Origin of the sequence: Corynebacterium sp. AOP40-9SA-29 (assembly GCF_052377405.1) — a bacterium.
In the GTDB taxonomy this organism is placed as follows: domain Bacteria; phylum Actinomycetota; class Actinomycetes; order Mycobacteriales; family Mycobacteriaceae; genus Corynebacterium.
In genome coordinates this window covers 169,735-225,503 of sequence record NZ_JBQSWR010000001.1, presented here as the reverse complement: position 1 = coordinate 225,503, position 55,769 = coordinate 169,735, and the positions used below count along the sequence as shown (strand labels likewise).

At 67.8% G+C, this 55,769-nt stretch carries 56 protein-coding genes and 4 tRNA genes (2 of these 60 only partly in view); 46 read left to right on the top strand and 14 right to left on the bottom strand.

Features of this window, described 5'->3' with window-relative positions:
* The 5 genes from mshA to ACT3SZ_RS01100 form a co-directional block, all read left to right on the top strand.
* On the top strand, window positions 1–470 hold the end of the coding sequence (gene mshA / locus ACT3SZ_RS01120) for a D-inositol-3-phosphate glycosyltransferase (RefSeq protein WP_444616010.1). Its footprint begins 901 nt before the window's first position; the window shows 470 of its 1,371 coding nt (coding positions 902–1,371); its start codon lies off the left edge, out of view; the stop codon is at window positions 468–470.
* A gap of 10 nt (window positions 471–480) precedes the next feature.
* A complete protein-coding gene (locus tag ACT3SZ_RS01115; protein WP_444616009.1) occupies window positions 481–1,056 on the top strand; it encodes a YbjN domain-containing protein in 576 nt (191 codons plus the stop codon).
* Window positions 1,057–1,119: 63 nt separating this feature from the next.
* Window positions 1,120–1,875: a phosphoglyceromutase gene (locus ACT3SZ_RS01110; RefSeq protein ID WP_444616008.1), complete on the top strand. Its 756-nt coding sequence runs from the start codon at window positions 1,120–1,122 to the stop codon at window positions 1,873–1,875.
* Window positions 1,876–1,923: 48 nt separating this feature from the next.
* Window positions 1,924–3,156 (top strand): sensor histidine kinase, encoded by a 1,233-nt coding sequence (locus ACT3SZ_RS01105; protein ID WP_444616007.1) that lies wholly within the window; start codon window positions 1,924–1,926, stop codon window positions 3,154–3,156.
* 135 nt (window positions 3,157–3,291) lie between these two features.
* Entirely contained in the window at window positions 3,292–3,999 is a 708-nt protein-coding gene (locus tag ACT3SZ_RS01100; protein WP_444616006.1) for a response regulator, read from the top strand.
* Between the two features lie 10 nt (window positions 4,000–4,009).
* Here the strand turns inward: ACT3SZ_RS01100 and ACT3SZ_RS01095 are convergent, their stop codons facing one another.
* Window positions 4,010–4,930 carry a hypothetical protein gene (locus ACT3SZ_RS01095; protein ID WP_444616004.1) on the bottom strand — a complete coding sequence of 307 codons (921 nt, stop codon included), beginning with the start codon at window positions 4,928–4,930 and terminating at the stop codon, window positions 4,010–4,012.
* Window positions 4,931–4,963: 33 nt separating this feature from the next.
* On the opposite strand from ACT3SZ_RS01095, the gene ACT3SZ_RS01090 reads away from it, so the two are divergent.
* The 14 genes from ACT3SZ_RS01090 to hemL all read left to right on the top strand — a co-directional run bounded on the left by ACT3SZ_RS01090 (window position 4,964) and on the right by hemL (window position 20,214).
* Entirely contained in the window at window positions 4,964–5,932 is a 969-nt protein-coding gene (locus ACT3SZ_RS01090; RefSeq protein ID WP_444616003.1) for a Ppx/GppA phosphatase family protein, read from the top strand.
* A gap of 275 nt (window positions 5,933–6,207) precedes the next feature.
* Window positions 6,208–7,137, top strand: a complete 930-nt coding sequence (locus ACT3SZ_RS01085) for a hypothetical protein (RefSeq protein ID WP_444616002.1) — start codon at window positions 6,208–6,210, stop codon at window positions 7,135–7,137.
* A gap of 47 nt (window positions 7,138–7,184) precedes the next feature.
* A complete protein-coding gene (proC, locus tag ACT3SZ_RS01080) occupies window positions 7,185–8,015 on the top strand; it encodes a pyrroline-5-carboxylate reductase (RefSeq protein WP_444616000.1) in 831 nt (276 codons plus the stop codon).
* A gap of 241 nt (window positions 8,016–8,256) precedes the next feature.
* Complete coding sequence (locus ACT3SZ_RS01075; RefSeq protein ID WP_301442153.1) at window positions 8,257–8,457, top strand: helix-turn-helix domain-containing protein; 201 nt, start codon at window positions 8,257–8,259, stop codon at window positions 8,455–8,457.
* 228 nt (window positions 8,458–8,685) lie between these two features.
* A complete protein-coding gene (locus ACT3SZ_RS01070; RefSeq protein WP_003855542.1) occupies window positions 8,686–8,787 on the top strand; it encodes a 30S ribosomal protein bS22 in 102 nt (33 codons plus the stop codon).
* 118 nt (window positions 8,788–8,905) lie between these two features.
* Window positions 8,906–9,208, top strand: coding sequence for a glutaredoxin family protein (locus ACT3SZ_RS01065; RefSeq protein WP_444615999.1), 303 nt, complete (start codon window positions 8,906–8,908; stop codon window positions 9,206–9,208).
* 166 nt (window positions 9,209–9,374) lie between these two features.
* Entirely contained in the window at window positions 9,375–10,823 is a 1,449-nt protein-coding gene (locus ACT3SZ_RS01060; RefSeq protein ID WP_444615997.1) for a glutamyl-tRNA reductase, read from the top strand.
* Window positions 10,820–11,809 carry a hydroxymethylbilane synthase gene (gene hemC, locus ACT3SZ_RS01055; protein ID WP_444615996.1) on the top strand — a complete coding sequence of 330 codons (990 nt, stop codon included), beginning with the start codon at window positions 10,820–10,822 and terminating at the stop codon, window positions 11,807–11,809. Before ACT3SZ_RS01060 ends, hemC begins: the two co-directional genes overlap by 4 nt.
* Before the next feature lie 70 nt (window positions 11,810–11,879).
* Entirely contained in the window at window positions 11,880–13,733 is a 1,854-nt protein-coding gene (locus ACT3SZ_RS01050) for a uroporphyrinogen-III synthase (protein WP_444615995.1), read from the top strand.
* A gap of 31 nt (window positions 13,734–13,764) precedes the next feature.
* Complete coding sequence (gene hemB / locus ACT3SZ_RS01045; protein WP_444615993.1) at window positions 13,765–14,769, top strand: porphobilinogen synthase; 1,005 nt, start codon at window positions 13,765–13,767, stop codon at window positions 14,767–14,769.
* A gap of 28 nt (window positions 14,770–14,797) precedes the next feature.
* The gene (locus ACT3SZ_RS01040; RefSeq protein WP_444615992.1) at window positions 14,798–15,541 is read left to right on the top strand and encodes a hypothetical protein; all 744 of its coding nucleotides are present in this window, start codon (window positions 14,798–14,800) and stop codon (window positions 15,539–15,541) included.
* A 3-nt stretch (window positions 15,542–15,544) separates the two neighbouring features.
* Window positions 15,545–16,054, top strand: a complete 510-nt coding sequence (locus ACT3SZ_RS01035) for a hypothetical protein (protein ID WP_444615991.1) — start codon at window positions 15,545–15,547, stop codon at window positions 16,052–16,054.
* Window positions 16,055–16,057: 3 nt separating this feature from the next.
* A complete protein-coding gene (locus ACT3SZ_RS01030; RefSeq protein WP_444615990.1) occupies window positions 16,058–18,814 on the top strand; it encodes a heavy metal translocating P-type ATPase in 2,757 nt (918 codons plus the stop codon).
* 95 nt (window positions 18,815–18,909) lie between these two features.
* Entirely contained in the window at window positions 18,910–20,214 is a 1,305-nt protein-coding gene (hemL, locus tag ACT3SZ_RS01025; RefSeq protein ID WP_444615988.1) for a glutamate-1-semialdehyde 2,1-aminomutase, read from the top strand.
* A gap of 17 nt (window positions 20,215–20,231) precedes the next feature.
* Here the strand turns inward: hemL and ACT3SZ_RS01020 are convergent, their stop codons facing one another.
* Window positions 20,232–21,290 carry an iron-siderophore ABC transporter substrate-binding protein gene (locus tag ACT3SZ_RS01020; protein ID WP_444615986.1) on the bottom strand — a complete coding sequence of 353 codons (1,059 nt, stop codon included), beginning with the start codon at window positions 21,288–21,290 and terminating at the stop codon, window positions 20,232–20,234.
* A 105-nt stretch (window positions 21,291–21,395) separates the two neighbouring features.
* On the opposite strand from ACT3SZ_RS01020, the gene ACT3SZ_RS01015 reads away from it, so the two are divergent.
* From ACT3SZ_RS01015 to ACT3SZ_RS00985, 7 genes are all read left to right on the top strand, one after another.
* Entirely contained in the window at window positions 21,396–22,010 is a 615-nt protein-coding gene (locus ACT3SZ_RS01015; RefSeq protein ID WP_444615984.1) for a histidine phosphatase family protein, read from the top strand.
* A 4-nt stretch (window positions 22,011–22,014) separates the two neighbouring features.
* Entirely contained in the window at window positions 22,015–22,635 is a 621-nt protein-coding gene (locus ACT3SZ_RS01010; RefSeq protein WP_444615982.1) for a TlpA family protein disulfide reductase, read from the top strand.
* On the top strand, window positions 22,628–23,416 hold the full coding sequence (locus ACT3SZ_RS01005; RefSeq protein ID WP_444615980.1) for a cytochrome c biogenesis CcdA family protein: 789 nt from the start codon (window positions 22,628–22,630) through the stop codon (window positions 23,414–23,416). Before ACT3SZ_RS01010 ends, ACT3SZ_RS01005 begins: the two co-directional genes overlap by 8 nt.
* 43 nt (window positions 23,417–23,459) lie before the next feature.
* On the top strand, window positions 23,460–25,202 hold the full coding sequence (locus ACT3SZ_RS01000; RefSeq protein WP_444615978.1) for a cytochrome c biogenesis protein ResB: 1,743 nt from the start codon (window positions 23,460–23,462) through the stop codon (window positions 25,200–25,202).
* A gap of 88 nt (window positions 25,203–25,290) precedes the next feature.
* Window positions 25,291–26,415, top strand: a complete 1,125-nt coding sequence (gene ccsB, locus ACT3SZ_RS00995; RefSeq protein WP_444615976.1) for a c-type cytochrome biogenesis protein CcsB — start codon at window positions 25,291–25,293, stop codon at window positions 26,413–26,415.
* 1 nt (window position 26,416) lies between these two features.
* Window positions 26,417–27,478: a dTDP-glucose 4,6-dehydratase gene (rfbB, locus tag ACT3SZ_RS00990; RefSeq protein ID WP_444615975.1), complete on the top strand. Its 1,062-nt coding sequence runs from the start codon at window positions 26,417–26,419 to the stop codon at window positions 27,476–27,478.
* Between the two features lie 199 nt (window positions 27,479–27,677).
* A complete protein-coding gene (locus ACT3SZ_RS00985; RefSeq protein WP_444615973.1) occupies window positions 27,678–28,379 on the top strand; it encodes a hypothetical protein in 702 nt (233 codons plus the stop codon).
* Between the two features lie 34 nt (window positions 28,380–28,413).
* Here ACT3SZ_RS00985 and acuI read toward each other — a convergent pair whose 3' ends face one another.
* Window positions 28,414–29,412 carry an acrylyl-CoA reductase (NADPH) gene (acuI, locus tag ACT3SZ_RS00980; RefSeq protein WP_444615971.1) on the bottom strand — a complete coding sequence of 333 codons (999 nt, stop codon included), beginning with the start codon at window positions 29,410–29,412 and terminating at the stop codon, window positions 28,414–28,416.
* A gap of 85 nt (window positions 29,413–29,497) precedes the next feature.
* Entirely contained in the window at window positions 29,498–30,157 is a 660-nt protein-coding gene (gene acuR, locus ACT3SZ_RS00975) for an acrylate utilization transcriptional regulator AcuR (RefSeq protein WP_444615970.1), read from the bottom strand.
* A 133-nt stretch (window positions 30,158–30,290) separates the two neighbouring features.
* Here acuR and ACT3SZ_RS00970 point away from each other — a divergent pair, with 133 nt between their 5' ends.
* On the top strand, window positions 30,291–31,133 hold the full coding sequence (locus tag ACT3SZ_RS00970; RefSeq protein ID WP_444615969.1) for a hypothetical protein: 843 nt from the start codon (window positions 30,291–30,293) through the stop codon (window positions 31,131–31,133).
* 25 nt (window positions 31,134–31,158) lie between these two features.
* On the opposite strand, the gene ACT3SZ_RS00965 is transcribed toward ACT3SZ_RS00970, so the two are convergent.
* Together ACT3SZ_RS00965 and ACT3SZ_RS00960 are read right to left on the bottom strand one after the other, a co-directional pair.
* Window positions 31,159–32,439 carry a fatty acid desaturase family protein gene (locus ACT3SZ_RS00965; protein WP_444615968.1) on the bottom strand — a complete coding sequence of 427 codons (1,281 nt, stop codon included), beginning with the start codon at window positions 32,437–32,439 and terminating at the stop codon, window positions 31,159–31,161.
* Between the two features lie 41 nt (window positions 32,440–32,480).
* Window positions 32,481–33,611 carry a flavin reductase family protein gene (locus tag ACT3SZ_RS00960; RefSeq protein WP_444615966.1) on the bottom strand — a complete coding sequence of 377 codons (1,131 nt, stop codon included), beginning with the start codon at window positions 33,609–33,611 and terminating at the stop codon, window positions 32,481–32,483.
* Between the two features lie 116 nt (window positions 33,612–33,727).
* On the opposite strand from ACT3SZ_RS00960, the gene ACT3SZ_RS00955 reads away from it, so the two are divergent.
* Together ACT3SZ_RS00955 and rfbA are read left to right on the top strand one after the other, a co-directional pair.
* Window positions 33,728–34,399: a dTDP-4-dehydrorhamnose 3,5-epimerase family protein gene (locus tag ACT3SZ_RS00955; RefSeq protein ID WP_444615964.1), complete on the top strand. Its 672-nt coding sequence runs from the start codon at window positions 33,728–33,730 to the stop codon at window positions 34,397–34,399.
* A complete protein-coding gene (gene rfbA / locus ACT3SZ_RS00950; protein ID WP_301442308.1) occupies window positions 34,399–35,274 on the top strand; it encodes a glucose-1-phosphate thymidylyltransferase RfbA in 876 nt (291 codons plus the stop codon). The genes ACT3SZ_RS00955 and rfbA overlap by 1 nt, the downstream gene beginning before the upstream one ends.
* 35 nt (window positions 35,275–35,309) lie before the next feature.
* Here the strand turns inward: rfbA and ACT3SZ_RS00945 are convergent, their stop codons facing one another.
* Complete coding sequence (locus ACT3SZ_RS00945) at window positions 35,310–35,831, bottom strand: hypothetical protein (RefSeq protein ID WP_444615963.1); 522 nt, start codon at window positions 35,829–35,831, stop codon at window positions 35,310–35,312.
* Between the two features lie 117 nt (window positions 35,832–35,948).
* On the opposite strand from ACT3SZ_RS00945, the gene ACT3SZ_RS00940 reads away from it, so the two are divergent.
* Window positions 35,949–36,359, top strand: a complete 411-nt coding sequence (locus ACT3SZ_RS00940) for a DUF4229 domain-containing protein (protein WP_444615961.1) — start codon at window positions 35,949–35,951, stop codon at window positions 36,357–36,359.
* A gap of 32 nt (window positions 36,360–36,391) precedes the next feature.
* Here the strand turns inward: ACT3SZ_RS00940 and ACT3SZ_RS00935 are convergent, their stop codons facing one another.
* From ACT3SZ_RS00935 to ACT3SZ_RS00910, 6 genes are all read right to left on the bottom strand, one after another.
* A complete protein-coding gene (locus tag ACT3SZ_RS00935) occupies window positions 36,392–37,273 on the bottom strand; it encodes a 1,4-dihydroxy-2-naphthoate polyprenyltransferase (RefSeq protein WP_444615960.1) in 882 nt (293 codons plus the stop codon).
* Between the two features lie 51 nt (window positions 37,274–37,324).
* Complete coding sequence (locus tag ACT3SZ_RS00930; RefSeq protein WP_444615959.1) at window positions 37,325–38,521, bottom strand: AMP-binding protein; 1,197 nt, start codon at window positions 38,519–38,521, stop codon at window positions 37,325–37,327.
* A gap of 31 nt (window positions 38,522–38,552) precedes the next feature.
* The gene (locus tag ACT3SZ_RS00925; RefSeq protein ID WP_444615958.1) at window positions 38,553–38,924 is read right to left on the bottom strand and encodes a hypothetical protein; all 372 of its coding nucleotides are present in this window, start codon (window positions 38,922–38,924) and stop codon (window positions 38,553–38,555) included.
* Window positions 38,925–39,103: 179 nt separating this feature from the next.
* Window positions 39,104–39,391, bottom strand: coding sequence for a hypothetical protein (locus ACT3SZ_RS00920; protein ID WP_444615957.1), 288 nt, complete (start codon window positions 39,389–39,391; stop codon window positions 39,104–39,106).
* Window positions 39,392–39,394: 3 nt separating this feature from the next.
* Window positions 39,395–40,780 (bottom strand): anion permease, encoded by a 1,386-nt coding sequence (locus tag ACT3SZ_RS00915; protein ID WP_444615956.1) that lies wholly within the window; start codon window positions 40,778–40,780, stop codon window positions 39,395–39,397.
* A 348-nt stretch (window positions 40,781–41,128) separates the two neighbouring features.
* Entirely contained in the window at window positions 41,129–42,073 is a 945-nt protein-coding gene (locus ACT3SZ_RS00910) for a 1,4-dihydroxy-2-naphthoyl-CoA synthase (RefSeq protein ID WP_444615954.1), read from the bottom strand.
* A 22-nt stretch (window positions 42,074–42,095) separates the two neighbouring features.
* On the opposite strand from ACT3SZ_RS00910, the gene ACT3SZ_RS00905 reads away from it, so the two are divergent.
* The 7 genes from ACT3SZ_RS00905 to ACT3SZ_RS00875 all read left to right on the top strand — a co-directional run bounded on the left by ACT3SZ_RS00905 (window position 42,096) and on the right by ACT3SZ_RS00875 (window position 49,266).
* The gene (locus tag ACT3SZ_RS00905; RefSeq protein ID WP_444615953.1) at window positions 42,096–43,148 is read left to right on the top strand and encodes an o-succinylbenzoate synthase; all 1,053 of its coding nucleotides are present in this window, start codon (window positions 42,096–42,098) and stop codon (window positions 43,146–43,148) included.
* Window positions 43,149–43,224: 76 nt separating this feature from the next.
* On the top strand, window positions 43,225–43,473 hold the full coding sequence (locus ACT3SZ_RS00900) for a hypothetical protein (protein ID WP_444615952.1): 249 nt from the start codon (window positions 43,225–43,227) through the stop codon (window positions 43,471–43,473).
* Entirely contained in the window at window positions 43,473–43,763 is a 291-nt protein-coding gene (locus ACT3SZ_RS00895) for a hypothetical protein (protein ID WP_444615951.1), read from the top strand. The genes ACT3SZ_RS00900 and ACT3SZ_RS00895 overlap by 1 nt, the downstream gene beginning before the upstream one ends.
* Before the next feature lie 34 nt (window positions 43,764–43,797).
* A complete protein-coding gene (locus ACT3SZ_RS00890; RefSeq protein WP_444615950.1) occupies window positions 43,798–46,140 on the top strand; it encodes an excinuclease ABC subunit UvrA in 2,343 nt (780 codons plus the stop codon).
* 45 nt (window positions 46,141–46,185) lie between these two features.
* Entirely contained in the window at window positions 46,186–48,048 is a 1,863-nt protein-coding gene (menD, locus tag ACT3SZ_RS00885; RefSeq protein WP_444615949.1) for a 2-succinyl-5-enolpyruvyl-6-hydroxy-3-cyclohexene-1-carboxylic-acid synthase, read from the top strand.
* A 4-nt stretch (window positions 48,049–48,052) separates the two neighbouring features.
* Entirely contained in the window at window positions 48,053–48,565 is a 513-nt protein-coding gene (locus ACT3SZ_RS00880; protein WP_444615948.1) for a DUF3592 domain-containing protein, read from the top strand.
* Between the two features lie 11 nt (window positions 48,566–48,576).
* Complete coding sequence (locus tag ACT3SZ_RS00875) at window positions 48,577–49,266, top strand: demethylmenaquinone methyltransferase (RefSeq protein WP_444615947.1); 690 nt, start codon at window positions 48,577–48,579, stop codon at window positions 49,264–49,266.
* Between the two features lie 13 nt (window positions 49,267–49,279).
* On the opposite strand, the gene ACT3SZ_RS00870 is transcribed toward ACT3SZ_RS00875, so the two are convergent.
* Window positions 49,280–50,578 carry a geranylgeranyl reductase family protein gene (locus ACT3SZ_RS00870; RefSeq protein WP_444615946.1) on the bottom strand — a complete coding sequence of 433 codons (1,299 nt, stop codon included), beginning with the start codon at window positions 50,576–50,578 and terminating at the stop codon, window positions 49,280–49,282.
* A gap of 154 nt (window positions 50,579–50,732) precedes the next feature.
* Between ACT3SZ_RS00870 and ACT3SZ_RS00865 the strand changes: the two genes are divergently transcribed.
* From ACT3SZ_RS00865 to rplA, 9 genes are all read left to right on the top strand, one after another.
* Complete coding sequence (locus tag ACT3SZ_RS00865) at window positions 50,733–51,746, top strand: polyprenyl synthetase family protein (protein WP_444615945.1); 1,014 nt, start codon at window positions 50,733–50,735, stop codon at window positions 51,744–51,746.
* 95 nt (window positions 51,747–51,841) lie between these two features.
* Window positions 51,842–51,923 (top strand) — tRNA-Tyr (locus ACT3SZ_RS00860).
* Between the two features lie 413 nt (window positions 51,924–52,336).
* A tRNA-Thr gene (locus tag ACT3SZ_RS00855) sits at window positions 52,337–52,409 on the top strand.
* A 55-nt stretch (window positions 52,410–52,464) separates the two neighbouring features.
* Window positions 52,465–52,538: transfer RNA gene (locus tag ACT3SZ_RS00850), tRNA-Met, on the top strand.
* An 872-nt stretch (window positions 52,539–53,410) separates the two neighbouring features.
* Window positions 53,411–53,483 (top strand) — tRNA-Trp (locus ACT3SZ_RS00845).
* A gap of 85 nt (window positions 53,484–53,568) precedes the next feature.
* Window positions 53,569–53,904: a preprotein translocase subunit SecE gene (gene secE / locus ACT3SZ_RS00840; RefSeq protein WP_444615943.1), complete on the top strand. Its 336-nt coding sequence runs from the start codon at window positions 53,569–53,571 to the stop codon at window positions 53,902–53,904.
* Between the two features lie 121 nt (window positions 53,905–54,025).
* Window positions 54,026–54,886: a transcription termination/antitermination protein NusG gene (gene nusG, locus ACT3SZ_RS00835; protein WP_444615942.1), complete on the top strand. Its 861-nt coding sequence runs from the start codon at window positions 54,026–54,028 to the stop codon at window positions 54,884–54,886.
* Between the two features lie 159 nt (window positions 54,887–55,045).
* A complete protein-coding gene (gene rplK, locus ACT3SZ_RS00830) occupies window positions 55,046–55,492 on the top strand; it encodes a 50S ribosomal protein L11 (RefSeq protein WP_444615941.1) in 447 nt (148 codons plus the stop codon).
* 84 nt (window positions 55,493–55,576) lie between these two features.
* A protein-coding gene (gene rplA, locus ACT3SZ_RS00825) for a 50S ribosomal protein L1 (RefSeq protein ID WP_444615939.1) crosses the window boundary here: on the top strand, window positions 55,577–55,769 show its 5' end (the start). 521 nt of this gene lie beyond the right edge of the window; the window shows 193 of its 714 coding nt (coding positions 1–193); its start codon is at window positions 55,577–55,579; the stop codon falls past the right edge of the window.

Below are 55,769 nucleotides of genomic sequence, written 5' to 3'. Positions count from 1 at the left end.
CCGAGCTCGGGGTGTCCGGCTACGTGCGGTTCCTGTCGCCGCGCCCGCCGGAGGAACTGGTCAGTGTCTACCAGGCCGCCGATATCATCGCCGTGCCCAGCTACAACGAGTCCTTCGGCCTGGTGGCGCTGGAGGCCCAAGCGTCCGGCACACCGGTGGTCGCCGCCCGCGTCGGCGGTCTGCCGCTGACCGTGACGGAGGGGGAGAGCGGCGTGCTCGTCGACGGGCACGACCCCGCCGACTGGGCCAGTGCGCTGGAGAACCTGATCATGGACGATGACCTGCGTAACTCCATGTCCGACCTCGCCCCGTCCCACGCCGCCGAGTACTCCTGGGACGTGACCGTGGACCGGATGGTCGCCGAGTACTCCTCACTTGTGGAGCGGTGGCGCTCCCACGGATGCTCGGAACCCGGTGTGGCGCTGAGTTCCCTGGCCTCCCGTGACCCCAGCGGTACCACGGGCGGGTAAGTTCGATCCCATGGAACTACAGCAGCTGCAAGAACTTCTTCACGCCGCGGAGGTCGACTTCGAGGTCTCCAACGACGTGGCCGTGGTCGTGCTGCCCGGTGAACGCCGGCTGAAGACCAACGCCCTGTTCATCCCGCAGGACGGCATGCTGCGCGTCGAAGCCTTCGTGTGCCGCGCGGTCGAAGAGGCTCACGCGGAAGTCTACCGCCTGCTGCTGCAGCACAACCGCAAGGCCTACGGCGTGCACTACACGCTGGACAACAACAACGACATCTACCTCGCCGGCCAGTTCCCCGACACCACCACCGCCGAGGACGTGCAGCGCATCCTCGGCCAGGTCCTGGAGCTCGCCGACGGGGACTTCAACCACATCCTGGAGCTGGGTTTCGAGACGTCGATCAGGCGTGAGTGGGAGTGGCGGCTCGACCGCGGGGAGTCCACCCGCAACCTCGAGGCGTTCCAGCGGCTGCGTCCCGGCTACGAGGACGAGCGCGCCGCCGAGCGTAAGGACCGGGCGGACCGCGCAGAGCGCGCAGGACGCGCCGGGGGTGGGCAGGGCACCCCGTCGGCGCCACCGACGCCGTAGCGTCCTGCCGCGTCCTGTCGCGTCCCCCTGTGCGGTGGGCCGATGCGTGGCACAATGAGAACCATGAGTGAAAACAACCATGGCACGCTGATCCTCCTCCGCCACGGGCAGAGCGAGTGGAATGCTTCTAACCAGTTCACCGGCTGGGTGGACGTCGACCTCACCGACCAGGGACGGGAGGAGGCCGTGCGCGGCGGCAAGATGATCGCCGAGGCAGGCCTGGAGCCCACTGTCCTGTACACCTCGCTGTTGCGCCGGGCCATCACCACCGCCAACCTGGCGTTGGACGCCGCCGACCGCCACTGGATCCCCGTGGTGCGCGACTGGCGCCTCAACGAGCGCCACTACGGTGCGCTGCAGGGCCTGAACAAGGCCGAGACCAAGGAAAAGTACGGCGAGGACCAGTTCATGGCGTGGCGTCGGAGCTACGACACCCCGCCGCCGGAGCTGGAGGACGGCACCGAGTACTCCCAGTCGGACGACCCGCGCTACGCCAACCTGGCCGAGGTTCCGAAGACCGAGTGCCTGCTCGACGTGGTCAAGCGCTTCATCCCCTACTACGAGACCTCCATCCTGCCCCGCCTGGAGGCAGGGGAGACCGTGGTCGTCGCCGCACACGGCAACTCGCTGCGTGCGTTGGTCAAGCACCTCGACAAGATCTCCGACGAGGACATCGCCGGGCTGAACATCCCGACCGGCATCCCGCTGGTCTACCGCTTCGACGAGAAGGGCTCGGTGCTCAACCCGGGCGGCGAGTACCTCGACCCGGAGGCCGCCGAGGCTGGCGCCGCCGCGGTCGCCGCCCAGGGCGGCAAGTAAGCCACGGCGTAGGACGGGACGAGACGGGACGAGTAGGACGCAACGGACGTGGAATCAGAGATCGTCCTGCCGTTGGCCGGGGGAGTCCTGCTGGGGCTCGTCGTAGGCATCGCCGTCACCCTGGTGGTGACGGTGCTTCGCCGACGGGCGGACCGGCGTGAAAAGGAACGAATCCGCCGGGAGACCCAGCACAATCGGGTGTCGACCATCGCCCAGGTGATGCACTTCGCCCTGGAATCGTCCCCGCTGGGGGTCGCGGTGGTCGACCTGCGCGAGGACTTGGTATTCACCAACCGCAGTGTGCAGGATCTCGGGGTGGTCGAGGGCCGGCACCTCGTCCCGGAGGTGCACCGCCTGGCCCAGCGCGTCTTCGATGACGGGGAGCCGCGCGACGGTGTGCTGCATCCCGGTACCGGGGCGGTGGGGCCGGTGTTCTCCGTGGCGGTGACCGTGCGGCTGCTGACCTCTGTGGACAGTAGGTTCGTGGTGGTCTACGCCAACGACAACTCCGAGAACGTGCGCATGGAGGCCGCTCGTCGCGACTTCGTGGCGAATGTCTCCCACGAGTTGAAGACCCCCGTCGGGGCGATCTCCCTGCTGGTGGAGACCATGCTGGAGGCCAGCGACGACCCGGACATGGTCGAGTATTTCGGCGACAAGCTCCAGATGGAAACCCGACGGGTCTCCACGATGATCTCCGAGTTGATCGGCCTGTCGAAGCTGCAGGGGGCCGAGTCGCTGCCCGACGTACGCCCGGTCAGCGTGGACCGGGTCATCGACAAGGCGGTGGAGCGATCCCGCGTTGCCGCGGAGGTCGAGAATATCGACCTGATCACCGACTCCCCGGGCGATGCCTGGCTCACCGGTGATGAGGAGCTCCTCGTCACCGCCGTGACGAACCTGATCGCCAACGCCATCAACTACTCGCCGGACGACACCCCGGTCAGCATCAGCCGGGCGGTCCGTGGTTCTTCGGTGGTGATCCGGGTGACCGACCGGGGCATCGGCATCGCCCCGGACCAGCAGAAGCGGGTCTTCGAACGCTTCTTCCGTGTGGACAAGGCCCGCTCCCGGGCCACTGGCGGCACCGGGTTGGGACTCGCGGTGGTCAAGCACACCGTGATCAACCACGGCGGCAATGTCTCCTTGTGGTCGCAGCCGGGCACGGGGTCGACCTTCTCCCTGGAGTTCCCGGTGCTGGACCGTTCCGCGGTTGCCGAGGAAAACGTTCCCGACCAGGACCGTTTCACCGAGGAGCAACTGCTCGCCCGTGGTCAATGACCGCGTTCACCCGGCAGGATCCGCGCGCGGAGTTTACAATAACGTCGTCTCCCGGCAACCTCGCCGGGAATCGTCAGCTCCATCCTGTCCGGCCGTACCGCGGCCGGCGCAACGTGTGAGGACCATATTCCCGCTATGTCCAGTGACCGTCCCACCGTCCTGCTCGTCGAGGACGAGGAATCACTCGCCGAACCGTTGGCCTTTCTCCTCCAGAAGGAGGGGTTCGGGGTCTACACCGCCGCCGATGGGCCGACCGCGCTGAAGCTTTTCGACGCACACGGCATCGACCTGGTGCTGCTCGACGTGATGTTGCCCGGCATGTCCGGCACCGAGGTGTGCACCCAACTGCGCGCGGTCTCTTCGGTGCCGGTGATCATGGTCACCGCCCGCGACAGTGAGATCGACAAGGTCGTGGGCCTGGAGATCGGTGCCGACGACTACGTGACCAAGCCCTACTCCGCCCGCGAACTCATCGCCCGTATTCGTGCGGTGCTGCGACGCGGGGGAGACAGCGCGCTGGACGAGGGGGAGGGCGACGACAGCCTGGTGCTGCGCAGCCCACGGGTGGTGCTGGACGTGGAACGCCACACCGTTGCCGTCGACGGCGACCCGGTGGCCTTGCCGCTCAAGGAGTTCGATCTGCTGGAGTACCTGATGCGCAATGAGGGGCGCGTGCTCACCCGCGGCCAGTTGATCGACCGGGTGTGGGGCATCGACTACGTCGGCGACACCAAGACCCTGGACGTGCACGTCAAGCGGCTGCGATCGAAGATCGAGCAGACCCCGTCCTCGCCGTCGATCCTGGTGACAGTGCGGGGGCTGGGCTACAAGTTCGAGGGGTAGCGGTACTGCGTTAGCGGTGCGCCGCGGCGGTCGCCGGGTGGATCGAGAGCAGGGGGAAGCCGGACGGCGCCAGGCGCGCCATCTCCTCGCGCTGACGGCAGTGCTCGGCCACCACGTCATAAGCCTCGGTGCCGATAAGTTCGCACAGTTCCTCGGCATGGGTGGACCACAGGGCCTCGTCGCCGGTGTGGCAGCCCGGGTCCGAGGTGCAGTACCAGTCGAAGTCCTCTCCGCCGGCACCCCACCCGCGCCGCGTGTACTCGGTGACCGTGGTGCGCAGCACCTCCGCGCCGTCCGACCTGGTCTCCCAGTCCTCCAACCGGCGCAGCGGCAGCTGCCAGCAGACCTCGGGCTTGGCCACGGTCAGGGCGACGTCGTTCTTCAGCGCCCAGCCGTGCAATGCGCAGCCGGCACCACCGGGATGATCGGCGCGGTTGGCGAAGACGCAGGCACCCTCGTGCACCCGGGTCTTGAGGGCGGGTTCCGGCTCGCCGGAGTCGGTGTCGTCGCCGTCGAGTTCGTCCCACACCAGCCACGGCTCGATGCCGTCGGACGCGGGTTCCGATTCCTGGGCACCATCCATCACCATGGAACGGAACTGCCAGTCCTCGTCGGTCAGCTGGGGCACGATTTCGGCGAGGGCACCGCGGTCGTCATCGTCGGTGAGGAAGGCGCCGTGCACGCAACAGCCCACGTCGGGGTGCTCGGCGTCGATGCCGTGGCAGGCATCCGTGCCGAAGCGGCACCGGTAGGTTGACAGGAGCCACGTAAGATCGACCGAGACGATGTGTTCGGAATCCGCCGGGTCGGTGAACTCCAGGTACTCGCGCGGATGATCGGCGGGAGTCTCCTGTCCTGAACGCACCGAGAGGTCGGCCGGGGTCCCGTCCGGGTAGCCGCTGGTGATGTTGGAAAGAACAGAATGGGTCACGGTCAACACCGTAGACCGGATAGGGTTGAAACCGTGCGACTAGGTGTCTTGGATGTGGGAAGCAACACGGTCCACCTCGTGGTGGTGGACATGGCTCCGGGTGGTCCGCCAACCCCCATGAGCAACTGGAAGACGCCGATGCGGCTCGTCGAGTACCTCGACGAGGACGGCGCTATCACCGCGAAGGGCGTCCGCAAGCTGATCAAGGGGGTTGGGCTCGCCGCGGAGATGTCGGAACAGTTCCACTGTGACGAAATGCTGCCGTTCGCGACCTCGGCGCTGCGCTCGGCGACGAATTCCGAGGCCGTGCTGGCTGAGGTCGAGGAGCAGACCGGTGTGCAGCTGCGCATCCTGTCCGGCACTGCGGAGGCGGAGCTGACGTTCCTGGCGGTGCGCCGTTGGTTCGGCTGGTCTGCCGGACGCATCTGCGATCTGGACATTGGTGGTGGCTCCCTGGAGATGTCGGTGGGGGTCAACGAACTGCCGGACGTGGCGCTGTCGGTGAACCTGGGTGCCGGGCGCCTGACGCACGACTGGTTCCGGACGGACCCGCCCAGCCGCAAGGAGATCAAGGCACTGGCCGCCCATATCGACGAGACGCTCGAAGAGCCGGTCAAGCAGCTCAAGGAGGCTGGACCGGTGGACCTGGCGGTGGGTACGTCGAAGACCTTCCGGATGCTCGCACGCCTCACCGGTGCGGCTCCGTCATCGGCGGGGCCGCGGGTGCGACGGGTATTGACCCGCCCTGGTGTGCGGCAGTTGACCTCGTTTATCTCCCGGATGACGGCGGCGGACCGTGCGGAGCTCGAGGGCGTGTCCGTGGACCGCTCGGCACAGGTCGTCGCCGGTGCGCTCGTGGCTGAGGCGACGATGCGTCATCTGGGTATCGAGCAGCTGCAGTTGTGCCCGTGGGCGCTGCGTGAAGGTGTGATTCTGCGTCGGGCGGACGCCGCCGATGCGGCAGACTTCGACCCGAACATCGAGGTCGACAAGACCAGCTAATTGGCAGGTCGTCTGCTCCGGATGCCGGCGGTCTCTGCGGAGGGGGCTACGCTGGTGGGGTAGCGGCACTCGATGAAAGCACAGGTGGACGCACGGTTCACCCGGATTTCGTGGGCCCGTCGTTGCTTCGATGTGGGCTGTACACGTGATAACTGTAAACTGTCACCTGATAATTGAGACATGGGTGGCAGTCGTCGGGTAAGTTCGGCGGTCACGAAGGTGTCTTGGGCCTGCCGACCGGTCCGGCAGGTGATGACCGATGATGGGAACGACGGATGAGTGAGAAGCTGACTGTTGCGGAGCTTATGGCCCGCAACGCCAAGGACGGTGCTCGCAGAGCAGACCGTCCTCGGCGTCGACGCAACCTCGATGACGGTGGAGTCTCCGTCTCCGAGCTGACCGGTTCCATTCCCGTCGTCAATGATGAGGACCTCGCCGCTGCTGCCGACGACGGTAGTGACAGCGGCGATAGTGCTGTTCAGGCCGATCAGGTTGCCGACGCCCACCCCCACCGTGGTGGTCACGAACTCGATGACGGCCCGGCCGGGGACGCCACCGAGCAGGACGCTGCCGAAGAGGTCTCTGAGGACGCTACCGAGGACCTCGCTGAGGGCAACGACGACGAGGCCGACGAGGCCGCCGTCGTTGATGGGGAGGTCGTCGATGGGGAAGTTGTAGACGAGGAACTCCACGATGAGTCGCTCGATGAGCAGGTCTTCGACTCCAGTGCGACCACGGTCATTCCGCGCGTCGACCCTTCCGTCGATGATGCTGACGAGACCTCGGTGCAAGACTCGGTCCAGGACGACGAGGCTGACACCCCCGAGCCGCTCGAGGATCACGAGCCGGCCGAGACGGCTGTCCCCGACGCCGACGTCGACTCCGACGCCGCCCCCGTCGCAGAGGCCGAGGAGGGCGACTCCGACAAGATCGTCGAGTACGAGGACGACGCCATCTCCTGGCCCGCACTGCTGGGCCAGACCGCGATCGCGCTGGTGGTCGGAGTTGTCATCTTCTTCGGCTTCACCCTGCTGTGGGACAAGCTGCCCACCGCGCTTGTTCTGGTCATGGCCGGTGTCGTCACGCTGGTGTGTGTCGGCGTCGTCCACGCCCTGCTGCGCCACCGGCACACGCTCGTGCTGATCCTGGCGTTCATCGTTGGCCTGGTCATTACGCTCGGCCCGCGCCTGATCATGTCCGTCTGATACCCCGCAAGTGGCGTGCTTCACCCTCGCCTGGCACGCTGGTGGGTATGACACGTATTGCATTTATCGGCGGAGGAAACATCGGTGAGGCCCTGATCTCGGGTCTCGTGGCTGACGGGGGGTCGGCCGACAAACCCGACGTCGTCGTCTTCGACCCGAGTTCCGACCGCCTCAACTTTCTCCACGAGAAGTACGGCATCACCGGTGCGGACGACGCCGCCACCGCAGCCGCGGAGGCCGACTTCGTGGTCATCGCCGTGAAGCCCCACATCGTCGTCTCCGTCCTGGAGGACATCTCCTCGACGCTGGACAACAACGACGCCGAGACCGTCGTCGTCTCCGTCGCCGCAGGTGTCAGCCTGGGGACCATGGAATCCGCCCTGGCTGCCGGAGTGCCGGCCGTGCGGGTCATGCCGAACACCCCGATGCTCGTCGGCAAGGGCATGAGCGCTGTCGCCGGTGGACGGTTCACCTCCGCCGAGCAGGTTGAGGCAGTCAAGGACCTCTTCGCCACCGTCGGCCAGTCCGTCGCCGTGGCGGAGAAGGACATCGACGCGGTCACCGCCGTCTCCGGTTCCGGCCCCGCCTACATCTTCATGGTCGCCGAGGCGATGACGGACGCCGGCGTGCAGCTCGGCCTGGCCCGTCCGGTCGCTCAGCAGCTCGCGATCGCCACGGTCGAGGGCGCGGCCACGATGATGGCCCAGGGGGAGAAGAACCCCGTGGATCTGCGCGCCAACGTCACGAGCCCCGGCGGGACGACCGCTGCGGCCACCCGTGGTCTCGAGGAGAACGGTCTGCGGACCGCATTCTTCCGGGCGATGCAGGCCTGTGTGGACCGCTCTGTGGAGCTCGGCCGCCCGGCTGACGAGAAGTAGGCCGACCTACCCGCTTCCCCCGTCCGGGGGTGGGGGTAACGGTGTGACGCCCCCTGCGTCCCTCAAGTCACAACCGTGTCACCAGTGTCTCCCGTCTCCCAGGTCTTCAGCCGTTAACTTTTGTCATTCTCGTCGCAATATTCACGAGATTAACGATAGGATAGGGCGAGCGCCCGACGTGTCGAAGTTCTGCAGGAGGGGAAGCCTGCAGCGCGTGCGTGCGTCGTAAGGATTGGAAATTATGGCAAACAATGACAGTGGTACGTTCCTGACGGTCGCAGAGGTCGCCGAGCTAATGCGGGTGTCCAAGATGACCGTCTACCGCCTGGTTCACTCCGGTGAACTGCCGGCGGTGCGTGTCGGACGTTCCTTCCGCGTGCATGAGCAGGCGGTGCAGGAATACCTGGGTGCCTCGATCTACGAGGCGGGCCAGACCGGCTAGCCGGGACTCGAGACCCCTCCCTCACATCGACCTTGAGTCGGTGAGAGGGAGGGGTCTTTTGCCGTTGCAACGCTCCGCCAGTTAAACTAGACCGCATTCGTGTCGGATCGGTCCCGATCGGTGAGGTTATCCTGCCGTTTGCCGTCCGCCTGCGGTGCCATCGCGTACTGTGCGGGAACCGACCAGCAGCATGATCCTTAACCGAAGACCTACCACGAGGGAGGACCCATGGGTTCTGTCATCAAGAAGCGTCGCAAGCGCATGTCGAAGAAGAAGCACCGCAAGATGCTTCGCCGGACCCGCGTTCAGCGTCGGAAGCTCGGTAAATAGGCCGATGCCCCACGAGGCGCGGTCCCGACTCCCCATCACCGGGGAGCGGGGCCGCGCTTTCGTTATGTCCCGGCATGACCCGTCATGTACGCCGGGCGCCTGTTCTAGGCTGGGGGACATGGAGTCGAGCAACGAACACACCCCGACCGTGACGATCATGGTCCGCGAGACCTGCGGGTCCTGCGCGCGCGTGCGTCGGCAGATCGAGCCGGTGTGCGCGGGGCAGGGGGCCGTCCTGCAGGTCGTCGACGTCGACACCGACCGTGCGCTCGCCGTGGAGTTCGGTGACCGGGTCCCGGTCATCCTCGTCGATGACGAGGAGGTGGCGTGCTGGGAGATCGATGACGAGGAACTGCTGGAGGCCCTCGCCGCGGCGCGCGCGGAGGCTGGGTCGACCGGCCCCTCAGCCCAGTCCCGTTAACCGGGGGTCGGTAACAGCGCTCTCCGGTGCTTTTGTTATTGGGACCCATAAGGGGATACCGTAGGTACCCGGTAACGCTGGACGGCGTCGCCCGCCGCGCGTCGGTGGGTGGGACCGTCACAGCGCAAGAGTAACCACTGACGATTTCGCGGGAGGCTGTGCAGCCATGGCAGGACTCGGGATCACCGGACCGGCAGCCGTCCTTCTGGTCGGTTTGTCCTTCCGGTCGGCACCAGTGCCGGTTCTCGAGAAGGCGTCGGTCTCCCCGGCGGAACTCAACCGGTTGGAGCGCGACCTGGTCGCCGGCGACTGCGTCACCGAGGCTTTGATCCTCTCGACGTGCAACCGCATGGAGTTCTACGTCGCGACTTCCGCCTTCCACCCCGCGCTCGACCACGTCGTGGAGACGATCGCCGCGCACGCCGATATGCAGGCCGTGGACCTGGAGCCCTACCTGTACGTCCGCTATGCCGACGCCGCCGCGGAGCACATGCTCACCGTGGCCGCGGGTCTGGATTCGATGGTGGTGGGGGAGCAGCAGGTCATTGGCCAGCTGCGCAATGCCTACACCTCCGCCTCTGACAATGGCGCTGTCGGCACCACGCTGCACGACCTCACCCAGCGCGCGCTGCGCACGGGCAAGCGCGTGCACACCGAGACCAGCGTGGACGAGGCCGGTTCCTCGATGGTCAGCTTCGCGCTGGACCACGCGCTCGCGGAGCTCGGCGTGGCGGACATGGCAGGACGCGACGCGGTGGTCATCGGCGCCGGGGCGATGGCCTCGCTGGCGTCGACCTACCTCGGACGCTCCGGCGTCCGCCAGGTCACCGTGGTCAACCGGACGGTGGCACGTGCGGAGAACCTCGCCACCCATGCCCGCGAGGCCGGCGTGGACGCCGCCGCGAGCGGCTTCGATGGACTGCAGGACGCACTGGACGGTGCGGCCGTCGTCGTCTCCGCCACCGGTGCCGTCGGCACCGTGCTCGGGCCGGACGACCTTGCGCAGGCGCAGCGCAACAGCCCGCACCGTATGGTGCTGGTCGACCTGTCGATGCCGCGTGACATCGACGACGCGGTGATGGACGTCGCCGACGTGCGCCTGTTGAACATCGAGGAGCTCACCGCACTCGCCGGTGACGGTGCCCGCGACGAGTCCGCCGCCCGCACCATCGTGGCCACGGAACTCGCCGAGTACCTGGAACAGGTGCGCGTGCAGTCGGTGGTGCCGACGGTGAAGGCGCTGCGTCGCCGGGCCGCCGACGTCGTCGACGACGAGCTCGGCCAGTTGGTCCGCCGCACGCCCGGCATGGCCGACGGCGACCGTGCCGAGGTCGCTCGCACGGTACGTCGCGTGGTCGACAAACTCCTGCACACCCCGACCGTGCAGGTGAAGAAACTCAGTTCGCAGGACGGCACGGTGAACTACGCGGAGGCCTTGGCCACGCTGTTTAACCTGCCGGCCGGTTCCACGTCCTCGGTGTCCCAGGCCATCGAGCCGGGGGATGCGGGCAAGGCCCGGATCGGTAACGTCCTGCAGCAAACGGTGCAGCAGGAGAATTCGGCGCAAGACACAACGCACGACACAGGTGAGACGGATATCGAGGAGGCTTCGTGAGCAGTCAGTCCGCTGAGGCGCGCGACCTCCTCGTCGGGACGCGTGCCAGTAACCTGGCACGCACCCAGGCCGGCACCGTGCGCGACGCCCTGACCGGCGTCCTGAAGGACATGTTCGGGGAGGCCGCCGGCGCCGCCGAACTGCACTTCGTGCACACCCCTGGTGATGCCTCCCAGAAGGCCCAGACCCCGGTCAACCGGATCGGTGTCGGCGTATTCACCGAGACCCTGCGCAATGCGCTGGCCGACGGCGAGTGCGATGTCGCGGTGCATTCCTTCAAGGACCTGCCCACCGCACCGGACGAGCGGTTCATCGCCGTCGTACCGCCGCGTGTCGACCCGCGCGAGGTGCTGGTCAGCATCAACGGACTGTCCCTGCGTGATCTGCCCGAGGGGGCAAAGGTCGGTACCGGTGCTCCGCGTCGGGTGTCCCAGATCCGCGCGCTGCGTCCGGACCTCGAGGTTTGCCCGCTGCGCGGCAATATCGACACCCGTATGGGACGCGTCAGCGACGACGACCTCGCCGCCGTGGTGCTGGCCCGTGCCGGGCTGGAACGCGTTGGTGTGCTCGACCGGGCCTCGGAGACGGTGTCGGTGGACGACATCCTGCCCGCACCCGCCCAGGGGGCGTTGTGCGTGGAGGTTCGTGCCGACGACGAGGAGGCCGTCGCCGCCGTCCTCGGGCTGGACGATCCGGTCGCCCATGCCACCGCCGTCGCCGAGCGCGCCGTGCTGGCGGAACTCCAGGCCGGATGCACCGCACCCGTTGGTGCCTGGTCAACCTACATCGATGGCACGCTGACCCTGCGCGGCGGTGTGTTTGCCCTCGACGGGTCAAGACAGCTCCTTCGCGAGCGGTCAGTCGACCTGGAGATACCGCAGGGCCCGTGGCTGTCTACCGCCGCCGACCTCGGCCATGCCGTGGGACGCGAGCTCATCGACGGCGGGGCCGCCGAGATCATCACCGACATCGTCGGTGCACGTTGACCTGGTATTGACCGGTCCGTCGCACCCCGTCCACACAGCACAGCCTGACCTACCTGAGAAAGTCACCTCCATGACCACTGCCGGAATCCCCCAGACGGGACCCACGAACAGTCCCCTGACTGGCCGCGGACGCGTCCTGTTCGTCGGCGCCGGCCCCGGAAACCCGGAGCTGCTGACTGTCCGCGCCCGCGAGATTCTCGAGAACACCTCGAGGGTGTGGGTCGACCCCGCCGTCACCGCCGCCGTGCGCGGCATCATCGCCGAGCAGCTGCCGGTGCCCGAGGACAAGCGTGCCGCCGCGGAGAAGGAGTGGGAAGCCGAGCTGGAGGCGGCGAAGGCCGCCGGTGCTCGCCGCCGCCCGCGCCGTCCTACCGAGGTCACCGCCGCCGAGATCGTCTTCGCCGCACCGCACACCGCCGAGGCGGTGGCCGTGCACGCGGCTGCCGAGGAGGCCGCCCGCGACGCGGAGGCGTCCGGCTACGCCGCCTACCCCGATAGCCCCGACCCGGACGAGATCCGCCCCGTGGAGGCCGCCGAGGTCGCCCACGCGATGGTCGATCACGTGCACCACGGTCACAGCGTGGTCCGCCTCGTCGCCGGCAACCCGGTGAGTAACCCGGCGGTACTCATGGAACTGCAGGAGGTCGCCGCCCTCGGCGTGGAGTTCGAGGTCGTCCCCGGTATGACCGGAGCCTCGGCCCTGCCCGCCTACACCGGTATCGCCACCGGCGACGGCTACACCGCGGTGGACCTGACCACCGACACCGGCTCCGAGCCCGACTGGGACGGCATCGCCGCGGCACCCAAGCCACTGATCCTCACCGCCGCGCCGTCCGACCTGCCGGTGATCACCGGGGAACTCAAGAAGCGCGATGTGGTCGGCAGCACCCAGGTCACCGTGACCACGCACGCCACGACCCGGCGTCAGCGTTCCTACGACGTCACCCTCGACACCCTCAAGTCCGTCGTCGCCGCCTCCGGGCCGCTGGCGAAGGAGGGGGAGATGCCCCAGGAGCTCGTCGTCACGGTGGGCACCCAGGCCAGCCGGCGCAGCAAGTACTCCTGGTGGGAGAACCGCTCGCTGTACGGGTGGACCGTGCTGGTGCCGCGCGCCAAGGACCAGGCCGGCCCCATGAGCGCGCGCCTGGCGTCCCACGGCGCGATCCCCATCGAGGTGCCCACGATCTCCGTGGAGCCGCCGCGCAGCCCCGCCCAGATGGAACGCGCCATCAAGGGCCTGGTGGACGGCCGCTACCACTGGATCGTGTTCACCTCCGTCAACGCGGTCAAGGCCGTGTGGGAGAAGCTCGCCGAGTTCGGACTGGACGCCCGGGCGCTCGCCGGTGTGCGTGTCGCCGCCGTCGGCGCCAAGACTGCCCAGGCGGTCCGCGACCTGGGCATCACCCCGGAACTGCTGCCGAAGTCCAATGCGCGCAATGCGTCGGGCCTGGTGGATGTGTTCCCCGCCTATGACCAGGACCTTGATCCGGTGGACCGGGTGCTGCTGCCGCGCGCCGACATCGCCACCGACACCCTCGTCGACGGCCTGGTGGAGCTCGGCTGGTCCGTGGAGGACGTAGTCGCCTACCGCACGGTGCGCGCCGCCCCGCCCAGCCAGGAAGTCCGCGACATGATCAAGTCGGGTGGCTTCGACGCGGTGTGCTTCACCTCCTCGTCGACGGTGAAGAACCTGGTCGGCATCGCCGGCAAGCCGCACACCCGCACCATCATCGCCTGTATCGGCCCGATGGCCGCGCAGACCGCCCGCGAGCATGGACTGCGCGTGGACGTGATGCCCGAGGTCGCCGGCGTTCCCGAGCTCATCGATGCCCTGGCACATCACGTTGCCGAACTGCGCACGGCCGGGCAGCTCCCGCCGCCGCGCAAGCGCCGTCGCCGGCGGCGTCCGGTAACCGGGCAGTAGCGCCCGCGACGTCCGGCGTACGATCAGCACCATGACTGATCACGCTCACCCCGTCCGCCGTCCCCGCCGCCTGCGCACCACCCCGGCGATGCGAAACTTCGTCGCCGAGACCCACCTGGAACCCAACCAGCTGGTCCTGCCGATGTTCATCGCCGATGGGCTGGACGAGGCGCGCGAGATTTCCGCAATGCCCGGTGTCTACCAGCACACCGACTCCTCGCTGCTGCGCGCCGCCGAGGAGGCGCTGAACGCCGGGGTCGGCTCCGTCGACCTGTTCGGCGTCCCCCTCCCGGAGGCGAAGGACGCCGAGGGTTCGCAGGCCTGGGCCCGCGACGGCGCCCTGAACCGGGGCCTGGCCGCCCTGCGCCGCGAGTTCGGCGACGACCTCATCGTCATGGCGGACACCTGCCTCGACGAATTCACCGATCACGGCCACTGCGGCGTGCTTACCGTGGACCGTTTCGGATCCACCGTCGTGGACAACGACGCCACCCTGCCGCTCTACGCCCGCATGGCCGTCGCCCAGGCGGAAGCTGGGGCACACGTCGTGAGCCCGTCGGGCATGATGGACGGCCAGATTGCCGTCATCCGCGAGGCGCTGGACGACGCTGGCTTCCAGGACGTCTCCATCCTGGCCTACTCCGCGAAGTACGCCGGCGCGTTCTACGGCCCCTTCCGTGAGGCCGTCGGCTCCTCGCTGCAGGGCGATCGCAAGACCTACCAGCAGGATCCCCGCAATGCCCGCGAGTCACTGATGGAGGTCGAGCTCGACATCGCCGAGGGCGCTGACATGGTGATGGTCAAGCCCGCCATGCCGCACCTGGACATCCTGCGCCAGGTCGCCGACTTCTCCACCGTGCCGGTGGCCGCCTACCAGGTGTCGGGGGAGTACTCGATGATCACCGCCGCCGCGCAGAAGGGGTGGATCGACCGCGAGGCCGCCATCATGGACTCGCTGACCGGGATCCGCCGCGCCGGCGCCGACATCATCCTCACGTACTGGGCGACCGAAGCCGCCCACCTCCTGCGCGGCTGAACGCCTGTTGGCTAAGCTGGGCTCCGATATGACACAGCAGACACCCCCGAACAAGCCGCAGGGACTGCCGGGCATGCCGGACGGACCAAAGGGCCCACGCGGCGAAAAGGACTCAGGCAGCTCCGACAGGCCGTTACCGCCGAAGGTCGGCCGCCCAGGCGGGCTGGCACCTTCGCCGAAGGACGCCCCGGAAAACGTCCGCGACGGCGTGCGTGCCTGGTACATCGTCGGTGCCGTGCAGGCGCTCACCGCCGTGCTGCAGCTGGTCATGACGCTGCAGGATCCCCGCCAGCTGACCAGTCAGGTGCGCGAGCAGATTAGTTCCGGCTCGATCCCCGACGGGGTGTCGGAGAGCACGCTGGTCACCGGTACCGCCATCCTGAACCTGCTGTTCAACCTGGTGGCCGTGGCGGTATGCGTGTACCTGACCTCGCGGGTCGCGCGCGGAGGGGTGCGCAGTCGCCTGTTCCTGTGCGTGGGTTCGGTGTACCTGGCGCTCATGGCGCTATTGCAGGTGTTCTCGTCCCCGCCGGACTCCGGTGCGACCCCGCTGGTGCTGCTCGTCGGCGCGGGCACGATCATTTCCGGCGTCATCGCCGCCGTCGGCATCTGGCTGATCACGCGTCCGGACAACGCCGACTGGTTCGGTCTGCCGGATAAGCAGGAGATCGAGGAGTACGCCGACAAGATGGCCAAGCGCAACGAGGAACTCGACAAGGAACGCGCCGAGAAGAAGAAGCGTAAGGCCGAGAAGAAGAACAGGGGACGCTGAACCGTGCCCAGCATGTTCCCGGTCTCCCACAACTCCGACCCCGGCGACCGTAACCGTGCGATCCGCTACTGGGCTCCGGGCGACGGGATTCCCGGGGCGGTGAAGGTTGCCGTGGTGCTGTTCATTGTCGCCGGCATCGGCCTGCTGGTCAGCGGCGTGGTGATGTGGGTGGTCGAACGTCCGGTCGTCGACGATGCCGAGCAGATGGCCTACGTCGAGACGCTGTCGGCGAATATGCGTTGGGTCGGTTCGATCCAGATCATTGCTGCAGTGGCAGTGGGGGTGCTGGTTCCGGGCCTGTTGAAGGGCGATGCCCGTCGGCGCCGCTGGCTGATGATCGCCGTCGCGGTCGCCATGGGTTTCACCCTTGTCGGCTGGGTTTTCAACGTCGGCGACATGGAACAGCCGCTGGTAGCGCTGTTTCTCGCGCTGGCCAGCCTAGCGATGTACCGCCCGGCGGTGCGCACCTACTTCGGCGATACCCCGGGCGAGCTGCAAGACCGGGAGGGCTGAGCCGTGGAACCGGAGGTGTCGGACGAGGTATCGCGCGCCATCGCCGAGGCGAGGCGTGCCGCCCGCGCGGCTGGGCTCGCCCCCGACGACCCCGATGGTGACTACGACCCCGATGATCCCGAGGCATTCGAGCACTCCTGGGGCTATGGCAGGCACGGCCGACAGGGCCGGCAGGGCGGTCAGGGCAGAGGCGGGGTGCGCCTCACGTCCTTCACCTTCCACCTGGAGGGTCTGGAGTCCGCCGCCCACGCAGGACGCGTCGAGGGCGCGCTCAACGTGCTGCCCGGTGTGCAGGCGCGCGTCGTGTACTCCACGTCCATGGCCTGGGTGACGGCACCGGAGTCGCTGAAACCGGATGTGCTGCGCAATGTCATGACCGATGCGGGCGTGGAGTCCTGGTTGACCGTCGCCTCGCTGCGACGCCGCGCCGAACGTCTGGCGCGGCCACGTCCGGCGAGTTTCTACGCGCACCGTCACCGGGAGAACCGTGCCCGCGCGGCGCTGGAGGGGGAGTCCTTCCACCAGCTCGGGCAAGGCCGTCGACGTCACCAGGTCGGTACCGAGGTGCTTTACACCGCCCGTAACCTCATCACCGGTGCTCGATTGCTCGTCGCATTGCTCTTCGGTCTGCCGGTGGTGGTGTTGCAGCTCGTGCCCTCGTGGCAGTTCGACTACTGGCAGTGGGTGTGCCTGGGCCTGGCTACACCGGTGGTGTTGTGGAGTGCGTGGCCATTCCACCGCGCCACGCTCGGCGGGCTGCGGCGCGGCATGCCTGCGCTCGACGCGGCATCCTCCGCCGCCATCCTGCTGGCCTACCTGTACTCCCTGGTGGAACTACTCACCGGCCCGGCCGGTGAGCCAGGTTGGCGGGCCGGCAATATCCTGATCTCCTGGGGCTACCAGACCGACGCCCTGTTCTTCGACGTCGCCTGCGGTTGCACGATCCTGTTGTTGTTCGGCAGGCTCGCCTCGCGCCGTACCCGGTTGCGCTCTCTGCTGGCGCTGAACATGCTGTCGGTCGAGCGCGGTGGCGACGTGACCGTGGTGCGCAAGCCCCGCGGCGGCCAACCCACCAAGTCGGTCATTCCCGCCGCCGAGATCCGCGTCGGTGACGACGTCCTCGTCGGCACCGGCCAGGTCATCCCGTGTGACGGTGAGGTCGTGGGAGGACGCTCCGTCGTCGACGCCGGACCGTTCAGCGGCGGGCGCGGCGATGTGCCCGTCGAGGTCGGAGCCACGGTCTTCGCTGGCTCCACGAACTCCGGCGATCCGCTGAAGGTGCGGGTGAACCGCACCGGGTCACGGACCAGGGTCGCGGCCGTGCGCCGTTGGATCGCCGCGGCGGAACGCGAGGAGAACCGCCTGGAGCAGCTCGCCACGCGCACAGCGTCGTTACTGGTGCCCTGGGCCGCGGTCATCGCGGTCATCGCTGGGATCGCCTGGTGGACGGCATCGTCGAGTATCACCGCGGCGGTCTCTACCGCGCTGACCGTGCTCGTCGCCGTCGCCCCCGTCGCCCTGGCCCTGTCGACCACCCTGGCGCTGCGCCTGGGGCTGGCGCGCGCGGCGTCCGACGGCATGTTGCTGCGTGACACCGGCACCGTCCACCGCCTCGCCGCGGTGGACACGATCATCTTCAACCGGGCCGGCACCCTGACGAAGGGGCCGATGAACGTCGTCGGCGTGACCCCGGCCAAGGGCGAGGTCGGTGAACTGGTGCTGCGCGTTGCCGGCGTGCTGAGCTTGGAGAGCCCCCACGGGGTCTCGCGCGCGATCGTGCGTGCGGACCGGGAGTCGCGCGATAGCGGCGCCGGGGGAGCGGACGTGCCGCACTGGCTGGAGGCCGGTCCGGTGGAGGTCGACGGCAAGGGCGTGTTCACCGCGACGGTCGACCTGCCGATCGCCGACCCGCAGACCGGCGAGAAGGCGCTGCGCCCGGTCCAGGCGCAGCTGTGGCGTCCGCGCGACCTCTCCGAACTCACCGATCCCACTCTGGCGAACGCCGTGCTCAGCGGTGGGACGCCGCTGGTGGTCAGCTGGCGGGGACGTACGCGCGGGGTGATCAACGTTGCCGACGCCGTGAAACCCGACGCCGAATCCTCCGTCCACTGGCTCGAGGACGCCGGCGTGGAGACCTACATGCTCTCCCGCGACACCTACCCGGTGGCCCGGCGGATGGCGGATTCCATCGGTATCTCCAAGGTGCTCGCCGGCATCATCCCCTCCCAGAAGGCCCCGGCGGTGCGCAATGTGCACGCTCATGGCGCGACCGTGGCCATGGTCGGAGACCAGGACGTCCTCGACTGCCTGGAGGTCGCCGACGTCGGCATCCTCATGGGCTCGGCCGACCGGCTCGACAATATCGGCGGGGAGCACGGGGAGGTCCGGGGCCTGGACTCCGCAGGCAGCGACGTGGTGATCATCCGCGACGACGTGTCTGTGGTGGCCGAGTCGGTGAACCTGGCCCGCCACGTGCGTGCCACCGTGGACTGGAACCTGTGGCTGGCCTGGGGCTACAACCTCCTCGCCCTGTTGCTGGCGGTGTCGGGCCTGCTGAACCCGCTGCTGGCCACAGCCCTGATGCTGGGCAGCTCGCTGCTGATTGAGTGGCGGTCGGCGCGCATCAGTCACCGCGACTTCCGGATCGGTGACCCGCTGGGCAGGGACGGTGCGGAGGTGCCGGGCAGAAACGGGGACTCGCGCCTGGCCCGGCTACGCGCTTGGGCGGGGGAGAACCTGAGCCCCTGGCAGTCGCGCTGAGCGCTTCCCCCGCGCACCCGGAACCGCGACCCACTCATTATGCTGGGGCATGTTAGCAAGACACGCGATCCAGACGGATGACGAAGGAGCGGCAGATGAGTGGACGGACCAACAGTTCGCAGGCGATGGACCAGGCTAGGGCGGTCACCCCGGGTGGGGTGAACTCCCCGGTGCGGGCCTTCGGCTCGGTCGGCGGCACCGCCCCCTTCATCGCCTCGGCGGCCGGTTCGCGTCTGACCGACATCGACGGCAATGACTACGTTGACCTCATCTGCTCCTGGGGCCCGATGCTGCACGGCAATGCGCACCCGGCTGTCGTCGAGGCTGTGCGTGAGGCCGCGGGCAAGGGACTGTCCTTCGGCGCGCCGACGCTGGCCGAGATCGACCTAGCCCAGGAGATCATCGACCGCACCAGCGTGGAGCAGGTGCGCCTGGTCAACTCCGGGACGGAGGCGACGATGTCGGCCGTGCGCCTGGCACGCGGTTTCACCGGACGCGACAAGATCCTGAAGTTCAACGGCTGCTACCACGGTCACGTGGACTCGCTGCTGGTCGCCGCCGGTTCCGGTGTGGCGACGCTGGGCCTGCCGGACTCCCCGGGCATCACCGCCTCCGCCGCGGCGGAGACCATCGTGGTGGACTACAACGACCTGGACGCCGTGCGTGCGGCCTTCGCCGAGAACCCCGGTCAGATCGCCGCGGTCATCGCCGAGGCCAGCGCGGGCAATATGGGTACCGTGCACCCGCAGGACGGCTTCAACGCCGCACTCAAGGAGATCGCCCACGCCGACGGCGCGCTGCTGATCCTTGACGAGGTCATGACGGGTTTCCGTACCTCGCGCTCCGGCTGGTTCGGGGTGGACGGCGTGGCCGGCGACCTCACCACGTTCGGCAAGGTCGTTTCCGGCGGTATGCCGGCCGCGGCCTTCGGCGGACGCGCCGACATCATGGGCATGTTGGCCCCGGAGGGGCCGGTCTACCAGGCGGGCACACTGTCGGGGAACCCGGTGGCCACGGCGTCCGGCCTGGCGTCGCTGCGTCTGGCGGACGAGTCGACGTACACCACGCTGCAGGCTCATGCCGACCGACTGTCCGACCTGATCAGCGAGGCGCTGTCGCGGGAGGGCGTGGCGCACCACATGCAGCGGGCCACGACGATGCTGTCGGTGCGCTTCGCCGAGGGGCAGGGCCACAACTTCGCCGAGATGCAGGCGGCGGATACCTTCCGCTACGCACCGTTCTTCCACTCGCTGCTGGATAACGGGGTGTTCGCCCCGCCGAGCGTCTTCGAGACCTGGTTCGTCTCTACCGCGCTGACGGACGCCGACTTCGAGCGCATCGAATCGGCGCTGGTGCCCGCGGCGAAGGCCGCGGCTGCCGCGCGCCCGGCGTCCGACTAGAGCGTTATTCTGACCCGTTACTCTGCGTCGAGCGCCTCGGTGATCATCGGGATATAGCGCTCCAGGGCCCAGGGGACGGTCAAAGGATTGATCATCGAGGACCCGGTCACGAAGGACTGGTCGGTGGGGGCGACTTCCCGGCCATCCCGGATGGCGGAGATGTTGCCGTAGACCGGGTTGTCGTGCATCTCCTCGCGGTTGGTCTCGTCGGAGTAGAAGGTGAAGATCAGGTCAACGTCGTTGAGCCGGTCGGCGTCTTCGAGACTGAACTGGGCGGAGTCGGTGCCCACGACCTCGTCCTCCTTCATCTCCTCCACAACCGGGGCGACCTGCAGACCCATGTTTGCCACCATCGCGGCACGCTGCTCGCTGGGCAGGAAGACGCCCATGTTCTCCGCGGGTCCCTGGTTGTAGATGAAGGCGAAGTCGTGCTCGGAGAACTCGGGGTGCTCCTCACGCACGGCGGCGAAGTCGTCCTCGATCCCGCTGATCAGGTCATCGGCCTGGTCGGGCTCGCCCAGCGCGGTGGCGATGGTGGTGATCTGGTCCTGCCAGTCGATCGTCCACGGGCTTTCGGGGTAGGCCACGGTGGGGGCCACCTCGGAGATCTGGTCGTACTGGTCCTGGGTGAGCCCGGACCACGGTGCCAGGACGAGGTCGGGGTCCAGGGCGGCGATCTCCTCGGCGCTGACGTCGTCACCACCGGTGATGAGCTCGGGCAGGTCGCCGTCCTGATCCTCGACCGCCTCGCGGATCCAGGGGAGGTAGCCGGAGTCGTCGGCACCCCATTCGTAGCTTTCGGTGGCCACCGGGGTCACTCCCAGAGCGATGGCGGTCTCTGCCGACCCCTGGCCGAGTGTGACGATCCTCTCCGGCTTCGAGGTGATCTCCGCCTCGCCGAGGGCGTGGGTTATGGTGACGGGTTCGAAGTCCCCTGACCCGGATCCGTCGGAGGAGCCGTCGGTGGACTCCGAGGTACAGGCGACCAGGGTGGCCGAGGTCAGGACGGTTGCCGCCATGGTGGCGACGACGCGGCGCAGGCCGCGTCCGGAGGTTTTCCGGAGGATAGTTGACATGAGGGTAGGCTAGCATGCACACCGAGGTGACTCACGTTCACTAAGAGGTGGAGTTGTGGTCGTTCACTTATGAGCTGAGCACCTTGGGAGGTATTGTCGGGAGCCATGACAACGATCGTCCACCTCGTCCGTCACGGGGAGGTCCACAACCCCGACCGCATCCTCTACGGTCGCCTGCCCGACTGGCACCTCAGCGTCCGCGGTCGGCAGATGGCCGCCGCGGTGGCCGCGGACCTCGCCGACCACGACATCCGCTACGTCGTCTCCTCGCCGTTGGAGCGTGCGCGCGAAACCGTCGCACCGCTGGCGGAGTCGCTCGGTGCGACGCCCGGCGTGGACGAGGACCTGCTGGAGGCCGGTAACGACCTGCAGGGGCTGCACATCAAGGGTGCGCGCTCGGCACTGTGGAACCCGAAGCGCTGGCCGATGCTGAAGAACCCGACGATTCCGAGCTGGGGCGAGCCCTACTCCGAGATCCTCGACCGCATGTGGCGCGCCGTCGACCGGGCCCGCAAGGGAGTCGAGGAAGCAGGGGGTGGGGAAGCGGTCTGCGTGACCCACCAGCTGCCCATCGTCTGCGTGCAGCGCGATGTGCAAGGCCTTCCGTTGAGCCACAACCCGGCGGCGCGCCGGTGCGAGCTGGCGTCGGTGACCTCGCTGGTCTTCGAGGGCGACGACCTTGTGGACATGGTCTACTCGGAGCCGGCACAGGAGATCTGATCCGATGAGCAACGTGGGACAGCAGGGACGACGGATCGCGGCGGCGCTGGTCACCGCGTCGCTAGCACTCACCGTGGCCGCGTGCGGCGAGAGCAACACCGCCGGCACCGATGCCGTGGCCAGTGGCGGCACCTTCGAGTTCGTCTCCCCGGGCGGGCAGACGGAGATCACCTACGACGAGGACGACCGTGATCCGGTCGGCAACATCCAGGGTGAGTCGCTGATGGAGCCGGACGAGACGATCGAGCTCGACGACTTCGAGGACCAGGTCGTGGTCCTGAACTCCTGGGGTCAGTGGTGTGGACCCTGCCGTAGTGAGGCGGACGATCTGCAGCGCGTCCAGGAGAAGCTCGAGGACGACGGACGTGGCACCATCCTGGGCATCAACGTGCGCGACTCGGTCGCGGACAAGGCCCGCGACTTCGTCACGGACAACGGGATCAGCTACCCGTCGATCTACGACCCGCCGTTCAAGTCGGCGCTGGCGCTCGGTGGCCTGCCCGCCTCCGTCATCCCGACGACGATCGTGCTGGACAAGCAGCACCGTCCGGCGAAGGTCTTCCTGCGGGAGATCAACGACGATGAGCTGTGGGCGGCCGTGGAGCCGTTGCTGAACGATGAGTGATCTCGGTACCGCGTTCTCGGAGGCGGTGACGACCGGGCCGATTCTGCTCGCGTTGCTCGCCGCCGCCGTCGCCGGGTTGGTGTCCTTCGCCTCCCCGTGCGTGATTCCGCTGGTGCCCGGCTACGTCTCCTACCTCGCCGGCGTCGTCGGCGCGGACACCGAGTACACGAAGGACGGCACGGTCGTCACGGCTAAACGGGGTCGCGCCGGTGGCGCGGCCCTGCTCTTCGTCGCCGGTTTCACCGTCGTCTTCGTCCTGGCCACCGCCACGGTCTTCGGCGCGATCAGTGCGCTGATGATCAACCAGGAGACGCTGATGCGCGTCGGCGGTGTGGTGACGATCATCATGGGCATCGTCTTCATGGGCTTCATCCGCCCGCTGCAGAACGACACCCGCATGGCCCCGAAGCGCTGGTCCACCCTCGCCGGTGCGCCGCTGCTCGGCGGCGTCTTCGCCCTGGGCTGGACGCCGTGTCTGGGGCCGACGCTGGCCGCGATCATCTCGGTGTCCGCGGGCACCGGCGGCATGACGGCGGCGCGCGGCGTCATCCTCATCATTTCGTACTGCCTGGGCCTGGGACTACCGTTCATTCTGGTCGCCCTGGGATCTGCCAAGGCACTGCGCGGCGTCGGATGGCTGCGGAAGCACTCCCGCACCATCCAGATCATCGGCGGTGCCTTGCTCATCATCGTCGGCATCCTACTGGTCACCGGCCAGTGGGCGGTGTTCGTCGACTGGCTCCGACAGGGTCTGGTCTCCGACACCACTCTGCCGATATAGGCCGATCTAGGTTCTACCCGAGTTCCCCTCCCGAAAGGTTTCCATGATCCGCTGGCTCCTGCGTCTGCCGAAACGGGCTTGGCAATGGCTGACCCGTATGCGGACGGCACTGGTCCTGCTGTTCCTGCTCGCCCTCGGCGCATTGCCCGGTGCGATACTCCCGCAGCGCTCCCTCAATGAGGGCAACGTCACGGAGTACATCGAGAACAATGGGCGGGTCGGCGAGATCTACGACAAGCTGGGACTCTTCGACGTCTTCAGCTCGCCGTGGTTCGCTGCCATCTACGTGCTGCTGTTCCTGTCGCTGATCGGCTGTATCCTGCCCCGCACGTGGGACCACTACAAGGCGTTGAAGACGCGCCCGCCGTCGGCACCGAAGCGGCTGACGCGGATGCCGAACTTCGTGGAGGGCACCGTCGACGCCCCGGCCGAGGACGTGGAGAAGCAGGTGTCCCGCCGTTTTGCCAAGTGGCGCGGTGGTGTGACCGAGGCCTCCGAGGACCGGGCGGGGAAGTGGTCTTTCGCCGCCGAGCGCGGCTACATGCGCGAAGCCTCGAACCTTGTCTTCCATCTCTCCCTGGTCGGGATCCTCATCACCGTGCTCCTCGGGCGCATGGTCTACTACGAGGGCCAGGTCATCGTGATCGCCGGTACGGATTCGCCGAGCTCGGAGTTCTGCAACTCTGCCGTCGCGAACTATGACTCAATGCGTTACGGCCCCCTGTTCGATGGCACCACGCTGACCCCGTTCTGCGTGAATGTGAAGAACTTCGATGCGGTGTACGAGCCCACCGGACAGGCGACAAGTTTCTCTTCGGACATCGACTTCGCCGAGGGTGATGACGCGATGCTGCCCACCGACGAGTGGGACCAGGAGCAGTTGCGGGTCAACCACCCGCTCAATGTCGACGGGGACTTGGTGTACCTCCAGGGACACGGCTACGCGCCCACCTTCACGGTCACCTGGCCGAATGGCGAGACCCGTACGGAGACCATTCAGTTCCGTCCGGACGACCTGACATACTTCCTGTCCTCGGGCGCGATCAAGATGGACCCGCCGGCCGGGATGTACGACGACCTCTACGATCGCCGCCAGAACCAGTTGGCGATCCAGGGCCTGTTCGCCCCGACGGCCGAGTTCTCCGGTGAGAACGACTCCCTGCTGACCTCGAGTTTCCCTGCGATGACCGATCCTGCCGTGGCCATCGACATCTACCGTGGTGACACGGGTCTGGACGCCGGCACCGGCCAGGACATCTTCTCCCTGGACTCCACCCAGATGCACAGTGGTGCCTTGCAGAAGCTGGACCGCGTGAACCTCATGGAGGGCGAGTCCGTCACCCTGGACGATGGCACGGAGATCAGCTTCGATGGTGCCCAGGAGTTCGTGAACCTGCAGGTGAGCCGTGATCCCACGACTCCGTACGTCCTCGGCTTCGCGCTGTTGATGCTGATCAGCCTGGTCGGTTCGCTGACGATCAAGCGCCGTCGCTTCTGGGTGCGGGTCACCGATAACCAGGATGGCACCACGTCGCTGCAGATCGCCGGGCTGGCCCGCACAGATTCCGCTGGCTGGGGCCGGGAATTCAACCGTGTCGCCGAGGAACTGCTGCACCTCGAGGATGAGGAGCTGGACGAGGAGTTCGACCAGACCGACAGCGAGTGGGAGGACTGGGAAGACGAGCTCGAGCGCGAACTGGCGCGGGAGAAGTCCGAGGGTGAGCTTTCCGACCCGCCCGAGCCCACTGAGACCGGGGACACGGAAGACCGTCCTAAGGAACACTAAACCCCAGTTCACTTTTGGTTTTGGATAGTAGAGAGCAGTAACGTGGGCCGAGATACGGTCCAGTGAATATCGACGGAGGAAACGACGGATGGACATCCATGACGTCAACGAGGGCTTGGCTAATTTTTCCGACCTCGCCTATGCCACGACGGCAGGGCTGTACCTGGTCGGTCTCGCCGTTTCCCTCATTTTCTACGGGATGCTCCGGTCGGCAACCGAGGCCCGACGTGAGCGGGCCCGGATCTTGGGCCAGAAGAAAGCCGAGAATGACAAGGTCGCGGTAGCCGCCGGTGCCCAGGCGGGCGTCGCTGAGCAGGAGTCGGACGCCGCTATTTCGGACAAGGACTCCGCGCACGGCGGCAGCCGTGACGTCTCCGGAATCGCGACGGGTTCGCTGTCGGAAGACGAGCTGCCGAAGCGCTTCCAGGTCGAGTCCATCCGGTCAGGGTTCCGCCGTGCAGACCGTTGGGGCGGTATGGCCCAGGCCGTCATCTGGCTGGGTGTGGCGATGCACGTCCTCTTCCTGGTCATGCGTGGTCTGGCCGCGGAACGCTTCCCGTGGGGCAACCTCTTCGAGTACGTTTCCGTGGTCTCGGGTGTCTCGATGGTCATCGCCTGCTACGTCCTTCGCCGTAAGGCGATGCGCGTGCTGTGGCCCTGGATCCTCACCCCGATCCTGGTCCTGATGTTCTACGCGGGCACCGAGCTCTATGCCGACGTTGCGCCGCTGGTGCCGTCGCTGAACTCCTACTGGTTCGTCATCCACGTGTCGACCGTGTCGATCGGCGGCGGCATCGGCTTGGTCTCCGGTATGGCCTCGCTGCTCTACCTGCTTCGTCGTGCTCAGCCGAAGGGCCAGGAGAAGGGATTCTTCGGCGCGATCGCGACGCCGCTACCGGATGCCTCCAAGCTGGACGCCCTCGCTTACCGCGCGGCGATCTGGACCCTGCCGGTCTTCGGTCTCGGTGTCATCTTCGGTGCCACATGGGCCCACTTCGCCTGGGGCCGCTTCTGGGGCTGGGACCCCAAGGAGACTGTCTCCCTGATCACCTGGCTGCTCTACGCCGCCTACCTGCACGCCCGTGCGACGCCGGGCATGCGCGGCAAGCCCGCGGCGTGGATCAACGTCCTGGCGTTCGCCACGATGGTGTTCAACCTGTTCTTCATCAACATCGTCATCTCGGGTCTGCACTCCTACGCCGGACTGAACTGATATGACGCGATACCCCGACCGCCGGATCACCAGACTGTTGGTGACCGGCGGTGCTGGTTTCATTGGCTCCAACTTCGTCCGGCTTACCCGCCTCACTCGTCCGGACGTGGAGGTCACCGTCCTGGACTCGATGACCTACGCGGCGAACCCGGCCAACCTCGCCGGCCTCGACGGCGTCCGCCTCGTTGAGGGGGACGTGTGCGACGCCGCCCTCGTCGATGAGCTGGTCGCCGGACTGGCTGGTTCCGGCCAGGACGACGGGGGCGCAGGACGCGCCGCGGTGGTGCACTTCGCCGCGGAGAGCCACAACGACAATGCCCTGCGCGACCCGCTGCGCTTCGTACGCACCAACACTGAGGGCACCGGGGTGCTCGCCGAGGCGTGCGTCCGTCACGGGCTGCACCTGCACCACATCTCCACCGACGAGGTCTTCGGCGACCTGCCACTGGACGGCGATGATCGCTTCACCGTGGAGACCCCGTACGCGCCGTCGTCGGTGTACTCGGCGTCCAAGGCGTCCGCCGACCACCTGGTCCGCGCCTTCGTGCGCAGTCACGGTCTGAGTGCCACGATCTCGAACTGCTCGAACAACTACGGCCCGCGCCAGCACCCGGAGAAGTTTCTGCCGCGGCAGATCACCGGGTTGATCGAGGGGGAGACCCCACGGCTCTACGGCGCTGGGGACAATGTCCGCGACTGGATCCACGTCGATGACCACAACCACGCGGTGTGGGCGATTCTGGACCGTGGGGTGTCGGGGGAGACGTACCTGATCGGGGCGGACGGGGAGCGCTCGAACCGGCAGTGCGTCGAGGCATTGCTCGAGCTTTTCGGACGCGGCCGCGATGAGTTCGTGCATGTGACCGATCGGCCGGGGCACGATCGCCGCTACGCGATCGACCCGTCGTCGATGAAGTCGTTGGGCTGGGAGCCGCGCTACACGGACTTCTCGGCGGGGCTTGAGGCGACGGTGCAGTGGTACCGGGACAACCGCTCGTGGTGGGAAGTCAGCCGCAAGGACGCCGAGGTTACCTACCGGCAGTCGGAGGAAGTCCTCGACTGACGTTCGGCGATTGCCGGTACGGGGGTGATGTCCGGGGGGATTGGAAGTGCGCTGTGAGCTGGGACACAGCGGATTCGTCCCCTCATTCCGGAGCAATTACTCCAGAGTGTCCTTTCGCGAAAACAAATAAGGGTAGGTTGACCGATGTAAGCCAACCCATGCCCCCACCCGGCGCCACACCGGGGAAAGGACCACCAGCATGACCACGTCACGAGTCGTCACCGTCCCATCTGCCCGCCGCACCTGGCGCACGATGCTCAACACCGGAGCTGCCGTGCCCCGTCTGGCCTGTGCTAAGCCCTGCGACGGCTATCAGATCGGCGACGAGGCGGTCGTCCTGCCCGCCCCGCCCGCCGACTTCGAACTCACGCTGCCGGACTCCACGCTGACTCACGGGCAGACTGCCGAGGTGCTTACCCGGCTGCCGCACGGGCCCACGCTCTACTGGGAGATCGCCACCGGCTGTTCCCGGACGATCGCTCCGGAGGACCTTGACCTCGGACGGAGTTTCGCCGTCGGAGTGAACCCCGCCCCCGAGGAGGTCGATCACTACATCCTGACCCCCTACGAGATCACCTTCCTTGGTGACGGCGGCGATGGGAACCCCGTCGTCCAGTCCGCAGTCGCCGTACCGGTGCTGATCGCCACGGACGCCGACGGCAACGCCGTCGAGCCGCTGCTCTACTCGGCGGAGCTGCACTGCGGTGTCGATCCGTCCGACATGGTCCCCGGCGTGCTCGACGAGCTCGTCGAGGGCGGGACGTACCGCGGCGCGGTGCTGGGCTGCGTGCGCAAGGACGGTTCCGGTGCGGCGCGTAAGCCGGTCGGTGTTCGCTTCCTGTTCCAGGCCGAGGGTTCCGACCTGGACCCCCTGCACGGAGGACGTGTCGTCTGGCGCTGAGGCGTCTACTTCCTTTGTGGCAGCCCTGGGGTCGCTAGAACTTGTTGACGTCCACGACCACCCGGCCGCGCACCTTCCCGTCCAGCAGCTGCTCGGCGGTGGGGATGGCCTCGTCGAGGCCAATCTCATTGGTGATCATGGCCAGCTTTGCGGGATCGAGGTCCTCTCCCAGACGACGCCACGCCTCCAGACGGTCCTCGATCGGGCACATCACACTGTCGATGCCGGCCAGGGTGACACCGCGAAGAATGAACGGTGCCACCGATGCCGGCAGGTCCATGCCCGCCGCCAGACCGCAGGCGGTGACCACGCCGCGGTACTTCGTCCCCGCCAGAACATTGGCCAGAGTGTGGCTACCGGCGACATCAACAGCGCCGGCCCACCGCGCCTTCGCCAGCGGCTTACCAGCCTCGGAGTAGTCCGCGCGGTCGAGGATCTCCGATGCTCCCAGATCCTTCAGGTACTGGTTTTCTTCTGGACGTCCGGTGATCGCGGCGACGGTGTAACCGAGTTTCGACAGCACGGCGACCGCCACGCTGCCCACTCCGCCGGACGCTCCGGTCACGGCAATCTCACCCTGGTCTGGTGTGACCCCGTGACGCTCCAGCGCCATCACACACAGCATGGCGGTGTAGCCGGCCGTGCCGATGGACATTGCCTGAGCAGGGGTGAAGCTGTCGGGGAGCGGAACGAGCCAGTCCCCGTTGACCCGGGCCTTCTGGGCCAGCCCTCCCCATCGACGTTCCCCGACGCCCCACCCGTTGAGGATCACCCAGTCGCCCTCCGCGTAGTCTGCCACTTCGCCGGAGTGCTCGCTGTGCTCTACCTGACCGACGAAGTCGATACCCGGCACCATCGGGAACTCTCGCACAATTTTGCCGGTGCCGGTGATTGCCAGGGCATCCTTGTAGTTCATGCCCGAGTGACTCACACGGACCGTGACGTCGCCGTCCGGAAGATTTTGTTCGTCGAGCTCGGCCAGTCGTGCGTGGTAGCCGGAATCGTCGTTGTTGATCTGTACACCTGTGAACACGGGGATGCTCCTTGATGGGTGGGGAGTAGGTTCGCCCACCAATATTAGACCGATCGTCTACGAAATTCGATGGTTGGCGCGAAACCTACGTCTCTTTCGGTGATACCTGCAGGCCAGCAAGGTAGAACTCTCGGAAGATCCACAACGGCTCTGCACTGCGGTGGAGCTTGGCATGCAGTACGGCACCCTCCCAGCCAATCCAAAAGGCCTCTGCCGACTGACGGCAATCGACCCCAGCGGGGATCTCGCCGTTGTCCTTGGCGACCGTTAAACATGCGGCGACCCGGGTCTGCCATCCGGCGAGTACATCGATGATCTGCGCGCGGTAGGCCTCGGGAAGCGCATTCATTTCCTGGCCGAGATTGCCGATCACGCAGCCGCGTCGGTAAGAGTGCCGTTGCATTCCGGCTTCGGCATCCTGGCAGAAGGCGTTGATGCGTTCAAGTGCGGGGAGAGTCTCATCGCCCAGGTGTCGGTCTAGCTTGCGGGTGAAGTAGCGGTCGTATTCCACGATGACCGCCGCGCCGAAGGCTTCCTTGCTGTCGAAGTAGGCGTAGAAGGATCCCTTAGGTACTCCGGCGGCGGTGAGGATCTCGTCGATACCGGTCGCGCAGTACCCTTTCTCCGTCAACGCGGCGACACCTGTGCGGCACAGGAGGTCGCGGGTGTCCTGGCGTGCGCTCTCCGACTTCCGCGGACGACCACGCTTGCGGGGTGGAGCGCTGGGTGGTGTGTTCTCGATCATGGGGGTGCGTGCTCCGTGGGATGAGACGTGGGGGAGGGGTTACAGGCGACACTTGGGGCTCACCTCAGATTAGGCGATAGTGGAGCCTCTCCGGCGATGAGCCGGTGGCCGCCTCTGCACTATCCTCGGGGGTATGACTGTTTCGCTGCCGTCGATGGCGCCGTCGACCTGGAAATGTGCGCTGATTACCGGGCTCACCGTCCCCGCTCTTGCCCTCACTGGCTGCTCCTTCGGCGAGGACAGCGACGACAGCGGCGACGACGCCGCATCTTCTGACGTCGTCGAGGAAGACACCGACGAGAGTGAACTGCTCACCGGCCTGACTCTGGACGGCGCACCGGGCGGGTTCCGTCCGACGGCTCCGGGCACAGAGCTGGACGTCGACGAACCGGCCTACGTGGTTACCCGCCAGGCTGGTGGTCAGGAAGCTGAGGACGCTGAAAACGCGGATGAGGCGCAGGACGCGCAGGACGCGCCGCTGCAGTTCTGGAAGGTCACCGCACTGCGCTCCAGCGTGGTGGACGCCGACGAGGTCGCGCTGACTGAGGGCGCCGATGACGTCGACCATTTCCTGTGTCTGCCCTATGAGGTGGAGTTCCTCGGAGCGGGGGAGGGGGCAGAACTCGTGGCCCCGGTGCCGTACCCCGCCGAGGACGAGGGCACCGCGGCCAATGTTGTCGAGCGCGCGGACCCGACGGTCTGCGGGGTCGATGAGGAGGATCTGCTGCCCAGTGACATGACTGACTTCGAGGTCGGCACCACCTACTCCGGGGCGGCACTGAGCTACGTCGACAAGGAACGTACCCGCGGCATCAACCCCACCGGGTTGGCCTTCGCCTATGCTCTCGCCGCCGATGCCGATGCCGATGCCGATGACACGGACGAGGTCGATGACACCGACACGGAAGGCACCGAAAACACCGAGATCACGACGGTCGAAGACCTGGACGGCACGGAGCCGATCCTCTGGAACTGACCGCAGGGAAATCGTCCGCCGGTGATTACGCCAGGAAGCTCGGGCGGGCCTTCTTCAACAGCTTGAGGCCCTTGCTCAGTTCCTTGTGACCGGTCTGCTCGGCGATGTCCGGGTTGGAGCTGAACGCCGCGTCCGACCGGACCTCCGGGGCGTTGGAGGCGTCCGCACGCAGCATGGAGTTCGGCAGGGAGAGCTTCATCAGCGTGCGCTGCACCTGCAGCAACTGCTTGGGGAAGCTGTCGGTGTTGTAGGGCAGGCCGTACTCATTGGCGATGGACTCCACCTCCTTGCTGATCTCGGCGAGGTGGTTGGACGGCATGTCGGGGAAGAGGTGGTGCTCGATCTGGTAGTTCAGGTTGCCGGACAGCACCGAGAGCACCGGGCCGCCACGGAAGTTCGCCGAGCCGAGCATCTGACGCAGGTACCACTCGTCCTGCGTCTCCTCGGCGAGGGTGCGGCGGGTGAAGGTCTCCACGTCGTCAGGGAAGTGGCCGCAGAAGATCACGGCGTAGGCCCAGAAGTTGCGGGTGAGGTTGGCCATGAGGGCGGTCTTCAGCGCCGCGCCTGCGCGGCGTTTCGCCCCGGCAGCGCGCGAGAGCTTCACGCCGTCTTTCGAGCCGGGAAACAGGAAGCCGGTGGCCGCGGCGATGGCGGGGAAACCGACGTAGTCCTTGCCGAACTGGCGTCCGGTCTTGGCGGCCGCGGCGATCAGCCGGGGCTTGGTCTCTTCCCAACTCTGGCGTCCGGTGAAGTAGCGGCCCAGTTCCACATCGTAGAAGCCCACGGCCACCTCGAAGAGGCTGGCGAGCACCACGTTGATCAACGGCTGGAACAGTGCCTGCGGGGTCCACTTACGATCACGGGTCACGCGCAGGATGCCGTAGCCGATGTCGTTGTCCATGCCGATGATGTTGGTGTAGGTGTGGTGCACCACGTTGTGGGAGTGCTTCCAGCCGGACGAGGGGCCGGTGTTGTCCCACTCCCAGGTGGAGGAGTGGATCTCCGGGTCGTTCATCCAGTCCCACTGGCCGTGCATCACATTGTGGCCGATCTCGAGGTTCTCGAGGATCTTCGCCAGGCCCAGCATCAGCCCGGCGGGCACGGCCACGTTGGAGGAGGTGGATGTGGCGATACGCGCGATGAGGTCAAGCGCGCGCTGGGCGCGGATGAGGCTCTTGATGTAGTCGGAGTCCTTGGTGCCCAGGGACTCGCGGTGGGCTTTCTCGATCGCGGCGAGGCGGCGACCGATGTCACGGACGTCGTCGTCGGATAGGTGGGCGTAGGAGGTGATGTCCTGGACTGCCATGGAGGCTCCTCAAGAGGGTGGGACGGGCGGGGTTGTGCTGGCTAGTTACTGGCGATGTGGAGGTGGCCCGAGGGGACGCTGCAGCAGGTGCGCACCTGTTCGCCGGGGCCGTAGGTGGTGCCGTCGCGCAGGTCGACGGCGGTGCCGTCGGTGATCGGGGCGACGCAGGTGCGGCAGATGCCCATCCGGCAGCCGTGGACGAGGTTGACCCCGCAGTTCTCCGCGGCGTCGAGGATCGTCGTGGAACCGGTGGACTCGGTGGTCACGCCGGTGTCGCCGAACTCGATGGTGCCGCCGAGATCGGCGGCGTCCGGCCCGGTACCGGCGTTGGCGGAGGCGGCCCCCTGAGCGTGGAAGGTTTCGGTGTGGGTGCCGGGCATCGCCTCGGTGAGGGAGTCCAGCAGCGCGCCGGGGCCGCAGGCGAAGGCCTCGCGCGCCGCCCAGTCGGGTACGGCCGCCGTGACGTCCTGCGCACTCAGGCGCCCCTGGCGCGAGGAGTCCCAACCGATAAGACGGTAGGACGCCTCGTCGGCGTCCAGAGCGTCCAACGCCTCGAGTTCGTCGGCGAAGGGCGACGGCGGGCGCGCGCCACGTTCGCTGTGCACGTGCACCACGTCCGGCCAGGTCTGCGGGGTGCATTCCTCGCGCAGCCAGCGCAGCATCGACATCACCGGGGTGATGCCGGCGCCGGCGGTGACGAAGAGCAACCGCTCCGGCAGCGGTGACGGGAGGTGGAAGTCGCCGCCGGGGGCGGACAGGCGGATGATCTGGCCCACGTTGGCGTGCTCGGCGAGGTGGCCGGAGACCATGCCGCCGGGCACCGGCTTCACGCTGACGGTCAGGGTGCGGCTGCGCCCGTGCCCGGAGCGCACCGGTGCATTGGTCAGCGAGTAGCAGCGCCACCGCCAGCGGCCGTCGATCTGGAGACCGAGGCCGATGAACTGTCCGGCGTGGAAGGCACCGCCCATGCCGGGCCCTGGAGAGATGGTCAGGGTGGTGTAGCCGCCGTGGCGGGTCACCCCGAGGATCCGTCCGCGAATCTCCCGGCCACGCAGCGGGTCGAAGAGACCGGCGTAGTCGGTGGGGGTCAGCGGAGTGGTCAGTTTACGGAGGGCAGGCGTGAGCGGTTTCGTGGCGCGGGCCACGACCTTCCCGAGTCGCACTTTGTTCATCACAGCGATATTACAGACAGAAAGATATATGTTCCAAGATAAAGAAGCTGTGAGTTTCCTGGTGTAGCCCCGTCGGCGACGCAGCGCACCCGCCGCAGGCCGTTACAGTGGTGGACATGACTGACATCTCCGACCTCGAGATCCCCGGTGCCTGGGTCGCCGAACCCCGCATCTTCGGCGACGACCGCGGAACCTTCCACGAGTGGTTCCGCGCCGACGTCGTCGCCGACAAGCTCGGCCACCCCTTCGACATCCCCCAGGCCAACCTCTCGACGTCGCGGGAGGGCGTGGTGCGCGGCGTGCACTTCGCCGACGTTCCCCCCGGACAGGCCAAGTACGTGACCTGCGTGGCAGGACGCATCGTCGACGTGCTCGTGGACCTGCGCCGCGGATCGCCGACGTTCCTGCAGCACGTGGCCGTGGAACTCTCCGCGGAGAACCGCCGCGGGCTCTACGTCCCGATCGGCGTGGGCCACGCCTTCGGCGTGCCCGCCGGGGCCGGCCAGGCCACCGTGAGCTACCTGGTCTCCGAGGGTTACGACCCGGGCGCCGAGCACGCGGTCAGCCCGCTGGACGACGGGCTCGGTATCGACTGGGCGTCTCTTGGCGTGCAGGAGATCGTCCTGTCCGACAAGGACCGCGATGCCCCGACGGTCGCGGACGTGGAGCGCGGGAACGTCGACGGGGTCGTCCTGCCGTCCTGGAACGAGTGCCGCGGCTGGGAGAAGGAGCTGCGTCTGGCGTGGGAGCAGGCCCAGCAGGACGCGGAGAACTGGGAGGGCGAGTGATGCGCGGCATCATCCTCGCCGGCGGCACCGGGTCACGGCTGCGGCCCATCACCCTGGGGGTCTCCAAGCAGCTCGTCCCGGTGTACGACAAGCCGATGATCTACTACCCGCTGAGCACGCTGATGCTCGCCGGCGTCCGCGAGATCCTGGTGATCACCACCCCGGAGGACAACGATCAGTTCCGCCGCCTGCTCGGCGACGGCTCCCAGTTCGGTGTGGAGATCACCTACGCCGTGCAGGACGCCCCGAACGGGCTGGCCGAGGCGTTCATCCTCGGCGCCGACTTCATCGGCGACGAACCGGTCGCCCTGGTGCTCGGCGACAACATCTTCTACGGTGCGGGCCTGGGATCCCAGCTGCGCCGCTTCCACGACGTGGCCGGCGGGGCGATCTTCGCCTACTGGGTCGCCGACCCGACCGCCTACGGTGTGGTGGACTTCGACGCCGATGGTACGGCGACGTCCCTGGAGGAGAAGCCGACCGACCCGCGGTCGAACTTCGCGGTGCCGGGGCTGTACTTTTACGCCCCGGACGTGGTGGACGTGGCCCGGTCGCTGGAGCCGTCGGCCCGCGGCGAGCTGGAGATCACCGACCTCAACCGGGCGTACCTGGAACGTGGCGACCTTCAGGTCGAGATCCTGCCGCGCGGGACCGCCTGGCTGGACACCGGCACCGTCGACAACCTCATGGCCGCCGGGGATTTCGTGCGCACCATCGAGGAGCGCCAGGGGTTGAAGATCGGATGCCCGGAGGAGGTCGCCTGGCGCATGGGATATCTCAGCGACGATGACCTGGCCGAGCGGGCGGGTGCCCACGGGGCCTCGGCCTACGCCTCGTACCTGTTCACGCTGCTGAAGCGGGGTAAGGAGAACTAAGGAGGACTAAGGAGAACTGACGGGGAGGGGGCTAGTCAGGCCCCAGCCTCGCCGTCCTTCTTCTCCTGGGAGCCGTTGTTGCCCGGCTTCTTGTCGGAGTTCTTCTCGACGTTCTTCTCAGGGCTCTGCTCGGGTTTGTCGGCGTCCTGTGCAGCGTCCTTTGCGGAGGGGTTCTCGGCAGTTTTGCCTGATGAGTCGGCGTCCCAGTGCTCGCCGCGGCGAGCCCGATCCACCGCCTCTTGTTCACGCTTCTCCGCCTCGCGTTGGGCCTTGAAGCGTTCCTTCTTGATGTTCCAGAGGAAGTCGGGATCGTCGTCCGGGCCCTTCGCACCTGCGCCTCCGGAACCCTTGCCGCCCCGGATCTTCTGGATTCCCAGCGGCGGGAACTGGCTCTTCTGCGATCCCCCGGGTGCGTTGTTCCAGGTCTTCGGACCGAATGCCTTCCACAGCACGATGACCGTGACGATCACGAGCACAACGAGTACTACACGTCCCATTGTTGTCGACCTCCTGTCGGCGTAGGGGTGGTCGGTCGCCAGACCGACGCGTCCCTCCATGCTAACCACCTGGGGACACAGAGTCGATCATCGGGTGTGAATCACATTCATCCACGTTCTGAGGCGCCCGCCACGAAGGGTTTGGGGTGCGCTGCACAGGGTCGTAAAGTGGGGCACGTGGAAGACAGGGATATCAGGGACGCTAGGGACACCAGCGACACAGACGACACCGTCCGCACCGACAGCGCCGAGAATACCGGTGCTTCCGGTGCTGCCGACGCTGACCTGAACCCCGGTAAGCTGCCGGCCGGTGCCTGGCGCGACATCGCCCTGTACGGCCTGGCCCGGGTGCTGGTGTTCGTGGTGCTGACGGTGGTCATTCAGTCGGTGGCGATCCTCATGGGGATGGGGCAGTCGTTCCCGCTGCTGATGAGCGCGCTGCTGGCCCTCATCGTGGCCCTGCCGCTGTCGATGTTCTTGTTCCGCAAGCTGCGGCTGCGCGTGAACGATCAGATCGCGGTGCGCGACGCGGGCCGTCGGGCCCACAAGGAGCAGATGCGCGCCCAGCTCGAGGAGCGCCTCGACTAAGCGTCCTGCGCCCATGAATGGCCCGGGGCCCGTCAGTTCAGCAGCATCGCGATGAACATCGCTGCCGACCACACCAGCATCCCGCGGCCGGTCAGCCCCAGTACCGGGATCAGCTCCTTGCCCTGCGCGCCCTTGACCACCGGCAGGGCGGCGACGAACAGCAAGGGCACGGCGATGAGCGCGATGAGGGCGGCGATGCCGACCGCAGATACCGCCACGGTCACGACTACCGACACCGCGACGAGCACCACGTAGAGCACCCGGGTCGCACGGTCGCCGAGGATCACCGCCAGGGTCGTCTTGCCGGCTTCCTTGTCGGTGGGGATGTCGCGCAGGTTATTGACCAGGTTCACCGAGGCCGACAGGCTGCCGACGCCAACGGCCAGCAGCAGCCCGACCCAGCTGACCTGGCCGGACTGGGTGAACTCCGTACCGGTCACCGCGACCAGACCGAAGAAGACGAACACGGCGACCTCGCCGAGTCCCCGGTAGCCATAGGGGTTCTTGCCGCCGGTGTAGAACCAGGCGCCGAGGATGCACAGTGCGCCGATGAGGATCAGCCACCAGGCCGACATCAGCGACAGGACAATGCCAGCCACCCCGGCCACAGCGAAGCAGAGGAAGGCGGCGTACTTCACCCGCTCTGGCGGCACCAGGCCCGATCCGGTCAGTCGCAGTGGGCCGGTGCGGTCGTCGTCGGTGCCGCGGATGCCGTCGGAGTAGTCGTTGGCGTAGTTCACGCCGATGATCAGTGCCATGGCGACCACGCCGGCGAGCACGGCGCGTATCCAGGAGGCCTCGCCGTCGTACACGGCGGCGGCGGTGCCGGCGAGTACGGGGGCGACGGCATTGGCCCAGGTGTGCGGGCGGGCACCGGTCAGCCAGTCGCCTGCGGTGGCGGTGTTGTGGGACAAGTGGATCTCCTGACGGGCGCGTTCGTCACCGGCGTGTTCCGGCGGTGTCTCTCAGCCCCTCAGCCTAGTCCGCATCTCCTCGCGCACGGCCCGACGGTCGACCTTGCCTGGCCCGGTGGCCGGTAGGACGGACGTGCTCAGGACGCGACGGGGGATGAGGTGGCTCGCAGTGCCGGACGTCTTCAGCGCGGCGCGTACCTCCTCGGTGAGTTCGGCCGCCGTGGCGTCCGACTCCACGAGGGCGACGACAGCCTCGCCGAGGTCGTCGTCGGCCAGACCGACCACGCACGAGCGGTACCCGATGGTGTTGAGGACGGCCTCGACCTCCTCGGGCAGGACCTTTAGTCCACCGCTGTTGAGTGCCCCGTCGGCGCGTCCGCGCACGGTGAGCACCCCGTCCTTCACGGTGCCAAGGTCACTGGTGCGGAAGGTGCTGGCGGTGGGGAAGGCGTCCTGCTCCGCCGCACCGTCGACGTTGCGGTAGCCATCGGCGACGGTCGGCCCGGTCAGCAGGATGCGTCCGGTGGTCTCCTCGATCGTGGCGACCGTGCCGGGGATCGCCTCCCCGTCGTAGACCACGCCGCCGGCGGTCTCCGAGGAACCGTAGGTCAGCACGATCGGCACGCCGGCCTGCCGGCAGCGTGCCACGAGATCGGGGGACGTTGCCGCACCGCCGACGAGGATCGCGGCGTACTCGCGCAGCGCAGCAAGCGCGCCGGACGTATCGGGGCCGTCGAGCAACCGGTGCAGCTGCGTCGGCACCAGGGAGGTGTGTAGATCCGCCTCGGGGTGGGCGGCGCGCAGGGCCGTGGTGGCGCGCACGAAGCCGGAGGCGGTGAACGGTCCGTCGGAGTCCATCACGGTGGGGGAGTGCCCGGCATGCAGGCTGCGCAGGATCACCTGGAGTCCGGCGATGTGGTGCGGCGGCAGCGCCAGCAACCAGGGTCCGGGTGCGGTGCCGAAGCGTGCACGCAGGTAGGACGCCGTGGCCTCGGCGGAGGCCACGAGGTTGGCCGCGCGCAGTCGCGCGCCTTTCGGCAGCCCGGTTGAGCCGGAGGTGCAGGCGATCAGCGTTCCCGGGGCCTCGTCGGTTGCGGCCCCCATTGCGTCCTGCAGGTCTTTGGCGGCGCGGGCGTCGGGCGGGACGGGGAGGACGGCGCGGCGTCCGGCGAGCACGTCCTGCAGGACGGGCAGTGCGGCGGCGACGCTGGCGGTGTTCAGGGCGACGGGCAGTGCTTCGAGCTTCACGGCTCCAACGCTACGCCGCCGTGGCGGTGGCTCAGGCGAGCAGGCCGAAGGAGGCGACGTAGGCGCAGGCGGCGGACGCCTCGGCGTCGGTGGGGTGGCGGCCTTCCAGGGCGCGGAAGGTGTAGCGCACCTCGCGCGGGGTGGCCGGGGTGCGTCCCTCATCGATGAGCAGGGCGAGTACGTCGGTCGAATCGGTGCCGACGCCCAGGTCGGACGGGGAGAACACGCGGGTATTCGGGCCGGTGTCCTCGCGGCGCACGGTGCGCGGCAACGTCATCGTGCAGGATCCGGGCAGGACGCCGAGCACGGTGTTGTCGATGAAGGCCTGGTCCCCTGAACTGGGGCGACGGTACCAGTCGAAGAGGCTGACCAGTCGCCGGGTGATCGATGTGGTGGACGGCACGGGATTCACTTCCTTCAAAGCAGGTAACCGCCGTTGTGGCGGGGGAACAGAGGACGACGTTTGTCGATCTACCCAAGATGGTAGATTCAAACAATGGGAGACGTCAAGTATTATCTCTGTTTCTCCTGCGTGAAGGGCATGTTGACCCGTCCGAAAAGTGGTGGCGTTAGCGCCAGAGGCTAGTGCCCGCCACCGGTGGTGGCCGTCCCGAAGACGTCCCATCCGAAGGTCGAGTAGATGCGGCCCTGGGTGACCCACATCAGTCCGACCAGGATCGCCAGGGCGATGAGGGCGAAGATGACCATGGCGGCGGAGCGGCGCCATCCGGTGTTGTGGGTGATGGTGCTGTCGGCGCCGTCGGCGGCGGGCACCCAGAGGCGGATTCCCACACCGAAGAGGATCGGCAGGCCGGCGCCGAGGACGAGTCCGGCGATGGTGACCTGGAGCAGTGACTCAAGGATGGTCATGATCTAGTTCTCCTGGCTGGTCGGGTGTCCGGCGGAGGTGTCGAGCACGGAGGCGGGGTCGCCGCGTCCGATGCTCGGATCTCCGTCAATGTCGCTGGGGGCTGCGGCAGCGTCGGCGGTGCTCGCACCGGAGCCGGCCAGGGCGTGGACGAGAGTGTCGGTGGCGGCGGGTGCCTCGTCGGCAGCGGCGGTAGCGGTGGCGCTGGCGTCCGTAGAGTCCGCGGGGGACAGGCCGTTCTCGTCCCAATCCTCGTTGACGTTGTCGGCATGCACCGGCTGCTTACGGGCCTTGTACACGATCAGACCCACGCCGATAGCCAGGATCAGGAAGGAGAACAGCGAGCCGACGGCCATCGAGGTGGCCTCGGCGACCAGGTTGGACGCCGACCACACCAGCCACGACGCGGCGGCGGCGAGCGGCAGGGTGGTGACCCAGGCGATGGCCATGCGTCCGGCGACGCTCCAGCGGACCTTCGCACCAGGCTTGCCGACACCGGAACCCAGGATCGAGCCGGTGGCCACGTGGGTGGTGGACAGCGCCATACCCATGTGCGCGGAGGTCAGGATGATCGCGGCCGAGGAGGTCTCGGCGGCCATGCCCTGCGGGGAGGTGATCTCCACGAGGCCCTTGCCCAGGGTGCGAATCACGCGCCAGCCGCCGGCGTAGGTGCCCGCGGCGATGGCGATGGCACAGCTCGCGGTGACCCAGAAGGGCATGTCCGCGGCGGCGTCCAGGTTTCCGCTGGCGACGAGGGCGAGGAAGATGACGCCCATCGTCTTCTGTGCGTCCGAGGTGCCGTGGGCCAGGGCGACCAGGGAGGCCGAACCGATCTGGCCGAGGCGGAAGAGGTTGTCGCGCTCGCCTTCGCGGGTGCGCCGGGTGAGCTTGAAGACTCCGGCGGTACCGACGGCGGCGACGAGTCCGGCGATCACCGGGGCGGCCAGCGCCGGCACGATGATCTTCTGCAGGACGCCGTCCCACACGACGCCGGAGACGCCGAGGGCGGCGATTGCCGCGCCGATCAGGCCGCCGAACAGGGCGTGGGAGGAGCTGGAGGGAAGCCCGAAGAGCCAGGTGAACAGGTTCCAGAGGATGCCTCCGATGAGGCCGGCGAAGACAACAAGCAAGAGCTTGTCGGCTTCGGCGACGACGCTGAGGTCGAAGTCCTCCAGGTTCACGATGCCGTTGGCGACCGTCTTTGCGACCTCCACGGAGAGGAATGCTCCGACGAGGTTCAGCAGGCCTGCGAGGGCGACAGCCGTCTTCGGCTTCAGGGCTTTGGTGGCGATGGAGGTGGCCATCGCGTTGGCGGTGTCGTGGAAACCGTTGGTGAAGTCGAACGCCAGGGCGGTCCCGATCACGAGCACGAGGATGAGAAGCTCAGTCACAACTAGAAATATCCCGCTTATCGGCGGAAACGTCTACTCTTCCGACTTCTACGGGGGTGCAAAATGGGGGTATATCGTATTCACTTAAGTGGGCTGGACAGGCGGCAAAACTGCAGGTCGTGGAATTGCGCGTATGTACGGTGAATGACGGTACGGGTAAACAGTGGGTGAATTCAAGGGAAATTCGGAAAGTGTGCTACCGAAGTGACCTGCAGAATGAATCCGGGGCGGGGCTGATCGTTGACCCCGCCCATCATCGCCCCAGTTCTCGCCGCATACTGACTGGTGGCTCCTGAGATTCACAGGCCGCACTCAGCTCGAACGGCCGCCCACAGGCCGCCCAATAGCTCAGTAGTAGTAGGGGAACTCGTCCCACTGCGGCGCCCGCTTCTCCAGGAAGGAGTCGCGGCCCTCCACGGCCTCGTCGGTCATGTAGGCCAGACGGGTGGCCTCCCCGGCGAAGACCTGCTGGCCCATGAGCCCGTCGTCGGGCAGGTTGAAGGCGAACTTCAGCATGCGCTGCGCCGTCGGGGACTTGCCGTTGATCTCGCGGGCCCACTGCACTGCAGTGTCCTCCAGCTCGATGTGGTCGGCGACCTCGTTGACCGCGCCCATCTGCATCATGCGCTCGGCGGAGTAGGCACGTCCCAGGAAGAAGATCTCGCGGGCGTTCTTCTGGCCGACCTGCTTGGCCAGGTAGGCCGAGCCGTAGCCGGCGTCGAAGGATCCCACGTCGGCATCGGTCTGCTTGAACATGCCGTGCTCGCGCGAGGCGATGGTCAGGTCGCACACCACGTGCAGGCTGTGTCCGCCGCCGGCGGCCCAGCCGTTGACCACGGCGATGACGACCTTCGGCATCGTGCGGATCAACCGCTGCACCTCCAGGATGTGCAGGCGTCCGCCTTCGGCCTTGACGCGTGCTTCGTCGACCTTGTCCGCGGTGGCCTCGGTGACGTCACCGTCGTGCTCGGTGGCGTACTGGTAGCCGGAACGGCCGCGGATGCGCTGGTCGCCGCCGGAGCAGAACGCCCAGCCGCCGTCCTTCGGGCTCGGCCCGTTGCCGGTTAGCAGGATCGTGCCCACGTCGGGGGAGCGCCGCGCGTGGTCGAGCGCGCGGTAGAGCTCGTCGACGGTGTGCGGGCGGAAGGCGTTGCGTACCTCGGGACGGTCGAAGGCGATGCGCACGATGCCGTTGGCGCGTCCTTCACCGGCGTGCCGGTGGTAGGTGATGTCGTCGAATTCGAAGCCGGGGACTTCGCGCCACTGGGAAGGGTCAAAAGGATTGTCGCTCATGGGACCATCGTAGGGTGTGGTCATGCTGCCTCACGCCCTTCCGTCACTTTCCGAGCTCACCGACCGCGCCCGCGTGGTCACCTGCCCGCTGCGCGTGCGCTTCCGCGGCGTCACCGAGCGCGAATTGATGCTCATCGAGGTACCGTCCGGTTGGGTCGAGTGGTCGCCGTTCCTGGAGTACGACGCCCCGGAGGCCTCCCGCTGGCTGCGCAGCGCCGTGGAGCTCGGCTGGGGCGAGGTGGCCGAGCCCACTGTGAGGTCTGTCGAGGTCAACGCCACAATTCCGGCGGTGGACGTCTCGGTCGACCCGGAGGCCGTGCCGCGCCTGCTGGAGCGTTACCCCGGGTGCACCACCGTGAAGGTGAAGGTCGCCGAGAAGGGACAGACGCTGGAGGACGACCTGGCGCGGGTGCGCGCCGTGCGCGAGGCGCGTCCCGGCATCGCCGTGCGGGTGGACGCCAACGCCGGCTGGACCGTGGACGAGGCCTTCGAGGCCGCGACCGCGCTGACCGACCCCTCGCGCGGCGGCGGGCCCCTGGACTACGTGGAGCAGCCGTGCGCCACCGTCGCCGAGCTCGCCGAACTGCGCAAGCGCCTCGGCTCACGCGGCATGATGGTGCGGGTCGCCGCCGATGAACTCATCCGCAAGTCCACCGACCCGATGGCCGTGGTGCAGGCCGGGGCCTGCGACGTGGCCGTGCTCAAGGCCGCGCCGCTGGGCGGGGTGTCGCAGGTCCGCGCGATCGCCGAGGAGGTCGGACGCTTCGGCGTGGCCGTCACCGTGTCCTCCGCCCTGGAGTCCGGGGTGGGCATGTACGCCGGCATCCTCGCGGCGGCGACGCTGCCGGGCTACACCGACGACGACGAGATGACCGTCGTGCCGCAGGCCGCGGGCCTGGCGACCGGTTCGCTGTACGCCGAGGACGTCTGCGCGCCGCGTGAGATCGTGAACGGACGCCTCGCCGTGGAACCTCTGACGCCCGATGCCGACCGGCTCGACGCCCTGGCGTCCTCCGCCGAGCGCCGCGACTGGTGGTTCGAGCGGCTCGCAGCGTCCTACCGGCACCTGGGGTGAATTGCTTCGTTTCACTCTACCCGTATTGGGCAGAACCCTATTGCCCCGTAAGGGTGGCTCTGGCTAGACTTGTGACATGAGCGCACCATTTGTGACCACGGATAACCGGGGCCGGGTCTCGTTGGGGCCTGGTCACGGGGACGAAACCTTCATCATCGAAGAAACCGCTGCCGGCAGTGTGATCCTCACCCCGGCCAAGGTGGTGTCAAAGTTGGACGAGTACATCGTGAGCAACCCGAGGATCATGGCTGCTCTGGCCGAAGAGCCGACGCCGGAGAACACCGTGCCTCGGCGTCACAGGGGGAAGCAGGGACGTAGGAGCTGATGGGGGATATCGGGGAGGGGATTGTTCTATCAGGGCAAGCGGCAGAAGAGTTGGACGCGCTGTACGCGGAAGACCCGGTGCTTGCGGAGAGGGTCGATGACGCGCTGGATGAGATTGAGTCTCGAATCGGGCAAGGCACATCCCGGTACCCGGTTTTCGACGGGCCGGACGGCCTCCGGTATTCGAGATTGCTCGTACTTGTCGGGGATCGGGCGGCCGTCATCGTCTGGAACACGAGACATCCGCAACGCGTGGTGGCCATCGACGTAGTGCCGCCCGGAATCATCTAGAGCCCACCCCGCGCCTTCGGCTATAAAGGGCCCAATGAGCGACAGTCACGACACCATCCACGTCCGGGGCGCCCGGGCGAACAACCTCAAGAACATCGACGTCGACCTGCCCAAGCGCAAGCTCACCGTGGTCACCGGCGTCTCCGGGTCAGGTAAGTCCTCGCTGGTGTTCGGTACCGTCGCCGCGGAGTCGCGCCGGCTGATCGACGAGACCTACAGCGCGTTCATCCAGGGCTTCATGCCCAGCCTGCCGCGACCGGACGTGGACGTCCTGGAGAACCTCTCGCCGGCGATCATCATCGACCAGGAACGCATGGGCGCGAACTCACGCTCCACCGTCGGCACCGCCACCGACGCGTCCTCCCTGGTGCGGCTGCTGTTCAGCCGCCTGTCGCAGCCGTACGTCGGCGCGTCCGGCCACTTCTCCTTCAACCTCCCCGAGGGCTGGTGCCCGACCTGTGAGGGCACCGGCGTGGGCGCCACGCTGGACCTGTCGGCCTTCCTCGACGAGTCGAAGTCGCTGAACGAGGGCGCGATCGACGCGCCGGGCTTCGGCGTGGGGGACTGGTACTGGTCGTCCTACGCGAAGAACCCGCGCCTGGACCCGGACGTCCCGGTCGCCGACTTCACCGAGGAGCAGCGCGAGTTCTTCCTGTACGCCCCGGCGCAGAAGATCAAGGTCCCGAAGGAAGACCACAGCGGGTTCTCCACCCTGAGCTACGACGGGCTGGTCACCCGCATCCGCCGCCTGTGGATCGACCGCGACACCCCGCCGAAGCAGAAGCAGATCGTGAACTTCGTGGAACGCATCAGCACCACCGGCCCGTGCCCGGACTGCCACGGCACCCGACTCAAGGAGGCGTCGCGCACGGCCACCGTCGCCGGACGCACCATCGGTGAGTGGAACTCCACGCAGGTCACCGAGCTCCGCGAGCTCGTGCTGGCGCTGGACGCCGAACCGTCGGTGGCACCCGTGCGCACCAACCTGCTCGGCATGCTCGACAACCTGGTGGACGTGGGCCTTGGCTACCTCAGCCTCGACCGCCCGGCGGGCACCCTGTCCGGCGGTGAGGCGCAGCGGGTGAAGATGATTCGCCACCTCGGATCGTCCTTGTCGGATGTCACGTACGTCTTCGACGAGCCGACCATCGGGCTGCACCCGCACGACATCGACCGGATGATCGACCTGCTGCGCCGCATCCGCGACAAGGGCAATACCGTGCTCGTCGTCGAACACAAACCCGAGGTCATCGCCGCCGCCGACTACGTGGTCGACGTCGGGCCGGGCTCCGGCGACGCCGGCGGCGAGATCGTCTTCGCCGGCACCTACGAGGGACTACGCCAGGCGGACACCGTCACCGCGCGCTCCCTGGAGCGCGGCGTGGGCCTGCGCGACCACGTGCGCGAGGCCACCGGCTCGATCGCGTTGCAGCACGTCAACGTCAACAACCTGAAGGACGTCTCGGTCGACGTGCCCCTCGGCGTGCTCACCGTGGTCACCGGCGTGGCGGGGTCGGGCAAGTCCTCGCTGGTGCACGGCGGGCTGACCGGCAGGGACGGGGTCACGGTGGTGGACCAGTCCGGGATTCGCGGCTCGCGCCGCTCCACCCCGGCAACCTACACCGGTCTGCTCGACGACGTGCGCAAGCTCTTCGCTCGGGCCAACAAGGCCGCCGGGGCCACACCGGCGCACTTCAGCCCGAACTCCGAGGGTGCCTGCCCGGTGTGTAACGGCCTCGGCGTGGTGTACACCGACCTGGCGATCATGGCGGGGGTGTCCACCCCGTGTGAGGAGTGCGGTGGACGCCGCTTCCGGCCGGAGGTCCTGGAGTTCACCCTGGCAGGGCGCACCATCAGCGACGTGCTGGACATGACGGTGCGGGCCGCCCGCGAGTTCTTCGCCGAGGAGGTCAAGGCCAGTGCGGGGTCGCGCAGCGTGGTCGCTGTGCTGGAGCGACTGGCCCAGGTGGGGCTGGGGTACCTGCGGCTCGGGCAGCCGTTGAACACACTGTCTGGTGGCGAGCGGCAGCGGTTGAAGCTGGCGGCGAAGATCGGCGAGGGGCTCAAGGGCGGCGGCCCCGGGGACGGAGAACACGTCATTGTGCTGGACGAGCCGACCTCGGGCCTGCACCTCGCGGACACCGGCACGCTGGTCACGATGATGCAGTCGCTGGTCGACGACGGCTACAGTCTCGTCGTCATCGAGCACAACATGGCGGTGATGGCCCAAGCCGACCACATCATCGATGTCGGTCCCGGAGCCGGCCACGAGGGCGGGCAAGTGGTGTTCACCGGCACGCCGGCGGAACTGGTGGACGCAGCGTCGGGTTCAGCGCCCCTCACCGGGCGCCACCTCGCCCGCGCGGTGGGCAGGTAGGTCCGGCTGTGGTTGCGGGGACCTCGACAGGTAGCGTCAGAGGGTGTGACTGACCTGATCGACACCCCTGACCACACCGGCGACCACACCAATGCCGCGCATCTGGCCCCGGCGACCCGCGTCGCGGCGATCGTCGTGGACGCCCTCATCGCCAACGGGGTGCGCGAGGCGGTGGTCTGCCCGGGGTCTCGGTCGGCGCCGTTGGCGTTGGCCTTCGCCGAGGCGGATCGGCGTCACCGGCTGCGACTGCACGTGCGCACGGACGAGCGGTCGGCATCCTTCCTGGCGTTGGGCCTGGCCAAGCGCTCGGGGCGGGCGGTGCCGGTGGTGATGACCTCCGGGTCGGCGGTGGCGAACTGCATGCCGGCGATGGTGGAGGCCACCGCCGCCGGGGTGCCGTTGATCGTGTTGTCGGCGAACCGGCCGTGGGAGATGCTGGGCTCGGGGGCGAATCAGACCATCGACCAGTTCGGCATCTTCGGCAGCCACGCCGTGGAGGCCGTCGGCATCGACGCCGCCGTCCGTGGCTCTGAGGGGGACGCGCAGGACGCCGCAGCCGCTGAGACCACCGTGCGCGACCGGGTGGCCCACGCCGTCCTGCACGCCATGGGCCCGGTCGGGGCCGGCGGCGTGCAGGTCGACGTCCCCTTCGCCGAGCCCCTGGTCCCCGCCACCACGGCGGACGTGACCCTCGCCGCGACGCTCGCCAGCAGCGAGCACTCCGTCCCGGATCGGCTGCGCACCCCGCACGACCCGGCGGCGACGGTGGACCTGTCGCTGCGCACCCTGGTGGTCACCGGCGATGTGCGTGACCGCGTCTGGGCGCAGGAGATCCTCGACGAGCTCGCGGGTGTGCCGACCATTGCCGAGCCCGGCAGCCCCGCCCCGGACACCCCGGTGCACCCGGCCGCTGCGGGCCTGTTCGCCGCCGAGATCGGCGCGGGCGTCGGCGACGGCGACTACCGGGCGCAGATGCGTCCGGAACAGATCGTCCTCGTCGGACGGCCCACGCTGCACCGCGGCACCGCCCGCCTCCTGGCGGACCCGGCGATCCGGGTCGTGCCGGTCTCCGACCGTCCCACCGCCCCGAGCGTAGGACGCTCCGACGTCGACACCGCCGCGCCGTTTCGCGGGGTGCGCGTCACCGGCGAGCACCCGCGCGGCTGGCTGCGCACCTGCGCCGCCGCCGGCGAGGTCGCGGCCACGGCGGTGCGTGAGGAGATCGCCGCCGCCGAGTTCACCGGCTTGCACGTCGCCGCCGCGGTGACGGACAGCCTGTCCGACGGGGACGCCGTGGTGCTCGGGGCGTCCTCCGCCGTGCGCGATGCCTCACTGACCGGCCTGCCGTTCCCCGGCGTGCACGTGGTGACCAACCGTGGTGCTGCCGGTATCGACGGCACGGTGTCCACGGCTGTGGGCGTGGCCCTGGCACACGCCTCGGCCGAGCCAGATCTGATGCGCGCACCGCGCACCGTGGCGCTGATGGGTGACCTGACGTTCCTGCACGACATCAACGGCCTGTCGGTAGGCCCGGGCGAACCGCGCCCGGAGAACCTGGTGATCGTGGTGTCCAACGACGACGGCGGCGCGATCTTCGAGACCCTCGAGGTCGGGGTTCCGGGGCTGCGTGAGTTCGAGGACGGCGTGTCCGCCTTCGACCGGGTGGTGGGTACGCCCACCGGCGCGGACCTGGAGGCGCTGTGCGACGGCTACAACGTGGCGCACCAGCGCGTGACGAACATCAACGAACTGGCCCTGGCGCTGGAGAACCATGCCGAGGGCTCTGGCGGCATGCTCGTCGTTGAGGCCGCGGTGACGCGCGCCCCGCGTGAGCGCATGCACCGTCAGCTCACGGAAAAGACCACTGTCACCCCGGCTGCCCCGGCGACCCCGGCTCAGGGGGCGTGACACCGTGGTTTCCCGCCCGTCGTTCCTGAGTTCCGTGGAGGAGCTGCGCCCCTCGCGGGCGACCGTGCACCGTCGACTGGTCCAGGCGATCCTCGCCCTGGCGGTGCTGGCCACCGCGGTGAGCGGGATGCTGGTCGTCAACGCCGCGATCGGCGACGCGAAGATCGCCCGCGACCGGGGTGTGGCCGTGGCCGACATCCTCGGCGGCGGGAACACTACCGTGGTGCGCTACCGCGACGACGCCGGGGTGTACCACCAGCCCGACCGGGGGCTGAAGTACCCGACCGGACTCTCGCAGGGCGACCGGGTATACGTGGACTACCAGCGCTCCGACCCCGACAACGTGAAGGTCCAGGGGCGCGGGTGGACGCTGTCGATCGTGCCCGCCCTGTCGGTGTGGCTGGTGTCGATGGTCGTGGTCGGGCTGCTGCTCGGCCTGGAACGGCTGTGGTGGCGGCGGGGGCGCGCAGGGCAGGACACAGGACAGGCCGCACGGCAGGATGCCGTGATCGACTAGGCTTGGTCAGCGTGTCACGAGCCAGCCTGGAGAAGAACCCGTCCGACGTTGCCCGCATGTTCGACGCCGTCGGAAAGAACTACGACCTGACCAATACGGTGCTTTCCTTCGGGCAGGACCGTCTGTGGCGCAAGCGCACGCGCCGTCGTCTCGACCTGGCGCCGGGGGATAAGGTGCTGGACCTGGCGGCGGGCACGGCGGTGTCCACCGTGGAACTCTCCGAGTCCGGCGCATGGTGCGTGGCCTGCGACTTCTCGCAGGGCATGCTGGCCGCCGGGGCGGACCGCGATGTGCCGAAGGTCTGCGGCGACGGCATGAACCTGCCGTTCCCCGACAACACCTTCGACGCGGTCACCATCAGCTTCGGGCTGCGCAATATCGTCGACCCGGCCGCCGGACTGCGCGAGATGGCACGGGTGACGAAGCCCGGTGGGCGTCTCACGGTGTGCGAGTTCTCCACCCCGGTGGTCCCGGTGTTCCGCACCGTGTACATGGAGTACCTGATGCGTGCGCTGCCGGCGGTGGCCCGTGCGGTGTCCTCCAACGCCGAGGCCTATGTGTACCTGGCGGAGTCCATCCGCGCCTGGCCGGACCAGGAGGCCCTGGCCGCGCTGGTCAACGATTCCGGCTGGCAGGGCTGCGGCTGGCAGAACCTCACTTTCGGCATCACCGCGATGCACAGCGCCACCAAGCCGAACTGAGATCGGCCGGCGGTTACGCCCCGAACAGGGGGCGTGATTCCGCGTGCCAGAAGCGGTCGTGGGCGCTGCTGAGGCGTCCTGCACCGAGCCAAGCCCGGGCGGTGAGGTCGCGGTCTTCGGGGGTCACCAGGTTTCCCATCAGTCGTGCGGCCGAGCCCATGAGCCGGTCGGCGACCGGCCCGCGCATCCCCAGCGGCCCCACCGCGGAGAGCAGGCCGGGCATGGTCAGCAGCGTCGCGGCACGTCGGGCCAGGGAGAAGGCGTCGCCGTAGCGGGCGCGCAGGTGCTCGGGCCACATATAGCGCAACCCGTCGGACGTCCCGTCGGCCGCCGCGAGCATGTCGATGAGGTCCACGCCTGACTCCAGGGCGTAGTCGATGCCCTCACCGTTGAGCGGGTTGACCAGCGCGGCGGTGTCGCCGATGGCGGCCCAGTTCACCCCGGAAACCCGGGTGACCGCCCCGCCCATCGGCAGCAGCGCGCTGGCCACGTGCGTCGGCGCGCCGAGGTCCCACTCCTGCTCGCACTGCGCGGCGTAGGACGCCAGCAGCTTGCGCACATTCACCTTCGCCGGACGCCGCGAGGTCGACAGTGCTCCGCACCCCAGGTTCACCGCCGGGCCGTGCTCACCGTCGGCACCGAGCGGGAAGATCCAGCCGTAGCCGGGCTGCGCCACGCCCTCGGCGTCGCGCAGTTCCAGGTGCGAGTGGATCCACGGTTCATCGCTGTAGGGGGAGGGGCAGTAGGACCGAGCTGCCACGCCGTGGACGAGCCCGCGTAGCCACTGCAGACCCAGCGTCCTGGCCAGGCCGCTACGCACGCCTTCGGCGAGCACGAGGTAGCGGCAGCGCACGGCGGAGCCGTCGGCGAGACGCACGGCGCGCACCCGGCGGGCGCCGCCCACCAGGTCGGTCTCCACGTCCACCGCCTTCGCCGTGAGGCGACGGGCGCCGGACGCCACGGCGAGGTCGACCAGGACGTTGTCCAGGTCGGTGCGGGCCACGGCGGTGCCGCGGGCAGGGAACTGCGGGTGGTCGGGCCAGGGGGCGGTGACCGATCCGCCGAAGCCATGCAGTTTCAGGCCGCGGATCTCGGGGCGTCCTGCGCTCGGTGCGACGAGGTCGCCGGCGCCGAACGCCTCCAGGGCGTGGACGGCGCGCGGGGTGAGTCCGTCGCCGCAGGTCTTGTCGCGCGGGAAGTCCTGCATGTCGAGCAGCAGGACGTCGCGGCCGGCGACGGCGGCGCGGTGCGCGGCGGCGGATCCCGCCGGCCCCGCGCCGACGACGAGAACTTCGCACTGTATGTCATTCATCGTCGACTATTCTGGCACGGTGTCGCCGTGGGAGGTCATTGGCGCAAGTGTCGGCGCAAGTGTCCGTCTGGGTCCGTGCCGAGGTGCTGGTCTACAGTAGCGTGGAGCAAGATTACCCAGAGAAGACGTTTGACGGACAGAGGCTACGTAATTCATGGCAAGCACTAACTCGGATGTGCGGGTGGGGCTCGACCTCGGTGACGAGTACCTGAACACCGCTGTCCCGGACGGCCTGGCGCGTGTGGAGGCCAGGCTCCGCGAGGTCCTGTCGTCCGGGGAAAGCTTCCTCACCGACAAGATCAGCCACCTCGCGGTGTCCGGGGGAAAGCGCTTCCGTCCGATGTTCGCCCTGCTGGCGGGGCAGTACGGGCAGGACCGGGAACTCACCGACACGGTGACCGACGCCGCCGTGGTCGTCGAACTCACCCACCTCGCCACCCTCTACCACGACGATGTGATGGACGAGGCCGAGCGCCGACGCGGTGCTCCGAGCGCCAACGCCCGCTGGTCGAACTCCGTGGCCATCCTCGCCGGCGACTACATCTTCGCCGTCGCCTCCGGCCTGATGGCGGACCTCGGCACCGAGACCGTCCGGCACTTCGCCGACACCTTCGGAGAGCTCGTCACCGGTCAGATGCGCGAGACCATCGGGCCGGCCGGTGAAGAGGATGAGATCGAGCACTATATGCAGGTCATCCAGGAGAAGACCGGTGTGCTCATCGCCTCGGCCGGCTTCCTGGGCGCGCTGCACTCCGGGGCCTCTGACGAGCACCGCGACGCACTGTTCCGTTTCGGACGCCACCTGGGCCAGGTCTTCCAGATCGTGGACGACATCATCGACATCTGGTCCGACCCCGAGGAATCCGGCAAGACCCCCGGGACGGACCTGCGCGAGGGCGTATTCACCCTGCCGGTGCTCTACGCCATGCGCGAGCAGACCGATGGTGGGGCGCGGTTGCGCGAACTGCTCACCGGGCCCGTGACCGACGATGCGTTGGTCGACGAGGCTCTGACCCTGATCCGGGCGTCCAACGGGCGTGAGCGCGCCCTGGAGGACGTGCGGCGCTACCGCGGACTGGGGGAGGACGAGCTGGCGCAGCTGCCGGCGATTCCCGCGACGGGCGCGCTGCGCAACCTCATGGACTACTCGCTGGAGCGGTTGGGTTAGCGTTCGGGATAGCGCCTTGGATAGCGTTCTGACCTGCTGATTTGCCTGAACTGTATGGGGTCGTAGTAGGGTATCCATCGCACCGTGAGGTGCACGCCAGGTTGCCCGAGCGGCCAAAGGGAGCGGACTGTAAATCCGCCGGCATTGCCTTCAAAGGTTCGAATCCTTTACCTGGCACAAGATGGTACATCGAGTACCGCGAACCGCCCGAGGAGTGGAAACACTCCCCGGGCGGTTTTTTCGTGCGTGGGGGTTGGGGTGTGGCGTAGGTGCTTGGGGTGGCGCCGGTGGGGCGGGGTTGAGGCAGCATCCCCGGAAGGGTGCTCGAGCCAACCTCCGGGATTGCTCGGTCACCCGAGCGGTCGGTTGCCAGAGTGCCCGGTGTGGAAAGGCCCCGTCGGACGCGGTGAGGAGGGGAGGAGCGGCACCGTGCGGGGCGAGGATGCGGTTGCCGCGTTCCTGGAGTGTCATTTATCGATGGTGACCTGCAGATTTGTGCAAGTAGGGTCGCTCTGGTTATTCTACTTCAGGCTTCAAGCGATGGAGCGGGAACAACAAAGGTTGTAAACCGGTCCTGATGCCAGAAGTACGCCCCCTTAGCTCAGTCGGTAGAGCGTTTCCATGGTAAGGAAAAGGTCGACAGTTCGATTCTGTCAGGGGGCTCAAGTCATCTCTAGGCGATATCCGGCTTGCCGGTCACAGCCGGATGAATGGCCCTGGCGGTGTAGCTCAGATGGTTAGAGCGCACGACTCATAATCGTGAGGTCCCGGGTTCGATCCCCGGCATCGCTACAACTAGAAACACCACTGAACACCCCGCGGCACCGAGAAATCGGGCCGCGGGGTGTTTCGCTGCGCGTGGTCGCCCCGCCGCGACGCGACGCCCCTTCCCTCCGAGCGTCTCCCCGCCGGGGCATGCACCCATGGCCGCGTGCCGGATTCGCCTCGGCGCTGGCACGGGAACACCGTAGTTGGCACGCGGCGCGGGGTTGCGTCCGATGCGTGCGCGCAGGAGCATGGGATGCGGCATGGACGCGCCGGACGCATCCCGGCGGTACTGCGGCCGGCATCCTGCGCGCGTCCCGCCCGCAACCTGCCCGCATCCTGCGCGGCACTCCGGCAGTGCCACGCCCACGTGCCGGATTCGCCTCGGCGCTGGCACGAAAGCGCCGTATTTGGCACGCGGTGCGGGGTTACGTCCGGCGCGAGCGCGGAGGAGCCTGGGATGCGGCACGGACGCGCCGGACGCATCCCGGCGGTACTGCGGCCGGCATCCCGCGCGCATCCCGCCTGCGCCCTGCCCGCATCCTGCGCGGTACTCCGGCGGCGCCACGGCCGCGTGCCGGATTCGCCTCGGCGCTGGCACGAAAGCACCGTATTTGGCACGCGGCGCGGGGTTACGTCCGGCGCGAGCGCGGAGGAGCCCGGGCAGTACGACGGATGCGCCCCGGACGTGCCACGGTCGCGGCCCTTACGCGCGCTCCGGACGCGTCCACGGCAGCACCATGCCAGCACCCCGCACACACCACGCCGGCACCCCAGCACCCACCCGGCCCAGTTGTTGCCGGGCGCGGGCTACTGATACACTGCTGCGGTGCCGTTGTTGCGGTACCGTCCGTGAGACGTCGACGTCTGCCCGAGTGGTAGGCTGAGATTCATCGCGAAGGGGCGTGGCTCAATTGGCAGAGCAGCGGTCTCCAAAACCGCAGGTTGCAGGTTCAAGTCCTGTCGCCCCTGCACATGCCCCGGGATGCCGGGCCGGTGGTTCGCCACCGACCCGGGGTCACCGGGGTCTTCCATATTCCGAGGAGCTGTAGATCACGTGAGCGACGAGAAGAACGATGAGGTCGGTTCCGCCGGCGGTCCGTTGCGCCCGTCAGGTAAGCGTCAGGTCAGCGGAGACGGCGCCGGCCAGGACAACGCCAATGGCGGTACTGCCAAGGTTGCGGATGTCGACGGGGCCAAGTCCGGCGGTAGCCGGGTTCTGGCGTTCCCGCGTTCCGTGGGTTCGGAGGTCAAGAAGGTCATCTGGCCGACCGGTCGCGAGATGGTCACCTACTCCATCGTCACGATCGTCTTCCTCATCGTGATCACCGCGATCTGCACGGTCGTCGACCTGCTCACCGGTGAGGGTCTGGAGTTCATGTTCGGCCTCTGACCGTGCTAGAATCTTGGTTGTAACCACCGCCTCCGCCTTCCGGCGAGGCGGATTTTTCATGCGGGGGACGGCAACGTGCCCGTCCGCCAGGCGTCAGTACCATCCGGGAGATGATCAACCCATGAGTGACGAGAACATCCACGACAGCAGCACCGCCGAGGGCCTCGCAGCCGCCGCGCACAGCGATGTGCAGCAGGCCGTCAGCGAGCTCGGCGATAGCGCGCCCGCCGGCGCGCAGATCGACGGGGAGGACGGCTCGGCCGCCGCAGCGTCCTCCGCCGATGCGTCCGCCGAGCAGGCACCCGAGGACGCGGCGATGGCCGCGTACCGCACGCGCCTGCGCGAGTTCATGCGCGCTCTCAAGAAGCTCGCCGGTGACTGGTACATCATCCAGTGCTACTCGGGCTACGAGAACAAGGTGAAGACGAACCTGGAGATGCGCGCGCAGACCCTGGGCGTCGACGAGCAGATCCACGAGGTCGTCGTCCCGATCGAGGAGATCACCGAGCTCAAGGACGGCAAGCGCAAGCGCGTCAAGCGCAAGCTGCTCCCGGGCTACGTCCTGGTGCGCATCGAGCTGGACGACGCGTCCTGGTCCGTCATCCGCGACACCCCGGGCGTGACGTCCTTCGTCGGTAACGAGGGCAAGCCCACCCCGGTGAAGATCCGTGAGGTCGCGAAGTTCCTCCTGCCGCCGGAGACCGCCACCGCGCCGGCGAACGAGGAGGAGACCGACTCCGCCAGCAACGTCGATGTCAGCGACACCGGTGTCGCGATGGCCCCGACGCCGCTCGGCGAGCAGGTCGAGGTCGACTTCGAGGTCGGGGAGTCCGTCACCGTGCTGTCCGGTCCCTTCGCCTCGGTGTCCGCGACGATCTCCGAGATCGACGCCGCCAACAGCAAGCTCAAGGCCCTGGTCTCGATCTTCGGTCGCGAGACCCCGGTTGACCTGGCGTTTGACCAGGTCGAGAAGCTCAACTAGAGTTTGACCGTTGCTCTTCGTGAGCACAACAACATTCCACCCGGTGGCCGGTAGACAGTCCGGCATCCGGACAGGTGCGTCCGGCCCCCGCCATAGGGCCGGCGGCGTCGCTCCCCACGGGGGACGCGGCACACCTGGTACCACGTGAAGAGGTGAACCATGGCTAAGAAGAAGAAAAAGGTCTCCGGCCTGATCAAGCTGCAGATCCAGGCTGGCGCTGCCAACCCGGCTCCGCCCGTCGGCCCGGCGCTCGGTGCGCACGGCGTCAACATCATGGAGTTCTGCAAGGCCTACAACGCCGCGACCGAGTCGCAGCGCGGCAGCGTCATCCCGGTCGAGATCACGGTCTACGAGGACCGCTCCTTCGACTTCAAGCTGAAGACCCCGCCGGCAGCGAAGCTGCTGCTGAAGGCCGCCGGTATCCAGAAGGGCTCCGGTGTCCCGCACACGGAGAAGGTCGGCCAGGTCAGCTGGGCTCAGTGCCGCGAGATCGCGCAGACCAAGTTCGAGGACATGAACTCCAACGACCTGGAGAACGGTGCACGCGTTATCGCCGGCACCGCCCGGTCGATGGGTATCGACGTCATCGATCAGCCGGCCAAGTAGTCACCTACCTTCCGGCTCCACCCGTGGCAGGGCCACTTGCGGCCCGTCGACCACAATCCAACAACCACTGATTGGACCAGTACCATGAGCAAGAACTCCAAGGCGTACCGCGCCGCCGCAGAGAAGATCGACGCCGATCGTCTCTACTCCCCGATCGAGGCCCTGAAGCTGGCCAAGGAGACCTCCTCCAAGACGCACGACGCTACCGTCGACGTCGCCTTCCGCCTGGGTGTCGACCCGCGCAAGGCCGACCAGCTCGTCCGCGGCACCGTCTCCC

Excerpts from the sequence above, each read along its gene's own strand:
- ACT3SZ_RS01115 (WP_444616009.1), top strand. The coding sequence starts at position 481 with ATGGAACTACAGCAGCTGCAAGAACTTCTTCACGCCGCGGAGGTCGAC.
- ACT3SZ_RS01110 (WP_444616008.1), top strand. The coding sequence starts at position 1,120 with ATGAGTGAAAACAACCATGGCACGCTGATCCTCCTCCGCCACGGGCAG.
- ACT3SZ_RS01100 (WP_444616006.1), top strand. The coding sequence starts at position 3,292 with ATGTCCAGTGACCGTCCCACCGTCCTGCTCGTCGAGGACGAGGAATCA.
- ACT3SZ_RS01085 (WP_444616002.1), top strand. The coding sequence starts at position 6,208 with ATGAGTGAGAAGCTGACTGTTGCGGAGCTTATGGCCCGCAACGCCAAG.
- proC (WP_444616000.1), top strand. The coding sequence starts at position 7,185 with ATGACACGTATTGCATTTATCGGCGGAGGAAACATCGGTGAGGCCCTG.
- ACT3SZ_RS01075 (WP_301442153.1), top strand. The coding sequence starts at position 8,257 with ATGGCAAACAATGACAGTGGTACGTTCCTGACGGTCGCAGAGGTCGCC.
- ACT3SZ_RS01070 (WP_003855542.1), top strand. The coding sequence starts at position 8,686 with ATGGGTTCTGTCATCAAGAAGCGTCGCAAGCGCATGTCGAAGAAGAAG.
- ACT3SZ_RS01065 (WP_444615999.1), top strand. The coding sequence starts at position 8,906 with ATGGAGTCGAGCAACGAACACACCCCGACCGTGACGATCATGGTCCGC.
- ACT3SZ_RS01060 (WP_444615997.1), top strand. The coding sequence starts at position 9,375 with ATGGCAGGACTCGGGATCACCGGACCGGCAGCCGTCCTTCTGGTCGGT.
- ACT3SZ_RS01050 (WP_444615995.1), top strand. The coding sequence starts at position 11,880 with ATGACCACTGCCGGAATCCCCCAGACGGGACCCACGAACAGTCCCCTG.
- hemB (WP_444615993.1), top strand. The coding sequence starts at position 13,765 with ATGACTGATCACGCTCACCCCGTCCGCCGTCCCCGCCGCCTGCGCACC.
- ACT3SZ_RS01040 (WP_444615992.1), top strand. The coding sequence starts at position 14,798 with ATGACACAGCAGACACCCCCGAACAAGCCGCAGGGACTGCCGGGCATG.
- hemL (WP_444615988.1), top strand. The coding sequence starts at position 18,910 with ATGAGTGGACGGACCAACAGTTCGCAGGCGATGGACCAGGCTAGGGCG.
- ACT3SZ_RS01020 (WP_444615986.1), bottom strand. The coding sequence starts at position 21,290 with ATGTCAACTATCCTCCGGAAAACCTCCGGACGCGGCCTGCGCCGCGTC.
- ACT3SZ_RS01015 (WP_444615984.1), top strand. The coding sequence starts at position 21,396 with ATGACAACGATCGTCCACCTCGTCCGTCACGGGGAGGTCCACAACCCC.
- ACT3SZ_RS01010 (WP_444615982.1), top strand. The coding sequence starts at position 22,015 with ATGAGCAACGTGGGACAGCAGGGACGACGGATCGCGGCGGCGCTGGTC.
- ACT3SZ_RS01005 (WP_444615980.1), top strand. The coding sequence starts at position 22,628 with ATGAGTGATCTCGGTACCGCGTTCTCGGAGGCGGTGACGACCGGGCCG.
- ACT3SZ_RS01000 (WP_444615978.1), top strand. The coding sequence starts at position 23,460 with ATGATCCGCTGGCTCCTGCGTCTGCCGAAACGGGCTTGGCAATGGCTG.
- ccsB (WP_444615976.1), top strand. The coding sequence starts at position 25,291 with ATGGACATCCATGACGTCAACGAGGGCTTGGCTAATTTTTCCGACCTC.
- rfbB (WP_444615975.1), top strand. The coding sequence starts at position 26,417 with ATGACGCGATACCCCGACCGCCGGATCACCAGACTGTTGGTGACCGGC.
- ACT3SZ_RS00985 (WP_444615973.1), top strand. The coding sequence starts at position 27,678 with ATGACCACGTCACGAGTCGTCACCGTCCCATCTGCCCGCCGCACCTGG.
- acuR (WP_444615970.1), bottom strand. The coding sequence starts at position 30,157 with ATGATCGAGAACACACCACCCAGCGCTCCACCCCGCAAGCGTGGTCGT.
- ACT3SZ_RS00970 (WP_444615969.1), top strand. The coding sequence starts at position 30,291 with ATGACTGTTTCGCTGCCGTCGATGGCGCCGTCGACCTGGAAATGTGCG.
- ACT3SZ_RS00965 (WP_444615968.1), bottom strand. The coding sequence starts at position 32,439 with ATGGCAGTCCAGGACATCACCTCCTACGCCCACCTATCCGACGACGAC.
- ACT3SZ_RS00960 (WP_444615966.1), bottom strand. The coding sequence starts at position 33,611 with ATGAACAAAGTGCGACTCGGGAAGGTCGTGGCCCGCGCCACGAAACCG.
- ACT3SZ_RS00955 (WP_444615964.1), top strand. The coding sequence starts at position 33,728 with ATGACTGACATCTCCGACCTCGAGATCCCCGGTGCCTGGGTCGCCGAA.
- rfbA (WP_301442308.1), top strand. The coding sequence starts at position 34,399 with ATGCGCGGCATCATCCTCGCCGGCGGCACCGGGTCACGGCTGCGGCCC.
- ACT3SZ_RS00945 (WP_444615963.1), bottom strand. The coding sequence starts at position 35,831 with ATGGAGGGACGCGTCGGTCTGGCGACCGACCACCCCTACGCCGACAGG.
- ACT3SZ_RS00920 (WP_444615957.1), bottom strand. The coding sequence starts at position 39,391 with ATGACCATCCTTGAGTCACTGCTCCAGGTCACCATCGCCGGACTCGTC.
- ACT3SZ_RS00910 (WP_444615954.1), bottom strand. The coding sequence starts at position 42,073 with ATGAGCGACAATCCTTTTGACCCTTCCCAGTGGCGCGAAGTCCCCGGC.
- ACT3SZ_RS00905 (WP_444615953.1), top strand. The coding sequence starts at position 42,096 with ATGCTGCCTCACGCCCTTCCGTCACTTTCCGAGCTCACCGACCGCGCC.
- ACT3SZ_RS00900 (WP_444615952.1), top strand. The coding sequence starts at position 43,225 with ATGAGCGCACCATTTGTGACCACGGATAACCGGGGCCGGGTCTCGTTG.
- ACT3SZ_RS00895 (WP_444615951.1), top strand. The coding sequence starts at position 43,473 with ATGGGGGATATCGGGGAGGGGATTGTTCTATCAGGGCAAGCGGCAGAA.
- ACT3SZ_RS00890 (WP_444615950.1), top strand. The coding sequence starts at position 43,798 with ATGAGCGACAGTCACGACACCATCCACGTCCGGGGCGCCCGGGCGAAC.
- ACT3SZ_RS00870 (WP_444615946.1), bottom strand. The coding sequence starts at position 50,578 with ATGAATGACATACAGTGCGAAGTTCTCGTCGTCGGCGCGGGGCCGGCG.
- ACT3SZ_RS00865 (WP_444615945.1), top strand. The coding sequence starts at position 50,733 with ATGGCAAGCACTAACTCGGATGTGCGGGTGGGGCTCGACCTCGGTGAC.
- nusG (WP_444615942.1), top strand. The coding sequence starts at position 54,026 with ATGAGTGACGAGAACATCCACGACAGCAGCACCGCCGAGGGCCTCGCA.
- rplK (WP_444615941.1), top strand. The coding sequence starts at position 55,046 with ATGGCTAAGAAGAAGAAAAAGGTCTCCGGCCTGATCAAGCTGCAGATC.